Source organism: Pseudomonas sp. 22085 (genome assembly GCF_052045815.1).
GTDB classification, from domain to species: domain Bacteria; phylum Pseudomonadota; class Gammaproteobacteria; order Pseudomonadales; family Pseudomonadaceae; genus Aquipseudomonas; species Aquipseudomonas glycinae.
On the sequence record NZ_JBQEQA010000017.1, the window covers coordinates 1 to 54,898 of the forward strand.

A 54,898-nucleotide genomic window follows, 5' to 3' on the forward strand; every position below is an offset into this window, starting at 1 on the left:
TGGGAGCGGGCTTGCCCGCGATGAGGCCCCTTAAAGTTTCAACTGCCCAATCGCCTTGTTGAGTTCCCCGGCCAGCGTCGCTAACTCGTTACTGGTGGTCGCCGAATCCACGGTCTGTTGCACGGTGTTTTCGGTCACATCACGAATGCTCACCACCGCGCGGTTCATCTCCTCGGCCACCTGACTTTGCTGTTCCGCCGCCACCGCAATTTGCGTGTTGCTCTCGCGCATTTGCGCTACCGCTCCGGTGATTTCCGCCAGCGCTTCACCGGCCTCCTGCGCCTGCTGCACGCAGTCGTCGGCCTTGTACGAACTCTCCTGCATGAAGTCCACCGCATCACGGGTGCCAGCCTGCAACGCCGAGACCATGGTGGTGATTTCATCGGTGGAGGTCTGCACACGTTTGGCGAGGTTGCGTACCTCGTCGGCGACTACCGCGAACCCGCGACCCATCTCCCCGGCACGGGCCGCTTCGATGGCGGCATTGAGTGCCAGCAAATTGGTCTGTTCGGCGATGCTGTGGATCACGCTGACCACGCCGTTGATCTTCTGGCTGTCCTCGGCCAGACGCTGGATCATCTCGGCGGTCTGCTGCACGCCGCTGGACAGGCCGGCAATCGAAGTCTGCACCCGGCTCACCACTTGCTGGCCACTGCCGGCCAGACCATCGGCGGTCTGCGACAGATCGCGAGTGGCGCCGGCGTGCTGGGCGATGTGGTAGACGGTGGCGGTCATTTCGTTGATCGCCGTGGCGGCCTGATCGGTTTCACTTTGCTGGCCGAGCATGCCGTGACGGACTTCGTTCATGCTCGACGCCAGTCGCGCCGCGCCGACGTCCAGTTGTCGGGCAGTGTTGGCCACGGTAGTCACCACGCGCTGATAACCGGCCTGCATCGCATTGAACGCGTTGGCCATCTGACCGACTTCATCCTTGCAGGCCAGCGGCACCCGGGCGGCGAGGTCGCCGGTTTTCTCTACATGCAGCATCACGTCCTTGAGCGTGTTGAGCTGGCTGAGCAGGAAACGGATCAACAACTGTGAAGCGCCAAGCATCGCCAGCATCAGGATGAACACCGCCACCGCGTAGTTGGCGAAGCGCTCGCTGAAGACCTGGCTGAGGCTGGGGGCGTAGGCGATCACGGCGACCTGCTGGCCATCGGCACGGCTGAAGACTTCGGCGCCGAGCAGCGGATTTTCGCCGAACAACGGCAAGTGACTGATCTCGATCCAGCCGCTGCTGTCGGTAATCTCCAGTAGCGGCTGATCGTTGAGGCGCGGCGCTTCCCCGCGTTTGAAAGTCAGCACCTGATCAGATTTGGGCAGCGCCTGTCCGGCCGGCCAGGCTTTCAGCAATTGCGCCTGGGCCTGGGCCGCGGTTTGCGCGGCGTGGCTGCGGGCCTGTTGTTCGAGCTGTACGGCGTACAGCACCAGCAACAGGGTGGTGACAAAGGCGACCGCGTTGACCGCCCAGAATTTGTATTTCAGCGAGATATTGCTAAGCCAGGCACCCATGGAGGTCTTCTCTGATAGCGGAAACAGTTTTGGCAAGGTGCCATTATTGTGCCGCTACCCAGGTGCCCGGTTCTTGATGTGCATCAACAACCGATGCATCTGCCTCTTTCAGGGCAGGTCAGGTAAACCGTAGAACGCCCGTGCGCACGCGGTTGTGTGGGTGGCCAGGTCTGCTTCGGTCTCGCCTCGATGCAACGCCACTTCACGCAGCACTTCGGTCAGATATGCCGGTTCGTTGCGCCCGTTTTTCGGCTTTGGCCGCAGTGTGCGCGGCAGCAGATACGGCGCATCGCTTTCGAGCATCAGGCGACCGCGCTTGATCTCCTTCACCAGCGGATGCAAATGGGTGCCGCGACGCTCGTCGCAGATCCAGCCGGTGATGCCGATGTGCAGGTCCAGGTCGAGGTAACTGAACAGCGCTTTCTGTTCGCCGGTAAAGCAATGCACCACGGCGGCCGGCAACTGATCGCGGAAGTCACGGAGGATTTCCAGCAGGCGCTGGCTTGCATCACGTTCATGCAGGAACACCGGCAGTTGCAGTTCGGCAGCCAGCGCCAGATGCTCTTCGAGGACTTTTTCCTGCTGCGGGCGCGGCGAGAAATCGCGGTTGAAATCCAGTCCGCATTCACCCACCGCCACCACGTTCGACTCCTGCAGCAGGCTGCGCAGACGCCGCGCGCTGTCGGCGTTCCAGTCACTGGCCGAATGCGGGTGAATGCCGGCGGTGGCAAACAGTCGCTGACCGTCCGGATCCAGTTGCTGGCACAGTTCCAGCGCCTGTTCGCTGCCCTCGACGCTGGTGCCGGTCAGCACCAGTTGGCAGACCCCGGCAGCGTAGGCGCGATCGAGCACGGCCTGGTGTTTGTCGGCGAAACTGGGGTTGGTCAGGTTGACGCCGATATCGATGAGTTGCATGGTGCTACCTCGGGCCGAAGGCCGGAAAGCATATCAGAGCTGTAGATTTATAAGAAAAGCCAAGAACTACAACGGCTTATGGCTGTCTGTTGAGGCCGCGTGGCAGGCCGGGTTGGTAGAATTGCCATCACTGTGCCAGTCTCTCGCACTTTATCAGCGCTCCAGGCGCTCTGTTTTTGTCGGTGTTTTACGACCGCTCGGCGGTGAAAACGCCCCGTATTCTTTCCGGAGAGTGGATGGTTCGTCCCTCGGTTTTGCTCCTGCTGTGTGGTTCGCTGCTGCTGCCGATGACGGCGGTCGCGCGGCTGCCCGGACCGCTGCAAGCCGTGCCGGCGGCCAAGGTTCGCGACCTGACCGAAATCCGCAGCAGCCGCGTGCTGCGGGTGCTGGTCAACCAGAGCCGCAACAGCTCCGGCGAAGTCCAGGGCCAAGCCATCGGCATCGAATACCACCGGCTGCGCGCCTTCGAGCAATACCTCAATGGCCACGCCCGCGACGGCCAGGAAATCACCCTCAAGATCATCCCCAAAGCCAAGGATCAATTGCTCGGCGCGCTGCAGCGTGGCGAAGGCGATCTTGTGGCGCCGGGCGAACTGCTCGAGCTGCAACCGGGCCACGCGGTTGCCAGCAGCGAGCCGATCGCCAGCAACGTGCCGCTGGTGCTGGTCGGCATCAAGGGTGAAAAGCGCTACACCAAGGTCGAGCAACTGGCCGGCAAAACCCTGGCATTGCCCACCGGCAGTGCGGCGGGGGAGGCGGTCAGCCAGCTCAACCAGAAACTGGCGCTGCACAAACTGGCGCCGATCAAGATCGAATGGGTCGATCCGACGCTGGCGGTCGAGGATGTGCTGGAAATGGTTCAGGGCGGGATCTTCCACCTGACTATCGTCGAGCAACCGATTGCCGAGCGGTGGGGCAAGATCCTGCCCAAGCTGCGTTTCGACCGTCAGGTGATGATCAGCGAACCGGGCGAGGAATACTGGTTCGTGCGCCGTGATGCGTCGATGTTGCGTGCCAGCATCGACCGCTTCCTGACCGGCTACAAAAAGCCCTCGAACGAAGATGCAGCGTTTCTGCGGATCTACCGCCGTCTCTATCAAGTGCACTATCCGTTGGCCAAGGCTGACCGTCAGCGTCTGGAAAAACTGCGCCCGACCCTGCAGAAACACGCCGAAGCGCAAAACATGGACTGGCTCAACCTGGCGGCGCTGGCGTTCAAGGAATCGGCGCTGCAGCCCAACGCGCGCAGCGGCAGCGGGCCGACCGGGCTGATGCAGATCACCCCGTCGGCGGCACAGCGAGTCGGCGTCAACAATATCCAGAATCTCGATGCGAATGTGCAGGCCGGGGCCAAGTACCTGGCGATGATCCGCCGCAAGTTCTTCAACAGCCCCAAGCTCAACGAGCGTGAACGCATGGCGTTCACCCTGGCCGCTTACAACATCGGCCCGGAGCGGGTGCAGGGCATGCGTGCCGAGGCGCGGCGTCGCGGCCTGAATCCCAACCAGTGGTTCTTTCAGGTCGAGCGCATCGCCATGGAGCAGGTGGGAATGGGCGCCGTCAGCTATGTTAATAGCGTGAACAAGTATTACTTGGCGTTCGACCGGGAGCGGGAGTCGTTGGAGCCCGGGGGGCAGAAAGTTGTCTCACGTAAATGATCAAGTAAATTGATTGTTATGGCGGAATTTTTGCGCTTTTAACATGAAAATAACTGATTAATATAGCGGCCAACCAACAAACACTTCTGATTACAAGGAAACGCAACATGAGCTCTCTGATCAACAAGGTTCTGTTCACCCGCGCCGGCTACGGTCTGACCATTCTGCGCATTGCCGTCGGCGTGATCTTCGCCGCCCACGGCTCGCAGAAACTCTTCGGCCTGTTCGGTGGCTACGGTCTGGCAGGCACCGCGCAATACATGGAAAGCATCGGCCTGACCCCGGGTTACCTGATGGCCACCCTGGCCGGCGGTACCGAGTTCTTCGCAGGTCTGGCACTGATCATCGGCCTGCTGGTTCGCCCGGCGGCACTGGGTCTGACCTTCCTGTCGCTGGTGGCGATCTTCACCGTACACATCAGCAACGGTCTGTTCATGGCCAACAACGGTTACGAGTTCGCCCTGGCCCTGCTCGGTGGCAGCCTCGCGGTGCTGATCGAAGGTGCCGGCAAGCTCTCGGTGGATCGCGCCATCGCCGGTTGAAGGCTCTGGCTCAAGCAAAAGGCCCGCATTGTGCGGGCCTTTTTTTGTTGCGGTCGATTCTTGACACTGGCCGGTCACGTTCTCTAGGATGCCGCTCATGCGCCGATTTAAACAGCTACTTGCGGGGCGCCAGGTGACTCTTCTTCAGTTGCCGTCAGAAGCCGGAACAGGGCTTCGAAATACCGCTAAAGCGCTGGTTCGGTGTTGCCTCTCACCTGCCATGCAGACTTTTGAGGCAGAGACACGACACGATGAATGCACTACGCCCTCCAGCACGTCCCGCGCCGATCACGGCACACGTCACCCAGCGCAATCCAAAAATCCTGCTTGGCGGCAAACATCAGCCGACGCTGTTGCGTTATCTCGATGGCTGGCCACGCCGCAGCGGCGGTCCTGCCGCATTCCTGATCCAGTTCGTTGAAGACGGTGAGTCGCTGGCGCGTTTTGCCGATGACAGTTTCGATCTGGCGGTGATTCAGGCTCCGAGCCCTGAGGAAGCGCCGGAAATGATTCGCCAACTGACCCGCGTCGCACGTCAGGGCCTGATCACCCGGCGCTGAGCGTCAGGGATACTCGATCGCCACGATGTAGACGAACTGTTCGCCGGTCGGCGTCTGTACCCGCACTTCAGCATCCAGCGCCTTGCCGATCAGGGCGCGGGCCAGTGGCGAGTCGATGCTGATCAGACCGAGTTTCAGGTCCAGTTCGTCCGGGCCGACGATGCGATAGCGCGACTGTTTGCCGTCCTCGTCTTCGATGGTCACCCACGCGCCGAAATAGACCTTGTTCGGATCACTGGGTTTTTCGCTGACCACTTTCAACGCCTCAAGGCGTTTGGTGAGAAAACGCACGCGGCTGTCGATCTCGCGCAGCATCTTTTTGCCGTAGGTGTACTCGGCATTTTCCGAACGATCACCCTGAGCCGCCGCTTCGCTGACCGACTGCGTCACCTGCGGTCGGCGCACATGCCACAGTTCATGAAGTTCGGCACGCATCCGCGCTTCACCTTCGGGGGTGATCAGCGCGGTACCGGCGGTGCGGGGAGGACGATAACGGCTCATGGCAACTTCTTTTGATCAAGACGGCTGGAGTCTATCAACCCTCGCGCAACACTGTCAGCGGGCTGGCGTTGAGCGCACGCCGCGTGCCGAACACACCGGCACCACCAATCAGCGCCGCGCCGATCAACGGCAACAGCAGCAACCATGGATGGGGGTGCCATGGCAGGTCGAAGGCGAAGCGATACAGCACCAGGCTCACCACTTCCGAACCGATCGCCGCGAGCAATCCGCTGACCGCGCCGAGCAAGCCGAACTCGATCCGTCGTGCCTTGATCAGCAACTGCCGCTCCGCCCCCAGCGCACGCAACAGCGCGCCCTGGCGAATGCGTTCATCCAGCGTTGCCTGCAACCCTGAAAACAGCACCGCCATCCCCGCCGCCAACACAAACAACAACACATACTCCACCGCCAGGGTGACCTGGGCGAGGATGCTGCGCAGCTGTTCGAGCAAGGCTTCGACCTGCAGGATGGTCACCGCCGGGAACGCTCGCGACAGCTCGACAATCTGCTGATCGTGACCGGGCGCCAGATAGAAACTGGTCAGGTAGGTGGCTGGCAGATCCTTCAGGGTGCCGGGCTGGAAGATCATGAAGAAGTTCGGCTGGAAGTTGTCCCAGTTGATCTCCCGCAGGCTGGTGACCTTGGCTTCGCGATTGACCCCGCCCACGCTGAATATCATGTGATCGCCCAGCTTGAGCTTGAGACTCTCGGCCACCTTGCCTTCCACCGAAACGCCCGGGATGTCATCCGAAGGTTGGCCGGTCCACCACGAACCGGCAGTGATCTTGTTGCCCGCCGGCAGGTCGGCCGCCCATGTCAGGCTCAGGTCACGCTGGATGGCGCGGTCGCCGGCCGAGTCCTTGCTGACGATCTGCTGCACCGCTTCGCCATTGATGCTGATCAGCCGTCCCGGCACCACCGGATACAACGGCGCGGCCTGGGCCGAGACATTGATCAGGTGATCGGTGAAGGCCTGTTTGTCGGCCGGCAGGATGTTCAGGGCGAAGTAGTTCGGCGCGTTTTTCGGCAGCTGGTTTTGCCAGGTGTCGAGCAGTTCGCCACGCAGCAAGGCGATCAACGCCATCGACAGCAGAATCAGCCCGAAGGCCAATGACTGGCCGGCGGCCGCCAAAGGATGACGCAACAACTGACCCAACCCGAGACGCCAGGGCAAGGACGCGCGCGCCAGCAGACGACGCAGGCTTTGCAGCAGCAACAGCAGCAAGCCGCCGAGCACCAGCGCGGCGACCACACCGCCGCCGAGCAGGGCGAACGTCAGCAGCAGGTCCAGACTCAGGCGCCACATGATCAGCCCAAGCGCACCGAGTGCTGCGCCATAGACCATCCAGGTACTCGATGGAATCGGCAGCATGTCCCGGCGCAAGACCCGCAACGGCGGCACGCGGCCCAGTGCGGCGAGCGGTGGCAGGGCGAAACCGGCCAGCGCCACCAGCCCGGTACCGATTCCGGCCAGCGCCGGCAGCAAGCCACCCGGCGGTACGTCGGTCGGCAGCAGATCATGCAGCAGCGCGAACAATCCCAATTGCGCGAGCCAGCCGAGCAGGGCACCGCTGAGGCTGGCGAGCAGGCCGAGCACAGTCAGTTGCAGACTGAACAGCACCAGGGTTTCCCGGCGCGACAGGCCCAGGCAGCGCAGCAGGGCGCTGGCATCGAAACGCCGGCTGGCAAAGCGGTTGGCCGATAGCGCCACCGCGACACCGGCCAGAAGCACGGCCACCAGACTGGCCATGTTCAAATAGCGTTCGGCCTTGCCCAGCGCGCCGCCGATCTGCCGGTTGCCGTCGCGGGCATCCTGAATCCGCTGGTTGGCGGCGAGCCCCGGTTTGATCAGTTGGCGATAGGTTTCCAGCGCCTGCGGTTCACCGCGCCAGAGTTCGCGGTAACTCACCCGGCTGCCGGGTTGCACCACGCCGGTCGCGGCGAGATCGTCAAGGTTGATCAGTACTCGTGGCGTCAGGCTGTAGAAATTGCCAGCGCGATCCGGTTCGTAAGTCAGCACTCGCGTCAGTTTCAGCGTCTTCATGCCGACGTCGATGCTGTCGCCGATCTTCAAGTCCAGCGCCGTCAGCAGGCGCGCTTCGACCCAGGCTTCACCGGGCTGCGGCTCGCCACCGGCTTCCTCTGTCGCGAAGGGAGCGGGGGCGCTTTTCAGCTCGCCGCGCAGCGGATAGGCGCGGTCGACAGCTTTGATACTGGAAAGCTGAATGCCGTTGTCCGTGGCAATGACGCTGGAAAATTCCACCACCTGCGCATGATCCAGACGCAGCTCGGTGCCGCTCCGGATCTGTTCCGGGCGGGCCGGCGAGCTGCCTTCGAGCGACAGGTCGGCGCCTAAAAACTCGGTGGCACGCAGCATCATCGCGCCGTTGAGGCGGGCACCGAAATAGCCGATCGCGGTACTCGCCGCGACCGCCACGACCAAGGCGAAAAACAGCACCCGCAGTTCACCGGCGCGGGCATCGCGCATCAGTTGGCGCAGGGCGAGACTGAACAGACGCAACAGCGGCAGACGTGCCATCAAGGCTCCAGAGGGGCGACCAACAGGCCGGCTTCAAGACGGATCAGACGCCGGCAACGATGGGCCAGGCGTTCATCGTGGGTCACCAGCACCAGGGTGGTGCCGCGTTCCTTGTTCAATTCGAACAGCAAGTCACTGATGCGCTCGCCGGTGTGGCTGTCGAGGTTGCCGGTGGGTTCGTCGGCGAACAGCACGTCCGGCTCGGCAGCAAAGGCCCGGGCAATGGCGACACGCTGTTGTTCGCCGCCGGAGAGCTGGCGCGGCGAGTGAGTCAGGCGCTGGCCGAGGCCGACCCGTTGCAGTAACTCAGTGGCGCGGCTTCGGGCGTCTTTGCGGCCGTCGAGCTCCAGCGGCAGCATGACGTTTTCCAGCGCGTTGAGACTGTCGAGCAGCTGGAAAGATTGAAAGACGAAACCCACGTGTTCGGCGCGAATGCGCGCGCGCTGGTCTTCGTCGAGATGGCTCAGTCCTTGCCCGGCGAGCGTCACTTCGCCGCTGCTTGGCAGATCGAGGCCGGCGAGCAGGCCGAGCAGGGTGGATTTGCCGGAACCGGACGCGCCGACGATGGCCAGGCTGTCGCCCTTGTTCAGTTCCAGGCTGAGTTCGTGCAGGATGGTCAGTTCACCTTCCGCGCTGGGAACCACTTTGCTAAGGTTCTTCGCGGTGAGAATGCTTGCGCCCATGGAGAATCCGATGCGTGTGTGGTTTTTGAGTGCTGGCCTGGCCTTGATGTGCATGGCCCAGAACGCAGCGGCGGGTACAGTCCTGATCGTTGGCGATAGTATCAGCGCCGGTTTCGGACTGGATACCCGGCTGGGGTGGGTGTCGTTGCTCGAACAGCGGCTCAAGAGCGAAGGTTTTGACGACAAAGTGGTCAATGCGTCCATCAGCGGTGACACCAGTGCCGGAGGCCAGGCGCGGCTGCCGGCGCTGCTTGCAGAGCACAAGCCGGAACTGGTGATCCTCGAATTGGGCGGCAACGATGGCCTGCGCGGAATGCCGCCGACGCAATTGCAACAAAATCTTGCTTCGATGATCGACAGCTCCCGTCAAAGCGGTGCCAAGGTGCTGCTGCTCGGCATGCAGTTGCCACCCAATTACGGCAAGCGCTACACCGATGCCTTCGCCGAGGTCTACGGCAAACTCGCCGAGGAGAAAAAAATCCCGCTGGTGCCGTTTTTCCTCGACGGCGTGGGCGGGCATCCGGACTTGATGCAGGCCGACGGTCTGCACCCGGCGGCCGGGGCTCAGGGCAAGTTGCTGGAAAATGTCTGGCCGACGCTAAAACCGCTGTTATGAGGCTTTTCTAGCGGCAGGCTTTCGGCTAATGTGGCGCCCCCTTATTTGGAGCCCCCGATGCCGCGTCCTGCCTGGTCCTTGTTCGCCTACCAACTGATCGAGCCTGACGAACAGCTGGATCTGTTCGCCTGCCAGGAAGTGCGGGTGCATCTGGTGACCCGTCAGCTGGAACTCGGTGGTTCGGCGGATCGAACCTTGTGCGGCAGTCTGCTGCCGGCGCAACCGCGCTGGTCAAGCGTCGATCGCCGGGTGTTTCAGGACCAGCGCCTGTGTTCGCTGTGCCGGGCGATCCTCGAATCGCAGAAGCGTGGCACCTCGCCGATCTGGCCCGAGTTGCGTTTCGAGCTTTGAGCGCCAGTATCTTCCGATCGCAGTCGTAGCCTGCGGCGCTTCAATCATGAAGAGTTCTGCCAGCCCATCGGCGCATCTCCCCGAATTCCCTGGGCGCGGTGTACAATCGCGTTCTTATGACCTTGTCGATCTTGCGAAGGATTCTCCGGATGTTGCCGCGTTTTCCTGCCGTCACCCGCTGCCTGTCTCTTGCCGCCCTCTGTGTGGCCGGTCCCGTTGCCGCACTGGAGTTTCCCCTGCCACCGCCGGGTGAGGACATCATCGGCCAGGTGCAAGTGATCAAGGCCAAGTACGAAGATACCTTTGCCGATCTGGGCACCACCTACGATCTGGGTTATTCGGAAATGGTCGCGGCCAACCCGGGCGTCGATGCCTGGTTGCCGGGCGCCGGCACCGAAATCGTTCTGCCGACCCGCTTCATTCTGCCGCCGGGCCCGCGTGAAGGCATCGTGATCAACCTGGCTGAATATCGCCTCTACTACTACCCGAAAGGCCGGAACGTGGTGTACACCTTCCCGCTGGGTATCGGTCGCGAAGGCTGGGGCTCGCCGATCGCCCACACCACGATCACCGCGAAGACGCCGAATCCGACCTGGACACCGCCAGCTTCGATCAAGGCTGAACACGCCGCCGATGGCGATCCATTGCCGAACGTGGTGCCGGCCGGTCCGGACAACCCGCTGGGGCCGTTCAAGTTCACCCTGGGTACGCCGGGTTACCTGATCCACGGCTCGAACAAGAAGTTCGGTATCGGCATGCGCACCAGTCATGGCTGCTTCCGCATGTTCAACAACAACGTGCTGGAGATGGCCAGTATGGTACCGGTCGGAACTTCGGTACGAATCCTCAACGACGCCTACAAGTTCGGTCGCAGTGGCGGCAAGATCTACCTGGAGGCGCACACGCCGATCGATGACAAGGGCAACCCGTCGGTGGTCGACAAGCACACCGCCGTGATCAACGCGATGCTCAAGCGCGAAGACATCACCAACAACCTGCGTATGAACTGGGATGTGGTGCGTGATGTGGTGGCGGCCGAAGATGGCCTGCCAACCGAAATCGGCACACCGAACACCTCGGCGCCGATGGTCTCCAGCGCACCGATCGACCTGCAGCAATAAGCTGAAAGACAAAACCCGCCGAGGCTTGCACCGCGGCGGGTTTTTTATTGCCCGCAGAAAACTGCAGGCACAAAAAAGCCGACCCGAAAAACGGGTCGGCTTGATAACAATCCCGAAGGACTATTACTTGCGGCTAGCTTTTTCCAGCATGCGCAGAGCACGCTCGTTAGCTTCGTCAGCAGTCTGTTGTGCTTTTTGAGCAGCAGCCAGAGCTTCATCAGCTTTACGGTAAGCTTCGTCTGCACGAGCCTGGGCGCGAGCAGCTGCGTCTTCAGTAGCGGTCAGACGTGCTTCGGTTTCTTTCGATGCGCTGCTGCAACCGGTAGCCAGAACTGCGGCCAGAGCCAGAGCAGAGAATTTCAGAACGTTGTTCATCGTGTTCCCCTTCAAGGACTTTCAATTAAGTGGCTGTCTCCTCCGATTGAGGAAATAGCCGGCGTACATACTACCCATTACTTGTAGTAAGTAAACTGACGTAAGGCAAGAAGCAAAAAAAATTGTAGGCGTTGATTCTTTTTCGAGCAACTTTTAACTGGGCTGTATAAAAAATATCCAGCTGTAAGCCCCGAGATGAGCGAGTTAATGAGAAAAAGTTCCCGTTGCTGTGCGCTGTTTTGCAGGTAGTGGCCGAAGTCTGTCTATATGGATTCGTCCACACTTTTGTTGCGAATCTGCGCAGTGCCTCGCATATCTTTGTCCATGTTGAGGTGACTTTAAAACAGGGGGCTCGTCTTAAGTCTCAACATCCGGCGATGTTCAGCCTTCCGGCTCGGGAAGATCGTCTCCCGAACCGGCCCTGAGTCCACTGGAATTGCCCCTCAATCCGCATGAAGACGAGCGTACCTTGAGCATTTTCGCCAATGGTGCCTACTATTTGATACGTGCTCGGGTTGCGCGAGATCGGTGCAGTTCTTCTCGGTGTCCATCAGGCACGGGGTGGCGTAGATGTTCCTTCGCCGGGAAAACATCGGTAAGGTAGGGGTCAGAATTCGAGACCCGCGAGGAGTAGTGATGAGCGAGGCGTTGTCCATCCACCATGACCAGGCTGGTCATCAGTTCGAGACCAATGTGGACGGTCATCGTGCCTACCTGACCTATATGGATCTGGGGAAACAGACCCTGGATATCTATCGCACCTTCGTGCCCAACGCCTTGCGTGGCCGAGGCATCGCGGCAGCCCTGACCGAACGGGCGTTGCAGTACGCTGACGAAATGGGCTACACGGTCATTCCATCGTGCTCCTACGTGGAGCGCTACATGGAGCGTCATCAGCGGCGCACCGCCAAGATCTGACTGACCTCACCGCACACACAAAAACGCCGGGCAATGCCCGGCGTTTTTTTATGCCTGCGAAACGGCTGTCAACTGCGCTGACGTTTCGGCAGAACATCCTTGAGCTTGGCGTGCATGCTGCGCAAGGTGTTTTCGGTAGCGGACCAGTCGATGCAGGCATCGGTGATCGACACGCCGTATTGCAGGTCGGCGAGGTCTTTCGGGATGGCCTGGCAGCCCCAGTTCAGGTGACTTTCGACCATCAGGCCGATAATCGACTGGTTGCCTTCGAGGATCTGGTTGGCAACGTTCTCCATCACCAGCGGTTGCAGGGCCGGATCCTTGTTGGAGTTGGCGTGGCTGCAATCGACCATGATGTTCGGCTTGATCTTCGCCTTGTTCAGCGCCTGCTCGCACAGGGCGACGCTGACCGAATCATAGTTCGGCTTGCCGTTGCCGCCGCGCAGCACCACGTGACCGTAGGCGTTGCCCTTGGTGGTGACGATCGACACGCCACCTTCCTGGTTGATACCCAGGAAGCGGTGCGGGCTGGAAACCGACTGCAAGGCGTTGATCGCCACGGTCAGGCCGCCGTCGGTGCCGTTCTTGAAGCCGACCGCCGAGGACAGGCCGGAAGCCATCTCGCGGTGGGTCTGGGATTCGGTGGTCCGTGCGCCGATGGCCGACCAGCTGATCAGGTCCTGCAGATACTGCGGGGAGATCGGGTCGAGGGCTTCGGTGGCGGTCGGCAGGCCTTTCTCGGCCAGATCCAGCAGCAACTGGCGGCCGATGTGCAGACCGTCCTGGATCTTGAACGAGTCATCCAGGTACGGGTCGTTGATCAGGCCTTTCCAGCCGACGGTGGTCCGTGGCTTCTCGAAATACACGCGCATGACCAGATACAGGGTGTCCGAGACTTCTGCCGCCAGCACCTTCAGGCGATCGGCATATTCATGTGCAGCCTTGATGTCGTGGATCGAGCAGGGGCCGATCACCACGAACAGACGATGGTCGGTGCCATCGAGAATGTTGCGGATGACCTCGCGACCCTTGGTGACGGTGCGCAGGGCCGCGTCGCTCAGAGGGATATCACGCTTGAGCTGATCGGGAGTGATCAGGGTCTCGTTGGAAGCGACGTTCAGGTCGTTGATCGGTAAATCAGCCATCGTTTACTCGTCAGGTCACGGGTGCCGGCCGCCAGCGATCCCCGCGCGGCGGAGCACAGCGGATTTAAGCGCGTCGGGGAGCCGAACCTTATCGCGTTAGACGCCTGCTAGACAATGGGCAAGTCGCTGTTCAGTCCAGCACAGGTTGCGCAAAAGCCTTGCGAACGGTGTCGTGGGAGAACTCGTCGGCGTGTTGTTCGACCCATTGCAGGGCCAGGGCCTGAATATCCTGGAGGTCATCGTGGGCGTCGTTGAGTCGGCAATAGCGTTCGATCTGACACACCTGCTCACCCATTCGCGCGCTGAACAGCGTCTGTTCGTCGGTGAAGGCGATGCCCACCAGATAACCTTTTTTACGTCGCAGGCACCAGGCCACGTAGCCCGGATAACAGATGTCGGCATTGAGGGTCGGCATACGAACCTGCAAGGCGGTCCCATGGCGCCAGGCGCGGTGGTAATTGCAAGCGATGCCGCCGAGGCTGATAGTGTGCAGCCGTTGACGCGAAATACACTCCGGTGTGAGCAAGGTCAATTCAACGGGTACATCATCCGGATGAGGAATAAACCGTCCCATGAGCACAGACTCCCTGTGTCGGCCATTTGACATTGTTTCCCCCAGTATAGTGGTCGAATCGCTGCTGACCGATTTCGACGCCGACCAACGGCTGCTGGCGATGAGCGGTGTTTCGCTGGTGGTTTTTACCAGCGTCGGCTGCGCCAGTTGCCGCTATGCCCGTGAGGTGTTGCCGGGTTTCGATCTGGCTGTCGATCGCGTGTGCTGGATCGATGCCGGTGACAACGGCGGACTGGTCGAGCGTTATCAGGTCTTTCATTTGCCGGCGCTGTTTGTGGTGCGTGACGGCGAGTTCTTTGGGGCTGTGCACACGCGCCTGAATGCCGATGAGTTGAACGCAGCCGTGGCGCAGGCGCTGGGTCGAATTGCAGAGGAGTTGCCATGATGGGAGCAGTCAACAAACCGGTGGTGGGGATTATCGGCACCGGCGCCATCGGAGGGTTCTACGGGGTGATGCTGGCCCGGGCCGGGTTCGATGTGCACTTTCTGTTGCGCAGTGAATTTTCCGCAGTCGCCGAGCGCGGCTTGCAAGTGGACAGTGCTGTGCATGGCGCATTGGCGCTGAACCCGGTGCAGGCCTATTCGTCAGCGGAAGACATGCCGCCATGCGACTGGCTGCTGGTCGGCGCCAAGACCACCAGCAATGCCGGGCTGGCGCCGTCGATCATTCAGGCGGCGAAGCCCGATGCGAAAGTGCTGGTGCTGCAAAACGGCCTCGACGTCGAAGACAGTTTGCGTGCGTTGCTGCCCGATTCCCTGCATTTGCTGGGCGGCTTGTGCCTGATTTGCGTTCATCGCGAGCGGCCGGGCCAGATCACCCACCAGGCGCTGGGCGCAGTGAACGTCGGCTATCACAGCGGCCCGGCAGCGGATGACGCGGCGCGCATGGCAATCGTCGAAGAGGGCGCCAGCCTGTTCCGCGCCGCCGGTCTTGATTCCCAGGCGATGCCGAACCTGCATCAGGCGCGCTGGCAGAAACTGGTGTGGAACATTCCCTACAACGGCCTTTCGGTGTTGCTCGGCGCCGGCACCACGCCGTTGATGGCCGACACGGACAGCCGCGCATTGATTCAGGCGCTGATGGCTGAAGTGGTGCAGGGCGCCAAGGCCTGCGGCCACGACATGCCACCCGGTTACGCCGAATACCTGTTCATGATGACCGAGAAAATGCCCGATTATTGGCCGAGCATGTACCACGACTTTCTGCACAAGCGACCGCTGGAGCTGGAGGCGATCTACGCTCGTCCTTTGGCGGCGGCGAAAGCGGCAGGCTGCGAGTTGCCGCGAATCGAATCGTTGTATCGCACATTGAGCTTTATCGACCGGCGCAACGTTTAAACCGGTCGCACTGGGGGAAAGGCATGGCCAAGAACATCGATGACAAACTGGTGCTGGCGATCTCGTCCCGTGCCCTGTTCGACCTGAGCGAGAGTCACAAGGTCTACCTGTCGAGTGGCGTGGAAGCCTATCGCCAATATCAGATCGAACACGAAGACGAAATCCTCGCGCCGGGTGATGCCTTCCCGCTGGTGGAAAAACTGCTCAACCTGAACAGCCGTCTCGGTCGCGCCCGGGTCGAGGTGATTCTGGTGTCGCGCAACAGCGCCGACACCGGCCTGCGCGTTTTCAATTCCATTGGGCATTACGGCCTGGCGATTTCCCGCGCGGCGTTCGTCGGCGGGCGCAGCCCTTATCCGTACCTGAAGGCTTTTGGTTGCGACCTGTTTCTCTCCACCCATGCCGAAGATGTGCGCGCTGCGCTGGATGCCGGTTTCGCGGCGGCGACCATTCTGTCCGGCGGCGCCAGTCGCGCGGCCAGCGATGAATTGCGTATTGCCTTCGACGGTGACGCAGTGCTGTTTTCCGATGAGTCGGAGCGCGTCTATCAATCCGGTGGCCTCGAAGCCTTCCAGGCCAAGGAGCGTGAATCCGCTCGCGAACCGTTGCGCGGCGGACCGTTCAAGGGCTTTCTTGCGGCGCTCAACCTGTTGCAGCGCGAGTTCTCCGATGAGGAGTGCCCGATTCGCACCGCCCTGGTCACCGCGCGTTCGGCGCCGGCCCACGAGCGGGTGATCCGCACCTTGCGCGAATGGGACATTCGTCTGGACGAGTCGCTGTTTCTCGGTGGACTGACCAAGTCGGCGTTCCTCGAAGCCTTTGCGGCCGATGTGTTTTTCGATGATCAGGCCGGTCACTGCGAGCTGGCCCGGGAGGTTGTGGCAACCGGTCACGTGCCCCACGGCATCAGCAACGAACCGGCGGTCTAAAGCCCACGTGGTTCAAGACGTTGCGTCGCACGTCGTACTCGCCAAGGCACTGCTAAGCTGAATCAAATCTCCGCCATGTTGGCACGCGAGGAGGTCATATGATTCGTTCGATGCTGTACGCCACTGACCTGGGTCTGTACGCACCGTTAGTGATGCAGCATGCCCTGGCGATGGCGCGAACGTTCAATGCCGACCTGTACGTGGTGCACGCAGTGGAACCCATGGGGCTGTTCGCCGAATCGGTGTTGCAGAGCTATCTCGACGAACAGGCGTTGAACGAATTTCACAGTCAGGGTCTGAAAACTGTCATCGCCAATATCGAGCAGCGGGTGCTCGACAGTTTTCGTGAAGAGCTGGGGGACGAGGGCGAGCAGGACCTGCAGCGGATACGCGCGGTGCGGGTGCTGCAGGGCGATCCGTCACAGGTGATTCTCGATCAGGTGCAGAAACTCTCTGTCGATTTGCTGATCGTAGGAAGTCACAGCCACGGGGTCGGGGCGGAAACGCCTTTGGGGCGAACGGCAGCCCGGCTGCTGCAATTGTCCAAGGTACCGGTTTATCTGGTGCCGCTGGTGGAGCGTCGGCGTCGGGAGGATCGCTGAAGCAGGAATAATGGCACTTTGATAAAAAAGTTCTAGATTTATTCTTCAAACCATTAATATAGTTATATACCGTCGCTGATGCCCGTGGCGTCTACCTGCTTTGAGGGATTCATATGAAGCTTCAACAATTGCGCTACATCTGGGAAGTGGCGCACCACGACCTCAACGTTTCCGCTACAGCCCAAAGCCTCTACACCTCGCAACCGGGCATCAGTAAACAAATCCGTCTGCTGGAAGACGAACTGGGCGTCGAAGTGTTCGCCCGCAGCGGCAAGCATCTGACCCGCGTCACTCCGGCCGGCGAGCGCATCATCACCACTGCCGGTGAGATTCTGCGCAAGGTCGAAAGCATCAAGCAGATCGCCCAGGAATTCTCCAACGAGAAGAAAGGCACCCTGTCGATCGCCACCACCCACACCCAGGCACGTTATGCACTGCCGCCGGTGATCAGCAATTTCATCAAGCAATACCCGGACGTGGCGCTGCACATGCACCAGGGTTCGCCGATGCAGATCGCCGAAATGGCCGCTGATGGCACCGTCGATTTCGCCATCGCCACCGAAGCGCTGGAGCTGTTCGGCGATCTGGTGATGATGCCGTGCTACCGCTGGAACCGTTGCGTGGTCGTGCCCCAGGGCCACCCGCTGACCAAGCTGCCGAAGTTGACTCTCGAAGCGCTGGCCGAATACCCGATCGTGACCTACGTGTTTGGTTTCACCGGTCGTTCGAAACTCGACGAAGCCTTCAGCCACCGCGGCCTGACGCCGAAAGTGGTGTTCACCGCTGCCGATGCCGACGTGATCAAAACCTACGTGCGCCTGGGCCTGGGTGTTGGCATCGTGGCGAAAATGGCGGTCGACACCAAACTGGATAACGACCTGGTGGTGCTCGATGCCAGCGAACTGTTCGAGTCCAGCGTGACCAAGATCGGTTTCCGTCGCGGCACCTTCCTGCGCGGCTTCATGTGCGACTTCATCGAGAAGTTTGCGCCGCACCTGACCCGCGAAGTCATGGCCAAGGCCATTCAGTGCCACAACAAGCAGGAACTGGAAGAGCTGTTCGATGGTGTCGAACTGCCCGTCCATTAAGTCCCTGTCTACAGCACCTCGGTGACAGCAAACTGTTGCCGGGTGCCCGCCACCAGAATCTCCACCTCGTCACCCTCGAACTTGCCCAGCAGGCTTTTGCCCAGCGGCGAGCGGGGGGTGATGACGGTAATCGGCTGGCCCACCACGTCGACTTTCACGCCCGCCGCATCCGGCGCCAGAAACAGCCATTGCTCGCGACCCTTTTCATCCTCCAGACCGAGCAGGGCGCCGACTTCAATCCCTCGTTGAACGTCATACGCGCGCAGCGTCAGGTTCTGGCACAGCGCCAGTGACTGTCGAATCTCCTCGACCCGTTTCGCCTGGCCTGCCGCCAGGTACGACGCCTCGAGTCCCAGGGTGTCGTACTTGTTTTCGGCGATGTTCTCTTCGTGGGTCGCGGTTTCGTAAGCGGTCAGCGCCGCGCGTTCGGCGATGTCGAGGTCAACGCGCAGTTTGTCGAGAATCAGTTGGTGAACGGTCTGTTTATTCATGATCAATCGCAGAATTGCAGGACATTGGCGCGGCTCTTTTCGCTAGGGGCCGTCTGATCCTGTTGCAGCCAGAACTGGCATTTGGGGTTCGACAGATTGCGTGTGCTGCCACGGGCCTGATCCAGGCGTGCCTGTTGCTCGTTCTTGCGCAGGTTTTCTTCGTACTGCTCGAACAGGCGGTTTTGTGGTTCAGGTTCTGGCTGTGGCTGGGCGGCCACCGGAGGCTTGCTCAGTTGTTGCACCGCCTCCGCCACGGGTTGCAACTGACGGCTGAAGAGTAAAGAAGCGAGCCAGCATGTCAGCGCGATGGCCAGGAAACCCAGCCACACACCCAAGGCAATGCTGCCGGTCAATTGCAGCGCGCTAAGCTGAACAGGCAAGGGGCGACGCGGGTTGGGACGATAGGGCATGACTGCCTCCTGGCGGATGAGTGCGGGCGGGAGTCGATTGTCGCACGAAGATTAATTGTCGTCGGCTCTTCTGCATGGAGGGATTTATGCGGACAATCGGTGCTTTTGCCAACGGGAGCCTTGAATGCCGCAACTGAACACCCGCTGGGACATTTTTTGTACGGTCGTCGACAACTACGGCGACATCGGCGTGACCTGGCGTCTGGCCCGACAACTGGTCAGCGAGCACGCAGTGGCGGTGCGACTGTGGGTCGATGATCTGCGCGCTTTCGAACGCATTTGTCCCGAAATCGACATCGGCCTCGATCAGCAATGGCAGCAGGGCGTCGAAGTCCGGCACTGGCCAGCCGAGTGGCAGGAGGCCGATGCGGCCGACGTGGTGATCGCTGCGTTTGCCTGCCAGTTGCCAAGCGTCTACATGGACGCCATGGCCGCAAGGGAAAAACCGCCGTTGTGGATGAACCTCGACTACCTCAGTGCCGAAGACTGGGTGGTCGGGTGCCACGGACTGCCGTCGGTGAAGTACAAGTCGGTGCAGAAGTACTTTTTCTTTCCGGGATTTCAGCCTGGAACTGGCGGCTTGTTGCGTGAAAGGGGTTTGCTGGAGCGGCGTCAGCAGTTTCAGCAGGATCCCAAGGTGCAGCGACAATTCCTGCAAGGTCTGGGGATCGTTCCTGCACCCGATGCGCAACTGATCTCGCTGTTTGCCTACGAGAATGCCGGGCTCGCCAGTTGGCTGGATGTGCTCGCGGCTGACTCCAAGCCTACCCATCTGCTGGTGCCGGAAGGGCGGATTCTCGGCGATGTCGCCCGTTGGCTCGGGGTCGAGTTGCTGGCGGTCGGGGCAATGCACGTTCGTCAGTCGCTGACCGTGCAGGTGCTGCCGTTCGTCCGTCAGGATCAATACGATCAATTGCTCTGGTGCTGCGATTTCAACGCGGTACGCGGCGAGGATTCGTTTGTCCGGGCCCAGTGGGCTGGCCGTCCCATGTTGTGGCACATCTATCAGCAGGACGAAGACATCCATCTGGACAAGCTCGACGCCTTTCTTGCGCTCTACACAAACCGCCTTTCGCCTGCCGCCGCCGAGGTGATGAACGGTCTCTGGCGGGCCTGGAGTGCCGGGCAGACTATCGGCGACCACTGGCTTGAGGCCCGCAAACACTGGCCCGAACTGCAGGAAAATGCCCGCGCGTGGTGTCTGGAACAGGCCTTGCAGGCGGATCTTGCGACGGCGCTGGTACAGTTTTACCGAAATTGGATATGATACGCGGCCTAGATTTTTGTAAATCCCATCCAAATTCGGATATTCGCAATGAAAACTGGTAAAGAACTCAAACCCGGTACCGTGATCCGTATCGACAACGATCCTTGGTTGGTTCAGAAAGCTGAATTCACCAAATCGGGCCGTAACAGCGCGATCATGAAGACCAAGCTGAAGAACCTGCTGACCGGTTACAAGACCGAAACCGTCTACGGTGCGGACGACAAGCTGGACGACGTGATCCTGGACCGCAAAGAAGCGACCCTGTCCTTCATCAGCGGCGACACCTACACGTTCATGGACACCACCGACTACACCATGTACGAGCTGAACGCCGAAGACATCGAAAGCGTTCTGCCTTTCGTTGAAGAAGGCATGACCGACGTTTGTGAAGCCGTGTTCTTCGAAGAGCGTCTGGTTTCCGTAGAGCTGCCGACCACCATCGTGCGTCAGGTCGACTACACCGAAGGTTCCGCTCGCGGTGACACTTCCGGCAAGGTGATGAAGCCTGCCAAGCTGAAGAACGGTACCGAGCTGTCGGTTGCTGACTTCATCGAAATCGGCGACATGATCGAGATCGATACCCGCGAAGGCGGTTCCTACAAAGGCCGTGCCAAATAAGCACTGCTTTTTGCGGAAAGAAAAAGCCCGACCATTGAGTCGGGCTTTTTTGTGCCTGATGAAAGTTACTTTTTCAGGTGCTGCTTCAGTTCTTCCGAGGCCTGCAGCATCGCCGAACGTACCGCCGGTACCTGGCTGACCACGTTGAGCAAACCGTAGTCGTGGATCATGCCGTTGTAGCGCACCGAGGTCACCGGCACGCCGGCTTCGTCGAGTTTGCGGGCGTAGGCTTCACCTTCGTCACGCAGCACGTCGGCCCCCGCAGTCTGGACCAGAGCAGGCGGCAGACCTTTCAACTGCGCAGTGGTGGCCCGCAGCGGCGAGGCGTAGATCTCGTTCCGCTGGTTGGCGTCGGTGGTGTAGTTGTCCCAGAACCACTTCATCATGTTGCGGGTGAGGAAGTGTCCCTCGGCATACTGGTTGTACGAACCGGTGTCGAAATTGGCATCGGTTACCGGCCACAGCAGCACCTGGAATTTGATCGCCGGGGTGCCTTTGTCTTTGGCCATCAAGGCGACGACTGCCGCCATGTTGCCGCCGACGCTGTTGCCCGCCACCGCCAGACGCTTGCCGTCGACGTTGATTTCTTTGCCGTGTTCGGCCACCCATTTTGTAGCGGCATAAGCCTGGTTGATCGCCACCGGGTAATGCGCTTCCGGCGAGGGGGTGTAATTGACGAACACCGCCGCCGCCCCCGAGCCGACCACCAGATCCCGCACCAGACGTTCGTGGGTCGGGAAATCCCCCAGCACCCAGCCGCCGCCGTGGAAGAACATGAACACCGGCAGCTCGCCCTTGACCCCGGCCGGCCGGACGATGGTCAGGCTCAACGGTTGGCCATCGACCTGGATGGTTTTCTCGCTGACGTCCGCCTTGGGCAGCGTCAGTTTGACCCCCGACTGCGCGCCCGTCAGCACGGCGCGGGCCTCCTTGGGCGTCAGCTGTTCCATCGGTTTGCCGGTGCCGGCATTCAGCACATCGAGAAACGCCTGGGTGTTGTGCTCAACCTCCCCGGCAAATGCGCTGTGGATGGACAGGGCGAGAAGGGTACCGGTCAAGACTTTGCTGAAAGTGTTCATGTTCATTTCCTGTACGGGCCTGAGTGTCAGTGATTACACGGTGACGTGCAGACGCACATCGACGTTGCCACGGGTGGCGTTGGAGTACGGGCAGACCTGGTGGGCTGCGTCGACCAGGCTTTGTGCGTCAGCCTGTTCCAGACCCGGCAGGCTGATGTGCAAGTCGATGTCCAGACCGAAACCACCAGGAATCTGGCCGATGCCGACGTGAGCGGTGATCGAGGCGTCGTCCGGGATTTTGCGTTTGGTCTGGCTGGCGACGAATTTCAGGGCGCCGATGAAGCAGGCCGAGTAGCCGGCGGCGAACAGTTGCTCAGGGTTGGTAGCCGCGCCACCAGCACCGCCGAGTTCTTTCGGGGTGGCCAGTTTGACGTCGAGGACGTTGTCGCTGGAAATCGCACGACCGTCACGGCCGCCAGTGGAAGTTGCGATTGCGGTGTAGAGAGTTTGCATGGTGTGAGCCTCATCAAGTGTGGTTTGTTGCGCTAATTGTTTGCGCGCTAACTAGGTGCGAAGTGAATGTACTGCGCAAATATTTAGCGCGCAAGATAAATTTTTGAAGAGAGCGGGAATTGACACTTGAATCGGGCAGGGTCGTGATCTCAAGTTTTTGATATAGAAGGTTTTTTTGAATCTGAAACGAGAGGAAAATTTTTTCGAGGATAAGCGGGGGAAGGTGCGATATGCCTGCGGGCGCAAGGCAGCGCCCACAGGAAAGGGGAATCTTTAAGTGAGGCTGTCCTGCAAATGACCCCGCAAGGCCTGCAACTCGGCTTGCAGGTTTTGCAGGCGCTCCAGCGTGAAGCCGCTGGCCCCCAGGATGCATTGCGGCACGGTCCGGGCCTTGTCTTTCAAGGCGCGTCCCTGGGCAGTCAGCTCTACGATCACCACTCGCTCATCCTCACGGCTTCGCGTTCGGCTGAGCAATCCTTCACCTTCCAGACGCTTGAGCAACGGGGTCAGCGACCCTGGATCGGTCAGCAGGCGCGTGCTGATTTCTCCGACGGTCAAACCATCCTTCTCCCACAACACCATCATCGCCAGGTACTGCGGATAGGTCAGACCAAGCGCTTGCAGCAGTGGCTTGTAGACCTTGGTCATCATCAGCGAAGTGGAATGCAGGGCGAAGCAGGCCTGATTGTCGAGCAGCAGATCTTCGCAATGATCGGTGGTGTTGCGGTCGGTGGTCATGTCGGTGCCTTGAACGGTAATGCAGATGAATCTAGCGCTCGAATCTTTAATGCGCCAGACAATTGTGCCCGGTGGTGAATCGGTCAGTGCCGGCCCAGCTCCCGTTGCAGGGCCAGATCCCACGGCGGCACAGGGCTGAACCGGGTCTTGAGGTACTCCAGCAACAGGCGGCTGCGGGAGCTGGCCTGCTGTTGCAGCCGCAGCGCGTAAATGCCGGCGCTTTCCGGCGTTGGCAGGCCATTTTCACAGAACAGCGGCAGCAACTCGCCACGCAACAGGTATTCGCTGGCCAGCCAGGTCGGCAGATGCGCAATCCCAAGCCCCGCCAGTGCACCGCAGACCAACGCCTCGGCGTTGTTGGCGCTCATGCGTACCCGCGCCGGGCGATGCAATTGCATCTGCCCGTCCTGCGCGAATCGCCAGGCGAAGGGTGGGGCGAGGCCGTCCCAATCGAGGCCGTCATGCTCGCTCAATTGCGCGGGCTCGCCCGGCACGCCCCGACGCTTCAGATAGTCGGGGCTGGCGCAGGCAATGCGCACGATGCTCGCCAATGGCGTGGCCACCAGCCGGGTGTCGGCCATCTGCCCGGCGCGCAACACCAGATCGACCTTGCCCAGGTTCGAACCGTCCATGTCGACAAAGCTGTCGATCAGATGCAGTTGCACGTCGAGCCCCGGATACAGCACCAGAAAATCGGCAATTACCGGCGCCAGATGCCGACGCCCGAATGCTGCCGGCGCATCCACCCGAATCAGGCCTTCCGGGGCGCTGCTCAGGGACACCGCTTCGGCCCGGGCCAGTTGCAACTCGGCCACAATCCGCCGCGCCCGTTCGGCAAATGCCAGACCCGCCGGCGTGGCCCGCACCGCATGGGTACTGCGGATGAACAGCTGACTGCCGACAGCGCTTTCCAGACTGTCTATGCGCCGGGCAACGGCGGATGGCGTCAGCGGATGCCGGCGCGAAGCCGCAGAAAAGCTGCCGCTCTCCAGCACATCGAGAAACAGCCCGAGTTGTTCGGTCAATTGATTGGGGTTCATCGATCAGCTCAGCGCCTATGCGAAGTTGGCACAGCCATTGTGCGTTGCTGTGCGTTTCCGTGCCAGCGCCGACTGCGTACGATGAGCTGACTGACGTATGAGGAATTGTGCTGTGATCGAGTTTTTGCTGTACCTGTTGTTTGGCGCCGCCCTCGGCACTCTGGGTGGGATATTCGGCATCGGCGGTGGCTTGATCGCCATTCCGCTGCTGGGCGTGTGGTTCGGGCTTGATCAGCAAATCGCCCAAGGCACGGCGCTGGTGATGGTGGTGCCGAACGTGATGCTGGCGCTGTGGCGTTATCACCAGCGCAACCGCATTGAACTCCGCCATGCGTTGCCGCTGGCGGTGATGGGATTTTGTTTCGCGTGGATCGGTTCGATCTGGGCCGTGGGTATCGACGCGCAAACCATGCGCATCGGGTTTGTCGCGTTCCTCGTGGCGCTGTCGGCCTACAATCTGGTGCGCATGTTCGGCACTCGCCCGGCGGCGACGTCCGAGATGCGTTATTCATGGCCATGGCTGGGCGTACTCGGCGCGGCGTCGGGCGCGATGGGCGGTTTGTTCGGTGTCGGCGGGGCGGTGGTGGCGACGCCGGTGCTGACCAGCCTGTTCGGCACCACTCAGGTGGTCGCTCAGGGGCTGTCTCTGGCGCTGGCGTTGCCGAGCACCGGTGTCACGCTGGTGACGTACGCGGTGCACCACGAAGTGGACTGGATGATTGGCCTGCCGCTGGCCATCGGCGGTCTGGCCAGCATCAGTTGGGGCGTGAAAGTGGCCCACGCGATGCCGGAAAAACTCCTGCGTGGGCTGTTCTGCGGGTTCCTGGTGCTGTGCGCGGTGATGCTCGCGTTTAAAGTTTGAAGCCTTCGACGATGTGCTCGGCCAGGCACTCGGTGATCGGCGAGGGATTGTTGAGGTTGCGGATCAGCATGATGCTGGCCTCGGGCAGCAGCGGCAGATTTTCGGCATCTCCAAGAATCCGCATGTCGGGGGTAATCAGGCTTTCCAGTTGCGCGGTGATCGCCAGGCCGGCGCTCACCACTGCCATCAGCGCCGACAGGCTGGTGCTGTTGTAGGCAATCCGGTATTCGCGGCCCATCGCGTCCAGCGCATTGCAGGCCCACAGGCGGCAGAAGCAATCACTGTTGAACATCGCCAGCGGCAACGGCGTCTGTTCGTGGGCGCTGAAGTTCTGCGCCTCGGCCCAGACAAAACGCTCCTTGCGCAACAACTGGCCAATTTCGTTGCCCGGCTCACGGGTGACAATCGACAGATCCAGATCCGTGCGTTGCAGCAACTGTTTGGTCGACTCGCAATGCACTTCGATCTGGATCAGCGGATAGAACTGGGCAAAGCGCGACAGGATCCCCGGCAGAAACCGCATCACGTAGTCATCCGGCGTGCCGATCCGCACCGTGCCGACCATGTGCGGCTCGCGCAGGGTGTTGAACACCTCGCTGTGCAATTTCAGGATGCGCCGCGCGTAGCCAAGCAACACCTGGCCTTCGGCGGTCAGGCGCACCTGACGCCCGTCGCGTTCGAACAGCTGGCGCTGCAACACATCCTCTTCCAGACGCTTCATCTGCATGCTCACCGCCGATTGGGTGCGGTTGACCATCTCGCCGGCACGGGTGAAACCGCCCTGATCGGCAATTGCGACAAAGGTGCGAAGGACATCGGTATCGATACTGGGATACGCCGACAATTGATGAATCTCCGTGATGCATGCCATCAGAAACATTCGTTGGATTGATCGTAGCTCTGGCGGGAGACTTGAGCCATCCCTAAAGGAGGGCAACACGATGAAAGGTCAAAAACTCTATGTAAGTGATCAAAAAGCTGTACCGATGCATCTGATTTCCGATCTGCTGCACAAGTTTAGCCGTTGGTACGAACTTCACCGCGAACGCGAACTGCTCGCCAGCCTGAGCGACGAAGCGTTGAAGGACATCGGGGTCAGCCGTGCCGATGTCGAACATGAGTCGGTGCGGCCGTTCTGGGACGATCCGATGCATAAATGATGAGGCCATTGCTACACAAACCACTTTCAAGTGAGGTAGGTTGCGAGCAGACATGGAGGTACACATGCCCGCGACGCTGTCCTTCCCCCTTAAACAGGCTCGACGTCTGGCACTGGCTGCCCAAGGGTTTCACGGGCGCCAGCCGCCGGCTGTCAAGGCCATGCACCTCAACCGGCTGATCGAGCGTCTCGGCCTGTTGCAGATCGACTCCGTCAACGCCGTAGTGCGCTCGCACTACCTGCCGCTGTTTTCTCGTCTTGGTTCCTATTCTTCCGATTTGCTCGACCAGGCTGCCTGGAGTTCGGGGCGACGTCGTTCGCTGTTCGAATACTGGGGCCATGAAGCGTCGCTGCTGCCGTTGTCGATGTACCCGTTGATGGGCTGGCGCATGCAGCGGGCCAGGCGCGGTGAAGACATCTATCAGCAATTGGCGCGTTTCGGTCGCGAGCAACAGGACACCATCCGCCGGGTGCTGGCGTCGGTCGAAGAGCAGGGTGCATTGGGCGCCGGTAGCCTGTCGACCCGCCAGGTAAAGGCCGGACCGTGGTGGGACTGGAGCGCGGAGAAGCACGCGTTGGAATGGTTGTTCGCTGCCGGCGAAGTCACTGTGGCCGGGCGTCGTGGTTTCGAGCGGTTGTATGACTTGCCGGAGCGGGTGATTCCGGCTTCTGTGCTGCACCAGCCACTGCTCGATGAAGCCGAGGCGCAACGCGTTTTGCTGTTGCATGCAGCGCAGGCGTTGGGTGTCGGCACGGAAAAGGACCTGCGTGACTACTTCAGGCTGAACCCCTCCGATGCGCGCCCGCGCCTGGCGGAACTGGTCGAGGACGGACAACTGCTGACCTGCGAAGTCGCCGGATGGCGCCAGATTGCTTATTGCCTGCCCGAGCCGAAAGTCCCTAGAAAAGTCGAAGCCAGCGCGCTGCTGTCACCCTTCGATTCACTGATCTGGGAACGCAGCCGCACCGAGCGGCTGTTCGATTTCCGCTATCGGCTGGAGATCTACACGCCGCAGGATAAACGGGTCTACGGCTATTACGTGTTGCCGTTTCTGCACAACGAACGGATCGCTGCGCGGGTTGATCTGCGCGCCGAACGGGCGGCTGGGCGGTTGGCGGTGCATGCGGTGCACGAGGAAGAAACCGGACTGGATGACGCGGGGATGCTGGCGCTGGCGCTGAACTTGCGGCGCATGGCGGACTGGCTGGGGCTTGAGCAGGTGCAGCTCAATTGTCAGCGGGAAAGTGCGGGGAGGTTGCGGATGGCGCTGGCTCGGTTTGGTGGTGACTGAACTGCCGCCATCGCTGGCAAGCCAGGCTCCCACAAGTAGTGTGTCGAATACATAAATTGCATACGACACAAACTCTGTGGGAGCGGGCTTGCCCGCGAAGAGGCCAGCTCAGACGCTAAAGATATCGAACCTTAGCGACGAACCTGCTTCAGCGTTTCAGCGATCAAGAACGCCAGTTCCAGCGACTGATCGGCATTCATCCGCGGGTCGCAGTGGGTGTGATAGCGATCCGACAAGCCATCCTCAGTGATCGGCCGCGCGCCACCGATGCACTCGGTGACGTTCTGCCCGGTCATCTCGATGTGGATGCCGCCCGCGTAGCTGCCTTCCGCTTCATGTACCTGGAAGAACTGTTTCACTTCGCCAAGGATCTGCGCGAAGTCGCGGGTCTTGTAACCGCTGCTGGCCTTGATGGTGTTGCCGTGCATCGGGTCGGAGCTCCACAGCACCTGCTTGCCTTCGCGCTGTACCGCGCGGATCAGCGCCGGCAGGTGATCGCCGACCTTGTTCGCGCCCATCCGCGCGATCAGGTTCAGACGACCCGGATCGTTGTCCGGGTTGAGCACGTCGATCAGGCGGATCAGGTCGTCGGGGTTCATGCTCGGGCCGACTTTGACCCCGATCGGGTTGTTCACCCCGCGCAGGAATTCGACGTGGGCGCCGTCGAGCTGACGGGTGCGGTCGCCGATCCACAACATGTGCGCCGAGCAATCGTAGTAATCGTTGGTCAGGCTGTCGCGGCGCACGAAGGCTTCTTCGTAGTTCAGCAGCAGCGCTTCGTGGGCGGTGAAGAAACTGGTCTCGCGCAGTTGCGGCGAGCTGTCCATGCCGCAGGCGCGCATGAAGGCCAGGGTTTCATCGATGCGGTCGGCCAGATGGCTGTACTTCTCCGCCAGCGCCGAGTTGGCGATAAAGTCCAGGTTCCACTTGTGCACCTGATGCAGGTCGGCAAAACCGCCTTGGGCGAAAGCGCGCAGCAGGTTGAGGGTGGCGGTGGACTGGTGATACGACTGCAGCAGACGCTCCGGATCCGGTACGCGGCTGGCGGCGTCGAAACCGATACCGTTGACGATGTCGCCGCGGTAGGCCGGCAGGGTCACGCCGTCGATGGTTTCGTCGTTGGCCGAGCGCGGCTTGGCAAACTGGCCGGCCATGCGCCCGACCTTGACCACCGGGCAACCGGCAGCGAAGGTCATGACGATCGCCATTTGCAGCAACACTTTAAAGGTGTCGCGAATCTTCGCGGCGGAGAACTCGGCAAAGCTTTCTGCGCAGTCGCCGCCTTGCAGCAGGAAGGCCCGGCCCTGGGTGACTTCGGCGAACTGACGGCGTAGCTCGCGCGCTTCGCCGGCAAACACCAGCGGCGGGTAGCTGGCCAGCGTCTGCTCGACCTGGCGCAGATGCGCGGCGTCGGGGTATTGGGGTTGTTGCTGGATCGGCAGGGCGCGCCAGCTGTCAGGGCTCCAGGGTTGGCTCATCACGGTCTCTAAGGTTCTACGCACGGACGGCCATGTTAGCAGCAATTAGTACGTGACCTGCTCCCGCCGCTTCGCCGACAATCGCCGCTTTGCCACGGCACCGCAGCGGTGCCATCGCGTCACCGCGCCCGGTGACCACCAGGAGACGAAATGACTGAGGAGCGCGTCGAGCTGTTGCTCGCCGAGGTACAGGATGAGTTCGGCGTGATTCGCGTGCTGGAAGTGGCCGACTACCGCTTTCTGGAGTTCGGCGATGCGATTGAGCAAAGCTGCGTGTTTACCGCCGACCCGAGCTGGCTGGAGTACGACTACACCCGGGCGATGCTGATTGGTGCGCTGTGTCATGAACAACCGGAGAGCGCGCTGTTTCTCGGGTTGGGCGCAGGAACGCTGACCCAGGCCTGCCTCAAGTTCCTGCCGCTGGAAGATGTCGAAGCCATCGAGCTGCGCCCCGACGTACCGCGTCTGGCCATCGAATACCTCGGGCTGGATGACGATCCACGGCTGTACATCCGCGTTGGCGATGCTCTAGAACTGCTGCCGACAGCAGAACCGGCGGATCTGATCTTCGTTGATCTGTACACCGATGTCGGTCCCGGCGCGGGGCACCTTGCGTGGAATTTCCTCGGCGATTGTCAGAAACGTCTGAATCCCGGTGGCTGGCTGGTGATCAACCAATGGGCCACCGATGACGGCAAACCCTTGGGCGCGGCGCTGCTGCGCGGGCTCTATCACCGGCATTACTGGGAGCTGCCGGTGAAGGAGGGCAATGTGATTCTGATCGTGCCGGCGGATCTTGATCAGGTGCTGGACATGCAGGCGCTGACCGCCCGGGCTGAAGCGCTGGCGCCTAAGCTGGGCTACTCGTTGCAGACGTTGATCAACTGCATCCGTCCGGCGACCTGATCTTCAAAGGCCTTTGAAAACGCCGGGCCTGCGCTCCACCAGCGAGCGCACACCTTCCTTGGCGTCTTCAGTGGCCAGCAACTTCTTCACCAGCGGCGGCAAGCTCTTAGCCGCTGCGGTCTCGCCTTCATAGCGCGCCTGACGCGCCGACATCAGCGTCGCCTGCACGCCCAGCGGCGCCTGCCGGGCAATCCGTTCGGCCAGTTCGATGGCGCGTGGCAGCAGATCCTCGCTGGCCATGACTTCCTGCACCAGCCCTAGGCGCAAGGCGTCATGGGCATCAAACTCATCGCCGGTCAGCAGCCAGCGCATGGCATTGCCCCAGCCGGCGATCTGATGAAAGCGCAATGTCGCACCGCCGAACGGAAAGATCCCACGCTGCACTTCCATCTGCGCGAATCGAGTATTGCTGGCGCACAGGTTGATGTCGGCGGCGAGCATCAGCTCGATGCCGATGGTCAGGCAGTAACCCTGCGCAGCGACGATCACCGGTTTGCTGACCCGTGGTCCGACGAAAACGCCCCACGGATCGCAACCGCCGGGCGGCACCTGCCAGCCCTGGGCGAGGGCAGAACTGGCGTTGACCAGATCGAGCCCGGCGGTGAAATGCTCGCCATGCCCGAACACCACCGCCACCCGTGCGTTACTGTCGGCCTCGAATTCGCCATAGGCCAGGGCCAGGTCGTTGAGCAGGTCGAGGTCGAAGGCGTTGCGCTTGGCAGCGCGGTCCAGACCGATCAAATGCACATGACCGTGGCGCGCACGGCTCACGCGGCCGGGGCAGGGCTGATTCATGGGTGTTTCCTCGCAGGGGAAGAAAGGGTGCAGCGACCAGATGCCGCACATCGGTGAATCGTTTAAGCGCCATCGCCCGCAGGGCCGGGGTCTTTGAAAAGTAGACCTTTGCCCGATTATCCGCAAAACCCCGTTACACAGCGGTGACAACTGTATTTTGCCGATAAAAAAAGCTCCCTTTTTGGGCAAATTCCGGTATAGTGCGCGCCGGCCTTTAACCGGGCCGCGTTTAGGTAGCGCAATTCCCCGAAGTCAGCTTCGGCTGCACGTCCGCACTGCGGGCTCTTCCTTGACGATTCTTTTTCATTCATTCGTTTTCGCAAATCCCCGCCGACAAAGCTGCCAGGGCGACTCTTGAGTCTCAACACGGCATGTGCAGCTTTGGAGCATGGGTCTTTGCGGATGCACTTAGAGGCAGACCCATGACCCAGGAAATCGGCGGCTTCGCCGCTCTTGAACTTCATCCCAATATTGTCGCTGCAGTAGTCGCTACCGGCTATGAAGAGCCTTCGGCCATTCAGCAGCAGTCGATCCCGATCATCCTCGCCGGTCACGATATGATTGGTCAGGCGCAAACCGGTACCGGTAAAACCGCTGCCTTTGCCCTGCCTATCCTGCACCGCATTGATCCGTCCAAGCGCGAGCCGCAAGCTCTGATCCTGGCCCCAACTCGTGAGTTGGCGCTACAAGTTGCAACCGCTTTCGAAACCTACGCCAAGCAAATGCCGGGCGTGACTGTTGTGGCTGTCTACGGCGGCGCGCCGATGGGCCCACAATTGAAAGCAATCCGTAATGGCGCACAGATCGTTGTCGCCACTCCGGGCCGTCTGTGCGACCACCTGCGTCGCGACGAAAAAGTGCTGCAGACCGTGAACCACCTGGTTCTCGACGAAGCAGACGAAATGCTCAAACTGGGCTTCATGGACGACCTCGAAGTCATCTTCAAGGCCATGCCGGAAACCCGTCAGACCGTATTGTTCTCGGCGACCCTGCCGCAATCGATTCGTGCCATCGCCGAGCGTCACCTGCGCGATCCAAAGCACGTGAAGATCCAGAGCAAGACCCAGACCGTTACCGCGATCGAACAGGCTCACTTGTTGGTTCACGCTGACCAGAAGACTTCTGCCGTTCTCAGCTTGCTGGAAGTGGAAGATTTCGACGCTCTGATCATGTTCGTGCGCACCAAGCAAGCGACCCTGGATCTGGCCAGCGCCCTCGACGCCAAAGGCTACAAAGCCGCCGCGTTGAACGGCGACATCGCCCAGAACCAGCGTGAGCGCGTGATCGACTCGCTCAAGGATGGCCGTCTGGACATCGTTGTGGCGACCGACGTTGCCGCCCGTGGTCTGGACGTTCCGCGTATCACCCACGTGTTCAACGTGGACATGCCGTACGATCCGGAATCCTACGTACACCGTATCGGCCGTACCGGCCGTGCCGGTCGCGAAGGCCGCGCGCTGCTGCTGGTGACGCCGCGTGAGCGCCGCATGCTGCAGGTAATCGAGCGTGTGACCGGTCAGAAAGTTGCCGAAGTGCGTCTGCCGGACGCCCAGGCCGTTCTCGATGCCCGCATCAAGAAACTGACCAACAGCCTGTCGCCGCTGGTGGCTGACGCCGAATCGACTCACGGTGATCTGCTGGATCGCCTGACTGCCGACATCGGTTGCACCCCGCGTGCCCTGGCTGCCGCTCTGCTGCGCAAGGCCACCAATGGTCAGGCGCTGAACCTGGCAGCGATCGAGAAGGAACGCCCACTGGTGCCGAACAGCGCACCGCGTGGCGACCGTCCTGAGCGTTCCGGTGATCGTCCGGACCGTGGTGATCGTGAGCGTCGTGCACCGATGCCGCTGGGCGAAGGCCGTGCCCGTTGCCGTACCGCGCTGGGCGCGCGTGACGGTATCGCGGCGAAAAACCTGCTGGGCGCCATCCTCAACGAAGGTGGTCTGGCACGTGAAGCCATCGGTCGCATCCAGGTGCGTGACAGCTTCAGCCTCGTCGAGCTGCCGGAAGATGGTCTGGACAAACTCCTGACCAAACTGAAGGACACTCGCGTTGCCGGTAAGCAGCTGAAACTGCGTCGCTACCGCGAGGATTGATCCGCCCTTGGGCTGATTGATCGAACATAAAAAATCCCCGACTGGTTCGGGGATTTTTTTGCCTGCGATTTGGGCATTAGCCGAAGCGGTAGATGTCCATGCCCAACGCGCCCATGGTGAAGCCTTGATGGGCAATGCTGAAGTCGCCGCCGGCACCTCGGGCGAAGTACAGCGGCAACAGGTGCTCGTCACTTGGATGGTTGCGTACTGCGTTCGGTGCCTGCTGGCGGTAATCGTGCAATGCGGCTTCGTCGTTGGCAGCCAGTTTGTCGACAATCCAGTTGCGGAAGTCCCGGGCCCACGGCTCGACGCTTTCCGGGCCGGCGTGCCAGTCCAGTTCTCGCAGGTTGTGGGTGATGCTGCCAGAACCGATCAACAGAATGCCCTGATCGCGCAGACTGGCCAGCGCCTGGCCGACGCGGTTCTGCAAGGCCGGGCCGCCACGGCTGGGCAGGGAAACCTGAACCACCGGGATATCGGCCTGCGGGTACATCAGCGACAGTGGCACCCACACGCCGTGATCGAACGGTCGTTGCGGGTCGAGGCGCGCCGGCAGGTTGTTGGCAGTCAACAGGTCGGCAACCTCGCGGGCCAGTTGCGGATTGCCCGGGGCCGGATACTGCACCTCAAACAACGCGCGGGGGAAACCGCCGAAGTCGTGCCAGGTTTCCGGCTGCGGATGGCTGCTGACCAGTAGCTCATGGCTTTCCCAATGAGCGGAAACGATGACGATGGCTTCCGGGCGTGGCAGTTCGGCCGCCAGCCGCGCCAGGGCCGGGCCACTGGCACCAGGCTCCAGCACCAGCATGGGCGAGCCGTGAGAGATAAACAGGCTGGGAAACATGGAAGGGTTCCTGAGCGTTAAGATGGTTCATCTTCAGTCAGTTCATTGATCTAATTCCAATATAAGTTTTAACGCCTTTTGATCGAATTCCTGGGAGGATGCATGCAGCCGGAGTTTTGGCACAAGAAGTGGGAATCGAACCAGATCGGCTTTCACCAGCCGGAGGTGAACCCGTATTTGCAGCGGCACTGGCCCGATCTGGCCATCCCGGCGCCGGCGCGTGTGCTGGTGCCGTTGTGCGGTAAAAGTCTGGATCTGCTGTGGCTTGCCGGGCGTGGGCATCGGGTGCTCGGCGTCGAGCTGTCGCAGAGGGCTGTCGAAGACTTCTTCCGTGAGCAGCAACTGCAGCCGCAGATCAGCGAAGAGGGCGGCTTCAAGGTTTATCGCGCTGGCGCGATCGAATTGTGGTGTGGGGATTTCTTTTCGCTGACGGCGGCTAACGTGGCGGGTTGCACCGCGCTGTACGACCGGGCGGCGCTGATTGCCTTGCCGCCGATGATGCGCGAGCGCTACGCGGCGCACCTGCAGAGCATTCTGCCGACGTGTCGAGGACTGTTGGTAACGCTGGATTACGATCAGTCGCAGATGCCAGGGCCGCCCTTTTCCGTAGACGATGCCCAAGTGCAGCGTTTGCTGGGCTGTGTCTGGCGCGTCGAAATGCTGGAGCAGCAGGATGTACTCGGTGACAGCTGGAAGTTCGTGCAGGCCGGCGTAACCCGGCTTGAGGAACGGGTTTACCGGATTTGCGGGGCGTAAACGACAGGCAAAAAAAGGCCCGCATCACTGCGGGCCTTTTCATTGGTACGCCGGTTTGATCAACCGCGACGACGCAGGGCGTCGATACGCTCTTCCAGCGGCGGGTGGCTCATGAACATGCGGGCGAACCCTTGTTTGATGCCACCGTTGATGCCGAAGGCGTTCAGGGTGTCCGGCATGTGCACCGGCAGGCCTTGTTCGGCGCGCAGGCGTTGCAAGGCGTTGATCATCGCGCCGGTACCGGCCAGGCGGGCACCGGCATCGTCGGCACGGAACTCGCGCTTGCGCGAGAACCACATCACGATCGCACTGGCCAGAATGCCCAGTACCAGTTCGGCGAAGATGGTCGCGATGTAGTAGGCCATGCCCTGGCCTTCTTCGTTCTTGAAGATCACCTTGTCGACGAAGTTGCCGATGATCCGCGCGAAGAACATCACGAAGGTGTTCACCACACCCTGGATCAGCGCCAGCGTAACCATGTCGCCGTTGGCCACGTGACCGATCTCGTGAGCCAGCACGGCCCGCACTTCGTCTTCCTTGAAGCGCTCGAGCAAGCCCTGGCTGACCGCGACCAGTGCGTCGTTCTTGTTCCAGCCGGTAGCGAAGGCGTTCGCTTCGTAGGCCGGGAAAATCCCGACTTCGGGCATCTTGATTCCGGCTTCCCGGGACAATTGCTCGACGGTTTGCAGAAGCCATTGCTCGTGACGAGTGCGTGGCTGGGTGATGATCTGGGTGCCGGTGCTCATCTTCGCCATCCACTTGGAGATGAACAGCGAGAACAGGGAACCGGCAAAACCAAAGACTGCACAGAAAACCAGCAGCTGACTGAGGTTGAGATCAACCCCGTTGGCCGCCATGAACCCGTTGAAGCCGAAAAGGCTCAGGGTGATGCTGGCTATCAGCACGACCGCCAGGTTAGTGGCCAAAAACAGCAGGATGCGCATCATGGTTGTAGAAGTCTCCTCAAGCTAAAGATGTAGCGTACTGCGGGGTATATAAGGTGCGGCACCTGGCGATTCAACCGAGTGACTATTTCAAACTGTGTCCTACACCGGATTCGCTGTGCCATGGGACATTTCCCACTTCTTGATCCGGTATGGATGACAGGCACGCGCCACCCGGTCTCATTGCGTCAGGCACGCATGATTCGTATGAGTCGCAAGTGTAGAAGGTGCTGGAGGAGGGGCGCAGCAGAAGTGTTGCTGAATCAGACAGTGCGCAACGTTCGGGCCGTTGCGCACTGAGCGCCGGTTACTGGCGGTAGGACTTGAGGAAGTTGCCGATGCGACCGATGGCCATGTCCAGGTCATCGACCCGCGGCAGGGTGACCACGCGGAAGTGGTCAGGCCACGGCCAGTTGAACGCCGTGCCCTGCACCACCAGCAGCTTCTCGGAGAGCAGCAGGTCGAGCACGAATTTCTCGTCGTTGTGGATCGGGCAGACTTTCGGGTCGATCTTCGGGAATGCGTACAGTGCGCCCATCGGCTTCACGCAGCTCACGCCGGGAATGTCGTTGAGCAACTCCCAGGTGCGGTTGCGCTGTTCCAGCAGGCGACCTTGCGGCAGTACCAGATCGTTGATGCTCTGATAGCCACCCAGGGCGGTCTGGATCGCATGCTGGCTCGGCACGTTGGCGCACAGGCGCATGTTGGCCAGCATGTCGATACCTTCGATGTAGCTGTGGGCGTTGTGTTTCGGCCCGGAAATGGCGATCCAGCCGGAACGGAAACCGGCCACGCGATACGACTTGGACAGGCCGTTGAAGGTCAGGCACAGCAGGTCCGGGGCCAGCGAAGCGGTGCAGATGTGCACGGCGTCGTCGTAGAGGATCTTGTCGTAGATTTCGTCAGAGAACACCACCAGGTTGTGCTGGCGGGCCAGTTCGAGCATGCCCAGCAGCACTTCCTTCGAATACACCGCGCCAGTCGGGTTGTTCGGGTTGATGATCACCATCGCCTTGGTGTTCGGGGTGATCTTGGCCTTGATGTCGGCCAGGTCAGGGAACCAGTCGGCGCCCTCGTCGCACAGGTAATGCACCGCGTTGCCGCCGGCCAGGCTCACGGCTGCGGTCCACAGCGGGTAGTCCGGGGCCGGCACCAGCACTTCGTCGCCGTTGTTGAGCAGCGCCTGCAGCGACATCACGATCAGCTCGGACACGCCGTTGCCCAGGTAGATGTCTTCGATGCCGACACCTTCGACCTGCTTCTGCTGGTAATACTGCATCACCGCCTTGCGCGCGCTGAACAGGCCTTTGGAATCGCTGTAGCCCTGGGCGGTCGGCAGGTTGCGGATCACATCCTGGAGAATTTCGTCCGGCGCTTCGAAACCAAAGGGCGCCGGGTTGCCGATGTTCAGCTTGAGGATGCGATGGCCTTCCTCTTCCAGGCGTTTGGCGTGCTTGAGCACCGGGCCGCGAATGTCGTAGCAGACGTTGGCGAGCTTGTTCGATTTGCTGAACTGCATGGCGATGTGATCCCGAAAATGAACGATCCAGGCGGCGGGTGGACAACCGTGCTGGGAATCCTGCGTCTTCACACAGGCAAGTGTCTCTAGCGGCGGTTTCCAACAATCCGTTTGAATGCGCAAGAACCCGCTGCCAGACTGGCGTGTGACGAGGCGCAATCATACGTGCCGCCCGATCCGTGGAAAAGGTACAGATCGGGCTTTTTCAGCCGCTGAGGTGTGATGATGGAAAAGATTGAAAAGACCCTGGAAGAATGGCGGGCGATGCTCGACCCCGAGCAATACAACGTGTGTCGTCTCAGTGCTACCGAGCGACCGTTCTCGGGTAAATACAACGCCACCAAGACTGACGGTGTCTATCACTGCGTCTGCTGCAACGAGCCGTTGTTTGATTCCAAAACCAAATTCGATTCCGGTTGCGGCTGGCCAAGCTTCTACGCGCCGATCGGCGAGAGCGCCATGACCGAAATCCGTGACACCAGCCACGGCATGATCCGCACCGAAGTGAAGTGCGCCAAGTGCGATGCACATCTGGGTCACGTCTTCCCTGACGGCCCTCCACCGACTGGCCTGCGCTATTGCATCAACTCGGTGTGCCTGGACCTGGTGCCGCGCGAGTAGTCGATACGGGCGATCCACGGGTCGCCTTTCGGATAATTAAATTGCACACAATTCAATTGCTCGCTATTTTTGCCGTCTACCCATTTTTTCAAGAGTGCGCACCATGAGCGACAACCTGCTGAATATCCCGTGCACCACCATCAAGGGCGAGCAAAAGACCCTCGCCGATTTCGCCGGCAAGGCAGTGCTGGTGGTCAATACCGCCAGCAAATGCGGTTTCACGCCGCAGTACAAAGGCCTCGAGGAACTGTGGCAGACCTACAAGGATCAGGGCCTGGTGGTGTTGGGCTTTCCTTGCAATCAGTTCGGCAAGCAGGAGCCGGGGAACGAAGGCGCCATCAGCGAGTTCTGCGAGCTGAACTACGGTGTCAGCTTCCCGCTGTTCAAGAAGATCGAAGTCAACGGTACCGGGGCGCACCCGCTGTTCGTGCAGTTGAAGAAGCGCGCGCCGGGCGTGCTGGGCTCCCAGGGCATCAAGTGGAACTTCACCAAATTCCTGATCGGCAAGGACGGCCAGTTGGTCAAGCGCTTCGCCCCGGCCACCAAGCCGCAGGATCTGAGCCGTGAGATCGAAGCCCTGCTCAAATGAACAACCTGTCCGCCGATTCGCTGAAGCTCGACAGTCAGCTGTGCTTCAAGTTGTACGCCGCTTCGCGGGCGGTGATCCGTGCCTACAAGCCGATGCTCGATCAGCTCGGCCTGACCTATCCGCAATATCTGGCAATGCTGGTGTTGTGGGAATGGCAGCAAACTGCGCCGGAGCAACCGACAGTCAAGGCGCTGGGTGAGCGTCTGGCACTGGACTCCGGCACGCTGACGCCGCTGCTCAAGCGATTGGAGCAACTGCAACTGGTTCAGCGTCAGCGCTCGGCCCGGGACGAGCGTGAAGTTCATCTGAGCCTTACGCAGCAAGGGCAGGCGCTGCGTGAACAGGTCGGGCCGTTGAAGGCGCGGCTGTTGTGCGACAGCGGGGTTGATCTGGACCGGCTCAATGACTTGCGTAGCGGTCTTGATCACTTGCTGGGGCAGATCAAAGCACTGTCGTAGTCGGAATCCACTGGTCCAGCAACGCCGCCAGTTCTTCACGACGGAACGGCTTGGCCAGATAGTCGCTCATGCCCGCCGCCCGGCAGCGTTCGCGTTCCTCGGACATGGCGTTGGCGGTCAGGGCGACAATCGGCAGATGCGGCCAGCGTCCGCTCTGGCGAATCTGACGGCTGGCTTCGTAGCCGTCCATCACCGGCATGTTGCAGTCCATCAGCACCAGATCGAATTCGTCGTGTTCCAACTGATCCAGCGCTTCCACACCGTGGGCAGCAACCACGACATCGCACCCGAGTTTCCCCAGCATGCCCTTGGCCACCAGTTGATTGACCGGGTTGTCCTCCACCAGCAGTACCCGACCGCGCCGCTGCGACGGCACGCTTTCGAGGCGTGCGCGGTCGATGGTGGTGAGGTCCGGCTGCAGTGTCCGACGCAGATTCTGATACAGCGCGTTGCGGGCCAGCGGTCTAGCCTGCTGCTGCAATGGGGCAAGGGCAGTGGCTTCTTCACCCGGCATGAAACTGCCATAAGCCGTCACCAGCAGAATCGGCGCCGTCATCGCCGGACGCAGACCGAACAGGCATTCGGGGCAGTCGGTGATGATGACGTCGGGGGAGAGGCCGAGCAGCGGGTCGTCCAGGGTTCGCTGCTCGTAGGTCAATCCCCAGACCGGCAGCAGGCTTTCCAGCAGCTCCGCCAGCCCGCTGACCGCGTTGGTGATCGCCAGCACTTTTCCGTGCAACGGGGGTGGAATCACCGCGCGGGTGTGGCAGGGCAGTGGCAGCTCAGCGCAGAACTGACTGCCGAAACCCACTTCGGAACTGATGGTCAGACGCCCCTGCATGGCTTCGCACAGGTTGTAGGTCAGTGCCAGACCGAGCCCGGTGCCGCCGTACTGGCGAGTGATCCCGGCACCCGCCTGGGTAAACGGCTGGAAAATCTTTACCTGCGCTTCCTGGGCGATGCCGATGCCGGTGTCGCAGACCTCGATCCGGACACCGTCCTTCCAGGTGGACAAACGCACATCGACCCGGCCGAAACGAGTGAATTTCAGGGCATTGGACAGCAGGTTGCTGACGATCTGCCTGACCCGGGTCGGATCGCCAAGCACCAGCGCCGGGAAGTACGGATCGATCAGGCAGGTCAGTTCCACACTCGGCGCCGCGTTTTGCGACAGCAGGTTGGCAGTGTCTTCGATCAGTGAGCCGAGATCGAAGGGAATGTGTTCGAGCTCCAGCTGCCCGGCATCGAATTTCGACAGGTCGAGAATATCGTTGAGCAGCTCCACCAATACCTTGCCGGAGTCGTGGGCGATGGACAGTTGTTGCTGCTGTTCGGCGTTGAGCGGACCATCGAGCGACAGAGCGATCATTCCCAGCAAGCCGTTGAGCGGGGTACGGATCTCGTGGCTCATGTTGGCGAGGAATGCCGAGCGAGCCTCGGCCATGTCCAGTGCCGTGCTGCGGGCCACTTCCAGTTCCTGGTTGGACTGGCTGAGTCGCGCGTTGATCGCCTTGAGCTCGGCGGTACGCGCCGAGACGATGTCTTCGAGTTGTGCGAGGTAGTCGGTGAGACGGTTTTCCGCATTGCGCCGTTGCTGGATTTCCGTGGCGATGTTCTCGAACTGCTGATTGGCAACTTTGACCAGCACGCCGATCTCGTCATTGGCGTGCCCACCCGGACATTCCAGGGTGGTCTGCTCGGCACTGCGCGGGTCGCGGCCGCTGAGTTCACGGATCACTCGCACCAGGGGTTTGGTGAGCATCACGTAGAACAGCGCGAGCAGGATCCCGGTCAGGATCAGGCTGCGGGCGAAACCGTTGAGCAGCGTGACTTCCGCGCGACGCAGAAAGCGGCTGCCAAAGGCGAAGGTATCGACTTCCAGGCTCAGGGTGCCGAGGGATTCGTTGGGCAAGTGATCGAGATAAAGACGGTCTTCGAACTGACGTTTGGCGCCGAACAGGAAGTCGCTGATCATCCGGTAGCCGCTTTGCAGCTCCGGGCGTTTGACGCTGGCCAATACCGTCTGGTTGTTATCGGTGAGTCTTGCGGAAATGATGGCCGGCGAACGCAGCAGGCCCAGGGTCAGTTCCTGCGCCAGTTCGGCATCGATGTTGTAGGCGATGCGTGAGGCCGGGTTATGGCTGATTTCCAGCAATGACAGGATTTCACGGTTGATGGACGCGTCTTCACTGGCATAATCGATGCCGATTTGCAGCAGGCTGAGCAGCGTGCCCAGAATGAACCCGACCAGCACGGTAAGCCGCGCCTGTTTGTACGACAGCCGGTGGGTGAATTTGATATCCATGGGGTGTTGAACCACTTCCGTTTCCCTTCGCTGCTCAAGCATAGTCGATCATGCACGGATTCCGGGGTTCCCGAAGCGCCTTGTAACAAGGCCCGGGACAGGTTTCGAACGCTGTCTGTCGTCGCTGCACCGCCATCATCACTGTGAACGAGCCCGAGGAGAAGACGTGGATTCCCGATTGAATGCTTTTCTTGAGCGCGCCGAGTCGGTTCTGGCGCGGATCGAACCGCTGCTGCCGGCTCCACGCCCGGTCATCGACTGGGGCACCTGCCTCGCCGCACGCTGGCAGCGTGACGGGCGCAGCGGTTATCTGCTGCCGCTGGAAGTCAGCCTCGACATGCGTCTGTCGGACCTGATAGGCGTCGACCGCCAGCTGGAGCAACTGGGCCGCAACACTCAGCAATTCCTCGACGGCATGCCGGCCAACCATGCGCTGCTCTGGGGTTCGCGCGGCACCGGTAAATCGTCGCTGGTGCGCGCGCTGCTGGCTGAACACGCCAAGGCCGGTTTGCGTCTGATCGAAATCGAGCGCGATCATCTGGCGGACCTGCCACGGGTGGTGGAGCAGATCGCCAAGCTGCCGCAGCGCTTTGTGCTGTTCTGCGACGACCTCTCGTTCGAGTCCGGCGAAGGCGACTACCGCGTACTGAAAAGCGTGCTGGACGGCTCGCTCGAACAGGCGCCGGACAACGTGTTGCTGTACGCCACCTCCAACCGTCGCCATCTGGTGCCGGAAAAGGAAAGCGACAACGAAAACTGGAAGCGCGTCGATGGTGAGCTGCATCCGAGCGAAGCGGTGGAAGACAAGATCGCGCTGTCGGATCGCTTCGGCCTGTGGCTGTCGTTCTATCCGTTTACCCAGGAGCATTTCCTCAACGTCGTCGAGCACTGGATCGGCCAGTTGGCCGCCAAGGCCGGTCTGGACTGGCAGCGCGACGAACAACTGGACATCCTCGCCGTGCGCTGGGCAACCGGCCGTGGCAACCGCAACGGACGTTGCGCGTACCAATTCGCCCGTTACTGGGTGGGACTGAAATTGTTGGAGCACAAGGCATGATTGATTTGCAACAGAGCGGCCAGGGCCTCGAAGGCTATGGCATGTTGGCCGCACAACTGGAGTCGCTGCTGGCGGACGAGCGCGATTTCATCGCCAACGCCGCGCAGTTTTCGGCGTTCCTGTTCAACCAGCTCGATGATCTGAACTGGGCCGGTTTCTACCTCAATCGCAACGAAGAGCTGGTGCTCGGCCCGTTCCAGGGCCAGATCGCCTGCGTGCGCATTCCGTTCGGACGCGGTGTTTGCGGCGCGGCGGCTGCCAGTTTGCAAACGCAACGGGTTGAAGACGTTCACGCGTTCCCCGGCCATATCGCCTGCGACAGCGCGTCGAACAGCGAGCTGGTGGTCCCGTTGGTCAAGGACGGTCGCCTGATCGGCGTGCTCGACCTCGACAGCCCGAAGCTCGCGCGTTTCGGTGCAGACGATCAGGCCGGGATCGAGCAACTGGCGGCGATCTTCCTGCGCCTGACCGACTGCTGATCACGCCGCCAGGCCCGCCTTGAGCAGCACGGCCGCCGGATCCACGGCATCGATCTGCCGTGGATCGAGAAACCGCGTGGCGTACTGCAGATACACGCCATCGCGGATGAACAGCCCGAACAGCTCGGCATCGATGTGCGCTTCACGGCACATGGTGGCCATGATCCCCAGCGCTTCACTGAGGGACTTGGCCTTTTTGTAAGGGCGGTCGGCGGCGGTCAGGGCTTCGAAGATGTCGGCAATCGCCATCATGCGCGCCGGCAGGCTCATGTCTTCGCGCTTCAGGCGCTTGGGATAACCGGTGCCGTCCATTTTTTCGTGATGCCCGCCGGCGATTTCCGCGACGCTGTTCAGATGCCCGGGGAAGGGCAGGTGACTGAGCATCAGGATCGTCTGCACCATGTGGTGGTTGATGATGTAGCGTTCTTCGCGGGTCAGCGTGCCCCGGGGGATGCTCAGGTTGTACAGTTCGCCGCGATTGTATTTATAGGGCGGCACGTCGAGCTTGAAGCCCCACGGATTGTCCTCTGGAATCAACTCACCTTCGGCGCGCTCCAGCAGATGCTCCGGCTTGTCTGCCAGCAATGGTTCGGTGACCGGCAAGGGCGGTGCCGGGGTGCGTGCCTGACGCCGGTTCTCCTCCCATGACAGGCCCAGCCGATCATCCAGCGTGCGCGTCCAGGTACGTCGGGCGATGCCTTGCAGACGTTGCAGGTCGGCCTCGGCCATCGCTTCACTGCCCAGATTGCAGTGGGCGACGAATGCAAAATCATCATCCAGTGCTGTCAGGGTTGCGTCACGCAGCTCGGCCAGTTGCCGCTCTTCGCCGCCCATCGCCAAGGCTTGCCAGTAGCTGACCCAGGCATCGCGCTTGAGCACTTCGAAGCGAGTGCGGATTTCGTGCAGGCGATCGTTCAGGGTTTCCAGTTTGGTGGCTTTGTCGACCACGTATTCCGGGGTCGTGACTTTGCCGCAATCGTGCAGCCAGGCGGCGATGTGCAAGGCCTCCCATTCATCTTCGTTCGGCTGGTAAGCGCTGAAGGCCGGCGCCTGACTGGCTGCAGCGGCCTGGGCGAGCATCAGGGTCAGTTCCGGCACGCGCTGACAATGCCCGCCGGTATAAGGGCTCTTGGCATCGATGGCGCCGGCCAGCAATTGAATGAACGCGTCCAGCAGTTGTTTCTGCCGGGCTTGCAGGCGCTGGCTCTCGATACTCACCGCCGCCGCCCCGGACACCGCTTGCAGGAAGGCGATACGGTCGGGCCGCAGCTTTTCCAGATCACTCGCCGTGCCGCTGTCATTGATCAGCAGCACCAGCAGGCCGACGGTTTCGTTGTGCCGGTTATGCAAACGGATACCGATCAGATGAACCCTCGGTGACGCCATGGCCAGCAGCACTTTGCGCAGATCGGTGGCCTGTTCGAAGCCCAGATTGCTCACGACTGTGTCGGCGCTCGCCAATTGCCGAAACCATTCGGGCCCCTGAGTAGCGTCAAGGTTGCGTCCCTGAATGTCGAACGCGGTCAGGGCTTGAGAGGCGCCATCGACCACCAGCCCGTAGGGCTCCATGCGATTGCCGTCGTTTTCCCGCAGATAGATCAGGCCCGCCTGAGCCTGGGCGATCTGCACGGTTTCGAACAGCGCCCTCTGCAGCAGCGGTTCGAAGCGGGTTTCCGCCGTCAGGCTGTCGGTGATCCGAAAGAAACTGGCCAGGGTGTCTTTCATGCGCGCCATCGACAGACTCAACTGGTCAATCTCCAGTACCAGCGATCGACGGGTCATGGGAAAGTTGAAGTTGAAACTGCGAATCGCATCGGCTTCCTTGACCAGCGCATGCAGCGGCTTGACCAGAATTCGCGAGATCAGCCAGCCCAGCGGCAGACAGAGCAGCAGGGTGGCCAATGTGATCAGTGCGCCTTGCCAGCGCATGCGATAGGCGTCGACCAGCAACTCGTCCTCCGGCACCAGCAACGCCATCTGCAAACCTTTCGGTCCTCCTTCCTGCAACTGGCTGCGGGCGACGATCCATAGCCGGCCGTCGGCTTTGAGCCGATTGCCCTGATGGCCGGACAACAAGGCGTCAAGGGCGGGGCTCAAGTCGGCAGCCTTGGCCAGACGCGCCGTTCGGTCATCGACGATCAGTCGGCTGCTGTCGGGGTAAGCCACGGCGTTGCCATCGGCGTCGAACAGGACGATTTGCGTGGCCGGTGTCACCACGTGCTTGATCAGGGTTGCGGAGAGTGCGTCGAGGGTCAGGTCGGCACCGATCACGGCGTCTTCACCGCTGCGCCGGGCCAGTGTCGTGCCGACGTTGTGGGTGGAGAAAAAGACGTAGGGTTCGGTGGTGATCTGTTCGGTCTGTTGCCGCGCATTGATGTACCACGCCCGGCTGCGGGGATCATAAGGGTCGTCGGGGTTGTCCTGCTGGCCGACCGGGGACAGTGCCTGGTCGAAGAACAACGACTGTGAATGCGTCTGGCCGCTGGCGTCGTGCTCGATGCTCCAGACCTGAAAGGCCGCCGAGTCCGGCGCCTTGAGCAGGGTTTTCAGCGCTGATGTGCGCAACGGACGGACCATGAAGAAATCGCCGTTGCCATACCCCAGGTACAGCGAGGCCAGATCCGGATTGTCCGTCAGGGACTGGCTGAACGGCTTGAGCAACGCCAGGCGCGGTTCGAGGCCGGAAGAGCGGGCGGCGGGGGTGTCCGCCAGCAGGCTCAGCAGGTGTCGGATCGGTGCGTAAGTGGCCTGCAGATCGAGGCGCACATCCTGCTCAATGCGATTGAACAGCTTTTCGCTGCTCGACAGGATGATCTGAGTGGTCTGCCGATAGTTGAACAGACCCAGCACCACTCCGGTGAGCAACAGCAGAAAGGTGAACATGACGCTGATATGCACGTGCAGCGGAAACCGGCGTTGTTCCGGGCGCAGTGGGCTGGGCATTGCGGACTCTCCGTGTAGGTAAGCACACTGCTCAGCGTTCAAGCATAGTTAAGCTCCGGCCACTTTGCTTCGGGTGAGCCGGACCAGTTGCTGCTCCAGTGCCTGCTCCAGTTCCAGGATGGCAAGACGGCTGGCCCGGCAGCGACGCTCGATCTCATCCTCCGGCAGTGCTTGCAGACAGGCCTGTTCAAGCGCATCGCAACAGTCGATCAGGCGCGACGCCTGGGCAATGCGCGCGGCGCCCTTGATCTTGTGTGCGATGACGGCCAGTGCGGGGGGATCCCGGGTGAGGGACAGCGCCTGCAACTCCTGTCGGTCAAGGCGACTGCTGCTGAGCAGTTCTGTCAGCAATCGATGGGTCTGGGCAGGATTGCCTCCGGTCAGCAGCGTCAGTCCCTGCAGATTGAACACAGGTGCGCGGAACAGTGGCTGAACACTGTCGACCCATTGACTCAGGCTGGTCAGGCTAAGGGGCTTGAACAGGCAGTCGTTCATGCCTGCCTGCTTGCAGCGCAGAATCTCTTCCGGCTGGGCATTGGCGGTGAACCCCAGCACCGTGCAGGCAGGTCGGCGGGTGAGCTTTTCGTGCTGACGAATGGCCCGGGTCAGCTCGTAACCGCTCATGACGGGCATGTTGCAATCGGCGATAACCAGATCGAATTCGCCGTTTTTCCATTGCTCCAGCCCTTGCTGGCCATCTTCGGCGATACAGAAACGATGGCCGAGGTATTCCAGCTGCTGGCACATCAGCAGCCGATTCGCCGGATGGTCATCAACCACCAGAACGGTCAGCGGAGTGAGAGACGCCTGGATCTGCGGTTCGTCTTCGGTGCTTGCCACTTCTGCAGGCAGAATGGCCAGCGGCAGCGACAGAGTGACCTGGGTGCCGATTCCGGCCAGGCTGCTCAACCGCAGCTTTCCACCCATCATTTCGCAGAGGTTGCGGCTGATAACCAGCCCCAGCCCTGTGCCGCTTACCGTTCGCGGCCCGCCGTTGCCGGCCTGGGCAAAGGGCTCGAACAATCGCAACTGATCCTGCGTCGATATCCCGATGCCACTGTCCTGTACGGTCAATTGCATCATCGAGCGTTCGGGATCATCGGTGGGAAGTACATCCAGCGTGATCCTGATCTGTCCTGCTTCAGTGAACTTGATGGCATTGCTGATCAGGTTCGACAGCACCTGTTTGAAGCGCAGAGGGTCGAGGTGCACATCGACATTCAGTTCAGGGGGAGAGACGGACAGGGTCAGTGACAGCTGTTTCTGCCGGGCGAGCCCTTCGAAGATTCTGACCACCGAGCCAATGGTGTCGACCAGATTGATTCGCTCGGGGTTCAGGCTCAGTCGCCCGGACTCAATGCGGGCAATGTCCAGTATGTCGCCGATCAGGCCCAGCAGGTCCTTGGCCGAATGGTAGGCCGTTTCGATTCCAGAGCGATCCGGATGAGCCTTGTCCATGCGCTTGAGCGTCAATTCGAGCATGCCGATCACCGCGTTCATCGGCGTGCGGATCTCGTGGCTCATGGTCGCCAGAAACGTACTCTTGGCCCGGCTGGCATCGTCCGCCCGCTCCTTTGCTGCACGCAGCTCATCGAGCAGCTCGCGGCGTTCACTGATGTCGATCCAGCCGCCGATGATTCCCTGGACTTCGCCGCTGGAGTCCCGGTACGGCAGGATCCAGTGATAGATCGTCAGGTGTCGGTTGCCGATCTGGAGCGGCCGGTCGAGCACAAGCGGTCGGCCTTCGGCCACTACCCGCTGATAGTCGGCCTGATAGGTCAGGGCCTCGCAAGCGTTGTTCAAGGCGCCCTGCATCACGCTTTTGCCGATGACGTCTTCGCGCCGGGCATTGAACGCCTGAAGATAACTGTCATTGCAGCTTTGCAGCAGACCCTCACGATCTCGCACGTAGATTGGATGGGGCGTACCGTTGACCAGTGAACCCATGAATTCCAGTTGATCGCTCAAGGCCCGTTCCGCCGACTTGCGCTGTTTGATCTGGCGCCGCATGTAAGCATTCCAGAGCAGTGACAGCAGCAACAGCAGGCAGGCGCCGCCGATGACTTGATAGAAAAAGCGTTGATATTGACGCCATGTGCCTCGCGAAACGCTTGAGTAGCCACGCCAGCGCCCATTGATGATGCCCAGTTCTTCGGGCGTGATGCTCATCAGCGATTTATCGATGATCGAGCTCAGTTCTGTGTTGTCCCGCGCAGTCGCCAGAGAAAAAGCCGCCTGACGGGTGCCGATGGTGGTGGTGATCTGCAAGGGATGCTCGAAGGTTCGCGATGCAATGAAGTAGTTTGCGATGACCAGGGAGTTGACTGCGCCTTCGACCTGACCTTCGTCCAGCAGCGCCACGGCACTGAAAGTATCCGGCGTTTCGATCAGTTGAATGCGTGGAAACTCCCTGCGCAGGTATTCGATCATCGGATTGCCCTGAGCGATCGCCAGACGCTTGCGTTTGAGTTGCCCAAGGTGCGTGGGACTGTCGGCGGCTTTCCGGGTCAACAGTACGTATGAATTTTCCAGATAGGGGCGGCTGAAGTTCAGGGTTTCCTCGCGTTGAGCGGTAGGCAGCAGGGCCGCGATCAGGTCAGCCTGGTGGTGCTCGACCTGCTTGATCATTTCGGCGTCGCTGCGGCTGCGGCGAATTTCGAAGCGCAGTCCGGTGCGCAGCCGGATGAGTTCGAGCAAGTCGGCGCTGATGCCGCGAAAATTGCCGTCACTGTCAAAGAACGTCAGAGGTGCGAAAGCTTCGTTGACCACCACGCTCACGACCGAATTCTTTTTCAGCCATTGCTCTTCGCGCTTGGTCAGTTGCAGTTTCTGGTCGGTCAGAAGTGTGTCGCTGCCGACGCTCCAGCGCTTGGCGATGTTTTCGCGCTCGCTGCCGGGCACGGCCTTGAGCACGGTATCGATGATGGCAAGCAGCTGCGGATTGTTGCGATGCACGGCGAAGCTGAAACCATGGGCTTCGTGCTTGCCGAAGTTGGCCATGCGGATGTTGTTCAGGTATCCCTTGCTGATCATGTAATGAGTGGAAATGGTGTCACCGAGGAACACGTCCGCCTGATCGAACGCTACCGCATTGATTGCGTTCTGATAGGACGGATAGGAGGTGATGAGGGCTTTGGGATAGATGGCCTTGACATCTTCCAGCGGCAAGTAGTGATACAGCATGCTCAGCCGCAGGCCTGCCAGACCTTCGGTCAGCGTGCGGGTTTCGCCTTCGCGCGTCACAAGGACTGGTTGATCAATGGCGTAGGGCCTGGACAGCACGATATCGGTGTTCTCTGCTTCAAATCCGTTGGAAGTGCCAAGCATGTCGATGTGACCGTCGATCAATGCCCGTATGGCCCCTTCCCGCGAGGAGAACCGTTTGACCCTTATCGGCAGACCGGTTGCCTGACCAACGAGCATGGCGTAATCCGCCGTGAATCCTTCGTAGTCGTGCCCGCTGGCTGTCATGTCGAAGGGAGGATAGTCGGGGGCGGAGGTCCCCAGAATCAACTCACTGCGACTGTGCAGCCACGCCACCTGCGATGGGTCGAACACAGCCTGCACTGTCCGCTCGGTCGAGCGACCCAGCAGGGTGAAGTCTTGCGAGGCGGGTGATGCGGCTGTCAGAGAGGTGCAAAACCCCAGACATGCACTCCATGCAATCAGAACACTCATTAAACGGCTGGACATGTTGACTCTCACACGAGTGCGTTACGTTTGGCCATTTCAATAAGTTCTACGAGAGACTTGGCTTTCAGTTTTTGCATCAGTCGTTTTTTATAAGTGCTTACAGTTTTGTTGCTGAGGAACATGCCTTTGGCAATTTCCTTGTTGGTGCGGCCCTAGGCAAAAAGTTGCAAGACCATAAGTTCACGATCATTGACGGATTTGAAGAGCTCCAGCTCTGCATAACGCACGTCATCGTGACGAACAGGGTTCAACGCCTGACTGGGGAAATAGTTGTAGCCGGAAAGAACTGCCTTGATCGCACTGACCAGTTCGCTCAGGTCTTCCTGTTTGCACACATAACCCGATGCACCTGACTGCATGCAGCGAATGCCGAACAGGGTCGGACATTGCGCAGTCAATACCAGCGTCTTGAAGGGCGAACTCATGGCGTTGAAGCGGGCCAGGACCTCCAGGCCATCGAGCTTGGGAATGCTGATGTCGAGAATGATCAGGTCGGGCATGCATTCGCGAACCATCTGCATGGCGTCGACACCGTTATCGGTTTCTCCAACGACTTTATAGCCTTCATGCTCCAGCAACATTCGAACGGCAAGGCGGATGACCGGGTGATCGTCGACAATAAAAACGGAGTTCATAATCAAATCCCATACGAGCGCAAATAAAGGGCGAACCTTAGCTCAGATGAATGAACGCTCGCATGAACTGACAGGGGGGTAGCGGCAATCTAGGAGTAATCCTACAAACAAAGAGGAATCAGACTACGTGTTAACTGGGTTTGGCGTAGGTAGAGGCGTGAGATGTTCAAGGATTGTTCATGATCAAGCATCATCGATGCCGGGGAAGTTTAAAAGAGTGAGGCGCAATTGATTGTTTCTGCTTTTATCTTTGAGCTTTCTGAACAAGTCCCGACGGAAGTATTTGTCGTTTCGCTTCCGCCTCCCCGGGCCCGACCGATCCATTGCAGACCGATCGGGTGGCAAGTGTCAATGACTGGAACGTCCGGTCATTTCCAGCGCCATGTCACTGGCGTAGCTGTCGGTCATGCCAGCGATGAAATCGATCATTCGCAGGAATGACGCGTGCAGAGGGCCGTGCGGATCCGGCGCATTGTTCCCCAGCAAATCGAGAATTCGACGACTCTTGAACGACGGCGTGCGGCCGTTGTGCTGTTCCAGGGCGGCACCACAGAACGCGTTAAGCAGAATTTCCAGGGTCGTGTAGGCGCCGATCTCATGCAGGGTCTTGCGCTTGTCCTGGAAGATTTTCTTGCGGGCGATGTCCTTGGCGTTCAGCACGCAGCGCTTGGCCGGACCGTGCATATGTTCCACCAGATCCCCCGGCAGCGTACCGGCCAGCAATGCGTCCTGCTGTTCGACGAAGGCCCGGGCGGCGGCGTTGGTCAGGTGCTCGATGGCCTTGCCGCGCAGGATCGCCAGTTTGCGCCGGCGTGAATCCTGCGGGCCGAGCTGACGATAGGTTTCCGGCAGATCATCGCCTACCAGGCCAAGCAGCAGCGACTCGACTTCGGCGTACTCCAGCAGCTCCATTTCCAGGCCATCTTCCAGATCGATCAAGGCGTAACAGATGTCGTCCGCCGCCTCCATCAGATACACCAGCGGATGGCGCGCCCAGCGTTGCTCCTCCAGTTGCGGCAGACCGAGTTTGTGAGCGATCTGCTCAAGCAACGGCAGCTCGCTCTGATAGCAGCCGAATTTGTGCTTCTTGTAACCGAGGGAATCGGCGTGACGGGCGGTCCACGGGTACTTCAGGTAGGTGCCGAGGGTGGCGTAGGTCAACCGGGTTCCGCCGTCGAACTGGTGGTATTCCAGCTGCGTGAGCACTCGGAAACCCTGCGCATTGCCCTCGAAGTTCAGGAAATCGCCGCGTTCGGCGTCACTCATCGCATCCAGCCAGCCGCGCCCCGCAGCCTGTTGGAACCAGTGACGGATCGCGTCTTCGCCGGAGTGGCCGAACGGTGGATTACCGATATCGTGCGCCAGGCAGGCCGACTGGACCACCATGCCCAGATCGCTAGGTTCGCACCATTCGGGCAGGGCGCGGCGCAGGGTTTCGCCGACGCGCATGCCCAGCGAACGGCCGACGCAACTGACTTCCAGCGAGTGGGTCAGGCGCGTGTGAATGTGGTCGTTGCTCGACACCGGATGCACCTGGGTCTTGCGCCCCAGGCGGCGGAAGGCACCGGAGAAGATGATGCGGTCATGGTCTTTATGGAACGGGCTGCGGCCAAGTTCCTGCGGGCTGTGCAGCGGTTTGCCGAGACGTTCGCGGTTGAGCAGGGTATGCCAATCCAAGGCTGATTCTCTCCGTCGGGTGACTGGTTCCCTAGCTTCCCGGTTCAGGCTGGCATCTGCAAGCGCAACTACAAGCCCGCCGCATCGATGTCGATCAGCAGCAGGCGCTCGCCGTTATCGAAAAACTGTCCGGCGGTCAGGCAATATTGATTGCTGGTGGCATCGCGATAGGTGTTGGAAAGGGTCAGTCGCCGTTCTTCCCAGCCCTCAGCCAGCAGATGATAGAAGTACGGTCGCCACGACCAGTTGTGACCCAGGTAGCGATTGTCGGCGACCCAGCCGCTGGAGCGCCATTCCAGGTTCGGCGTCAGTTGGGTGCCGTGACGGTCGCATTGGTAAAAACGCAGCAGCCAGGGAAAGGCGTCGAGTTGCGGCAGGGCACTGAGCGGGGCGCGGGCCTGGGCCCAGGTTTGCAGGATGGTCATGAGTTCACTGAGTTGCTGGCGCATGAACATCCATTTGCTGCGTTCGGCCAGCTTCTGACGCACATACGACTGGCGCAGGCCGGCGAAGCGTTCAACGAAGTCATTGGTACCGAAAAGCGCCTCCTGTGCCCGGGCGAACAGAAAACCCTGAACGTAGCGCGATCCACATTCCAGCGCAAAATTCAGTTGCGCGTCGGTTTCCACGCCTTCGGCAATGATCCAGCAACCGGTTTTTTCGGCCATTTGCGCGAGGGCCTTGACCACGTCGCTGCTTGGCCCGCCCAGTGCGGCCGCCTGAAACAGGCGCATGTCGAGTTTGAGAATGTCCGGTTGCAGCGCCAGCACTCGATCGAGCTGCGAATAACCGGCGCCAAAATCGTCGATGGCGATCCGGGCGCCGGCATCGCGATAGCGTGTCACGACTTCGCTCAGGCGCTGACTGTTACCGCCGAGTTCGGTGATCTCGAAAACAATCCGTTGCGGGTCGATACCATGCCGGGCGAGCTGTTTCAGGCTCGGCAGTGCCTGGTCGGCCCGCAAGCGACTGATCCAGCGCGGTGACATGTTCAGGCTGAGAAACCAGTCCGGCGGTGCTTCGTGCAATCGGCTCAGCGCGTTGTCGCGTATCTGCCGATCCAGTCGGCGCAGCGCGATGGCCGGTGTACGCGGGTCGGCGAACAGCGGTCCGACGGATGCCAGTTGGCCATCGGCCTGACGCAGACGACCCAGTGCCTCGACGCCGGCAATGCGTCCGGTGGCGGTATCGATGAAGGGTTGAAAGCAGGCGAGCGGTTGCCCGTCGATCACGGGGCCTCCTTGTCGTTCTTGTTCTGGTCGAATTCTGCCGGCCGGATAGGCAAGCGGGATTGAACCTCCGGATAAGAGATTCAATCCCGCTGGTGTTGCAAGAATGCAGCCAGATGCGAGGGTTTCAGCGCTTGTTCGAACTCTGCATGACCAGCTTGATCAGCGGAGCGAGGCTGGTGCCGAGGCGGATCAGGCGGGTCAAGCCGCCGACACCACCGTTTTTGGCCCCTTTACCGGTGATGAAGCCCAGCAGCGTCACGGCCGCCACGCCCCATAACGGCGCGTGCTTGATGCCGAAACCGCCCTGCAGGTTTTGCGTCATGCCACGCATGCGTTGCAGAGGTTGCAGTACCTGGCCGGTTTCGTGGCGGATTTCCTGACGATGCATTTCCATGCGCAGACGGATCAGTGCCTTGCGCATTTCCCGGCGTGAGCTGTTGTGCGGAAGTTCAGGCAGGCTCATGGCAGCAGGCGCTCCCGGTCATTGGCCAGTTCTTCCAGCGTGCCGTGGAAGGGCGAGGATTCATCGAAGATTGCGGCCTTCAGACGCAGCGCGCAAAAGATTGCCGCCAGGGTGTAGAACACGCACAGACCAATGATTGCAGCCAGGCGATACGTATCCCAGAACACGATCAGTACGAGGGTCGACAGGCCGACCAGCAACAGCAGCGCAAACACCAGCGCCAGGCCGGCGAACAGCAACAGACTGACGGTGCGTGCTTTCTGTTCCTGCAGTTCGATGCCGAACAACTCGACATGGCTGTGCAGCAGACCGAGAACGGCAGCACCCAGACGACGCGTGGAGGAGGCGGTGCCCGAGTTCGGGCCGGATTCACCGATCGACATGATCAGCGCCGCGTGGCCAGCAGGCCAATCAGGAAGCCGACGCCAGCAGCAATGCCCACCGATTGCCAAGGGTTGGCCGACACATATTCCTCGGTCGCGGTGACCGCCGCCTGACCGCGCTCGCGCAGGGTGTCTTCGGTCAGCTTCAAGGTTTCCCGCGCGCGCAGCAGGCTTTCGTGGATCTGTTCGCGCAGCTCGTCAGCCTGATCACCGGCCAGCGTGGCGGTGTGCTCCAGCAAGCGTTCAGTGTCGCTGACCAGGGTCTGGAAGTCGTTCATCAGGATTTCTTGAGCAGTCTTTGCCTTGATGCTGGCCATGGGGGATCTCCGTAAGTGGCGTTCTGAAGCGGTGTTCTGAAGCGTTCGAGTATGAGCCAAGAGTGAAGGTTCAGTGCAAATGGCTGGTACAACTTTTGCTGTGTCGTGGTGCGTCGATCGGTGGCAGTGCGCTGTTGCCGGGCGCGAAGCCGGGCAGAGCAAGGCCCGGATGATGAAGGTTCATGTCAGCCCATCGACCTTGTGCGCCAAAGCGGTTCACTGACCCACCGGATCAGTGACTGCGTGGTCGCAACTTGGTGCATGAAATGTGCGCATGAACCGCTTTGGTGCCTTTTTCAGCCTCGGGTCTGCCTCCTCATGGAAAATCTGCAAAGCGCTGTGGACACGCTGGTTCACAGTTCCAATACGTTGTTCATTCTGATCGGTGCAGTCATGGTTCTGGCCATGCACGCCGGTTTCGCGTTTCTGGAGGTCGGAACGGTTCGCCAGAAAAACCAGGTCAACGCACTGTCGAAGATTCTCAGCGACTTCGCGGTGTCGACCCTCGCCTATTTCTTTATAGGCTATTGGCTTTCGTATGGAGTGACCTTCCTGCAACCGGCGGCGGTGCTCAGTGCCGATCATGGTTATGGACTGGTGAAGTTTTTCTTCCTGCTGACCTTCGCGGCGGCGATCCCGGCGATCATTTCCGGCGGCATCGCCGAGCGGGCGCGGTTTGTGCCGCAACTGTGCGCCACGGCGCTGATCGTAGCGTTCATTTACCCGTTTTTCGAAGGGATGATCTGGAACGGCAACTACGGTCTGCAAGCCTGGCTGACCGCGCAGTTTGGCGCCGCTTTCCATGACTTTGCAGGTTCGGTGGTGGTGCATGCCATGGGCGGCTGGCTGGCGTTGGCGGCAGTGCTGCTGCTCGGGCCGCGCAACGGACGCTATCGTGACGGCAAGCTGGTCGCGTTCGCGCCGTCGAGCATTCCGTTTCTGGCCTTGGGTTCGTGGATTCTGATCGTCGGCTGGTTTGGCTTCAACGTAATGAGCGCGCAGACTCTGCAAGGGGTCAGCGGACTGGTGGCGGTCAACTCGCTGATGGCGATGGTCGGCGGCACGGTGGCGGCGTTGATCGTCGGGCGCAACGATCCGGGCTTCCTGCACAACGGCCCGTTGGCCGGGTTGGTGGCGGTGTGCGCCGGTTCCGACCTGATGCACCCGGTCGGCGCGCTGATGACCGGCGCGATTGCCGGTGCCCTGTTTGTCTGGTGCTTCACGGCGGCGCAGGTCAAATGGCGGATCGACGATGTGCTGGGTGTCTGGCCATTGCACGGTCTGTGTGGCGTATGGGGCGGCATTGCCTGCGGGATTTTCGGCTCGACCGCG

General features: G+C 60.7%; 54 protein-coding genes and 1 pseudogene (1 of these 55 cut by a window edge). 26 read left to right on the plus strand and 29 right to left on the minus strand.

Annotation, left to right across the window (positions count from 1 at the left end):
- Nucleotides 1–30 precede the first annotated feature (30 nt).
- Both ACTJK7_RS20525 and ACTJK7_RS20530 read right to left on the minus strand, forming a co-directional pair.
- Nucleotides 31–1,512: a methyl-accepting chemotaxis protein gene (locus tag ACTJK7_RS20525; RefSeq protein ID WP_108562913.1), complete on the minus strand. Its 1,482-nt coding sequence runs from the start codon at nt 1,510–1,512 to the stop codon at nt 31–33.
- 108 nt (nt 1,513–1,620) lie between these two features.
- Entirely contained in the window at nt 1,621–2,427 is an 807-nt protein-coding gene (locus ACTJK7_RS20530) for a TatD family hydrolase (RefSeq protein WP_064383329.1), read from the minus strand.
- Nucleotides 2,428–2,663: 236 nt separating this feature from the next.
- Here ACTJK7_RS20530 and ACTJK7_RS20535 point away from each other — a divergent pair, with 236 nt between their 5' ends.
- The 3 genes from ACTJK7_RS20535 (at nt 2,664) to ACTJK7_RS20545 (ending at nt 5,187) form a co-directional block, all read left to right on the plus strand.
- Nucleotides 2,664–4,085 (plus strand): transglycosylase SLT domain-containing protein, encoded by a 1,422-nt coding sequence (locus ACTJK7_RS20535; protein ID WP_064598358.1) that lies wholly within the window; start codon nt 2,664–2,666, stop codon nt 4,083–4,085.
- A gap of 107 nt (nt 4,086–4,192) precedes the next feature.
- Nucleotides 4,193–4,627 (plus strand): DoxX family protein, encoded by a 435-nt coding sequence (locus tag ACTJK7_RS20540; protein WP_007950955.1) that lies wholly within the window; start codon nt 4,193–4,195, stop codon nt 4,625–4,627.
- 251 nt (nt 4,628–4,878) lie between these two features.
- Complete coding sequence (locus tag ACTJK7_RS20545) at nt 4,879–5,187, plus strand: hypothetical protein (RefSeq protein WP_064383326.1); 309 nt, start codon at nt 4,879–4,881, stop codon at nt 5,185–5,187.
- Between the two features lie 3 nt (nt 5,188–5,190).
- On the opposite strand, the gene greB is transcribed toward ACTJK7_RS20545, so the two are convergent.
- From greB to ACTJK7_RS20560, 3 genes are read right to left on the minus strand one after another with little or no spacing between them, the layout of a single operon-like run.
- Entirely contained in the window at nt 5,191–5,688 is a 498-nt protein-coding gene (gene greB / locus ACTJK7_RS20550) for a transcription elongation factor GreB (protein ID WP_064383324.1), read from the minus strand.
- 34 nt (nt 5,689–5,722) lie between these two features.
- Nucleotides 5,723–8,227, minus strand: a complete 2,505-nt coding sequence (locus ACTJK7_RS20555) for an ABC transporter permease (protein WP_108562912.1) — start codon at nt 8,225–8,227, stop codon at nt 5,723–5,725.
- On the minus strand, nt 8,227–8,910 hold the full coding sequence (locus ACTJK7_RS20560) for an ABC transporter ATP-binding protein (RefSeq protein ID WP_064383319.1): 684 nt from the start codon (nt 8,908–8,910) through the stop codon (nt 8,227–8,229). The genes ACTJK7_RS20555 and ACTJK7_RS20560 overlap by 1 nt, the downstream gene beginning before the upstream one ends.
- A gap of 10 nt (nt 8,911–8,920) precedes the next feature.
- Between ACTJK7_RS20560 and ACTJK7_RS20565 the strand changes: the two genes are divergently transcribed.
- The 3 genes from ACTJK7_RS20565 to ACTJK7_RS20575 all read left to right on the plus strand — a co-directional run bounded on the left by ACTJK7_RS20565 (nt 8,921) and on the right by ACTJK7_RS20575 (nt 10,998).
- Nucleotides 8,921–9,526, plus strand: a complete 606-nt coding sequence (locus ACTJK7_RS20565; protein ID WP_011335313.1) for an arylesterase — start codon at nt 8,921–8,923, stop codon at nt 9,524–9,526.
- A gap of 57 nt (nt 9,527–9,583) precedes the next feature.
- Nucleotides 9,584–9,877, plus strand: coding sequence for a hypothetical protein (locus ACTJK7_RS20570; RefSeq protein ID WP_003226812.1), 294 nt, complete (start codon nt 9,584–9,586; stop codon nt 9,875–9,877).
- Nucleotides 9,878–10,026: 149 nt separating this feature from the next.
- Complete coding sequence (locus ACTJK7_RS20575) at nt 10,027–10,998, plus strand: L,D-transpeptidase family protein (RefSeq protein ID WP_064383316.1); 972 nt, start codon at nt 10,027–10,029, stop codon at nt 10,996–10,998.
- Between the two features lie 123 nt (nt 10,999–11,121).
- Here ACTJK7_RS20575 and oprI read toward each other — a convergent pair whose 3' ends face one another.
- Nucleotides 11,122–11,373, minus strand: coding sequence for an outer membrane lipoprotei OprI (gene oprI, locus ACTJK7_RS20580; RefSeq protein ID WP_011335311.1), 252 nt, complete (start codon nt 11,371–11,373; stop codon nt 11,122–11,124).
- 636 nt (nt 11,374–12,009) lie between these two features.
- Between oprI and ACTJK7_RS20585 the strand changes: the two genes are divergently transcribed.
- A complete protein-coding gene (locus ACTJK7_RS20585; protein WP_007955658.1) occupies nt 12,010–12,291 on the plus strand; it encodes a GNAT family N-acetyltransferase in 282 nt (93 codons plus the stop codon).
- A gap of 68 nt (nt 12,292–12,359) precedes the next feature.
- On the opposite strand, the gene ACTJK7_RS20590 is transcribed toward ACTJK7_RS20585, so the two are convergent.
- Together ACTJK7_RS20590 and ACTJK7_RS20595 are read right to left on the minus strand one after the other, a co-directional pair.
- Nucleotides 12,360–13,436, minus strand: a complete 1,077-nt coding sequence (locus ACTJK7_RS20590) for a 3-deoxy-7-phosphoheptulonate synthase (protein WP_007908583.1) — start codon at nt 13,434–13,436, stop codon at nt 12,360–12,362.
- Between the two features lie 130 nt (nt 13,437–13,566).
- Nucleotides 13,567–14,010, minus strand: a complete 444-nt coding sequence (locus ACTJK7_RS20595; protein ID WP_011335308.1) for a PilZ domain-containing protein — start codon at nt 14,008–14,010, stop codon at nt 13,567–13,569.
- Here ACTJK7_RS20595 and ACTJK7_RS20600 point away from each other — a divergent pair.
- The 5 genes from ACTJK7_RS20600 (at nt 14,009) to cysB (ending at nt 17,967) form a co-directional block, all read left to right on the plus strand.
- Complete coding sequence (locus tag ACTJK7_RS20600) at nt 14,009–14,395, plus strand: thioredoxin family protein (protein WP_108562910.1); 387 nt, start codon at nt 14,009–14,011, stop codon at nt 14,393–14,395. The two genes, ACTJK7_RS20595 and ACTJK7_RS20600, sit on opposite strands and share 2 nt — an antisense overlap.
- Nucleotides 14,392–15,348, plus strand: coding sequence for a putative 2-dehydropantoate 2-reductase (locus ACTJK7_RS20605; RefSeq protein ID WP_108562909.1), 957 nt, complete (start codon nt 14,392–14,394; stop codon nt 15,346–15,348). The genes ACTJK7_RS20600 and ACTJK7_RS20605 overlap by 4 nt, the downstream gene beginning before the upstream one ends.
- 23 nt (nt 15,349–15,371) lie before the next feature.
- Nucleotides 15,372–16,277, plus strand: coding sequence for a 5'-nucleotidase (locus ACTJK7_RS20610; protein WP_039770472.1), 906 nt, complete (start codon nt 15,372–15,374; stop codon nt 16,275–16,277).
- Nucleotides 16,278–16,375: 98 nt separating this feature from the next.
- A complete protein-coding gene (locus ACTJK7_RS20615; RefSeq protein WP_007955683.1) occupies nt 16,376–16,879 on the plus strand; it encodes a universal stress protein in 504 nt (167 codons plus the stop codon).
- Nucleotides 16,880–16,992: 113 nt separating this feature from the next.
- Nucleotides 16,993–17,967: an HTH-type transcriptional regulator CysB gene (gene cysB / locus ACTJK7_RS20620; protein WP_003183769.1), complete on the plus strand. Its 975-nt coding sequence runs from the start codon at nt 16,993–16,995 to the stop codon at nt 17,965–17,967.
- Nucleotides 17,968–17,975: 8 nt separating this feature from the next.
- Here the strand turns inward: cysB and ACTJK7_RS20625 are convergent, their stop codons facing one another.
- Both ACTJK7_RS20625 and ACTJK7_RS20630 read right to left on the minus strand, forming a co-directional pair.
- The gene (locus ACTJK7_RS20625) at nt 17,976–18,458 is read right to left on the minus strand and encodes a GreA/GreB family elongation factor (protein ID WP_108562908.1); all 483 of its coding nucleotides are present in this window, start codon (nt 18,456–18,458) and stop codon (nt 17,976–17,978) included.
- A 2-nt stretch (nt 18,459–18,460) separates the two neighbouring features.
- Complete coding sequence (locus ACTJK7_RS20630; protein ID WP_011335304.1) at nt 18,461–18,868, minus strand: hypothetical protein; 408 nt, start codon at nt 18,866–18,868, stop codon at nt 18,461–18,463.
- A gap of 124 nt (nt 18,869–18,992) precedes the next feature.
- Here ACTJK7_RS20630 and earP point away from each other — a divergent pair, with 124 nt between their 5' ends.
- Nucleotides 18,993–20,135, plus strand: a complete 1,143-nt coding sequence (gene earP, locus ACTJK7_RS20635) for an elongation factor P maturation arginine rhamnosyltransferase EarP (protein ID WP_108562907.1) — start codon at nt 18,993–18,995, stop codon at nt 20,133–20,135.
- A 48-nt stretch (nt 20,136–20,183) separates the two neighbouring features.
- Nucleotides 20,184–20,753 (plus strand): elongation factor P, encoded by a 570-nt coding sequence (locus ACTJK7_RS20640; protein WP_003226785.1) that lies wholly within the window; start codon nt 20,184–20,186, stop codon nt 20,751–20,753.
- 65 nt (nt 20,754–20,818) lie between these two features.
- Here the strand turns inward: ACTJK7_RS20640 and ACTJK7_RS20645 are convergent, their stop codons facing one another.
- The 4 genes from ACTJK7_RS20645 to ACTJK7_RS20660 form a co-directional block, all read right to left on the minus strand.
- The gene (locus ACTJK7_RS20645; RefSeq protein WP_011335302.1) at nt 20,819–21,832 is read right to left on the minus strand and encodes an alpha/beta hydrolase; all 1,014 of its coding nucleotides are present in this window, start codon (nt 21,830–21,832) and stop codon (nt 20,819–20,821) included.
- A 33-nt stretch (nt 21,833–21,865) separates the two neighbouring features.
- Nucleotides 21,866–22,285, minus strand: a complete 420-nt coding sequence (locus ACTJK7_RS20650) for an organic hydroperoxide resistance protein (protein WP_007940002.1) — start codon at nt 22,283–22,285, stop codon at nt 21,866–21,868.
- Nucleotides 22,286–22,558: 273 nt separating this feature from the next.
- A complete protein-coding gene (locus ACTJK7_RS20655) occupies nt 22,559–23,023 on the minus strand; it encodes a MarR family winged helix-turn-helix transcriptional regulator (RefSeq protein WP_064383306.1) in 465 nt (154 codons plus the stop codon).
- An 83-nt stretch (nt 23,024–23,106) separates the two neighbouring features.
- Nucleotides 23,107–24,063: a LysR family transcriptional regulator gene (locus ACTJK7_RS20660; protein WP_085655145.1), complete on the minus strand. Its 957-nt coding sequence runs from the start codon at nt 24,061–24,063 to the stop codon at nt 23,107–23,109.
- A gap of 112 nt (nt 24,064–24,175) precedes the next feature.
- On the opposite strand from ACTJK7_RS20660, the gene ACTJK7_RS20665 reads away from it, so the two are divergent.
- Nucleotides 24,176–24,925, plus strand: coding sequence for a sulfite exporter TauE/SafE family protein (locus tag ACTJK7_RS20665; protein WP_064383301.1), 750 nt, complete (start codon nt 24,176–24,178; stop codon nt 24,923–24,925).
- Here the strand turns inward: ACTJK7_RS20665 and ACTJK7_RS20670 are convergent.
- Entirely contained in the window at nt 24,915–25,769 is an 855-nt protein-coding gene (locus ACTJK7_RS20670; RefSeq protein ID WP_170844876.1) for a LysR substrate-binding domain-containing protein, read from the minus strand. The two genes, ACTJK7_RS20665 and ACTJK7_RS20670, sit on opposite strands and share 11 nt — an antisense overlap.
- A gap of 97 nt (nt 25,770–25,866) precedes the next feature.
- On the opposite strand from ACTJK7_RS20670, the gene ACTJK7_RS20675 reads away from it, so the two are divergent.
- The gene (locus ACTJK7_RS20675; protein ID WP_064383300.1) at nt 25,867–26,085 is read left to right on the plus strand and encodes a DUF1127 domain-containing protein; all 219 of its coding nucleotides are present in this window, start codon (nt 25,867–25,869) and stop codon (nt 26,083–26,085) included.
- 64 nt (nt 26,086–26,149) lie between these two features.
- Nucleotides 26,150–27,376 (plus strand): winged helix-turn-helix domain-containing protein, encoded by a 1,227-nt coding sequence (locus ACTJK7_RS20680; protein WP_440780172.1) that lies wholly within the window; start codon nt 26,150–26,152, stop codon nt 27,374–27,376.
- Nucleotides 27,377–27,507: 131 nt separating this feature from the next.
- Here the strand turns inward: ACTJK7_RS20680 and ACTJK7_RS20685 are convergent, their stop codons facing one another.
- Nucleotides 27,508–28,854 carry a class II 3-deoxy-7-phosphoheptulonate synthase gene (locus ACTJK7_RS20685; RefSeq protein ID WP_039770450.1) on the minus strand — a complete coding sequence of 449 codons (1,347 nt, stop codon included), beginning with the start codon at nt 28,852–28,854 and terminating at the stop codon, nt 27,508–27,510.
- 150 nt (nt 28,855–29,004) lie between these two features.
- Here ACTJK7_RS20685 and ACTJK7_RS20690 point away from each other — a divergent pair, with 150 nt between their 5' ends.
- Nucleotides 29,005–29,760, plus strand: coding sequence for a spermidine synthase (locus ACTJK7_RS20690; protein ID WP_007955705.1), 756 nt, complete (start codon nt 29,005–29,007; stop codon nt 29,758–29,760).
- A 3-nt stretch (nt 29,761–29,763) separates the two neighbouring features.
- On the opposite strand, the gene ACTJK7_RS20695 is transcribed toward ACTJK7_RS20690, so the two are convergent.
- Nucleotides 29,764–30,555: a crotonase/enoyl-CoA hydratase family protein gene (locus ACTJK7_RS20695; RefSeq protein ID WP_064383294.1), complete on the minus strand. Its 792-nt coding sequence runs from the start codon at nt 30,553–30,555 to the stop codon at nt 29,764–29,766.
- Nucleotides 30,556–30,977: 422 nt separating this feature from the next.
- Between ACTJK7_RS20695 and ACTJK7_RS20700 the strand changes: the two genes are divergently transcribed.
- On the plus strand, nt 30,978–32,651 hold the full coding sequence (locus ACTJK7_RS20700) for a DEAD/DEAH box helicase (RefSeq protein ID WP_007955707.1): 1,674 nt from the start codon (nt 30,978–30,980) through the stop codon (nt 32,649–32,651).
- A 76-nt stretch (nt 32,652–32,727) separates the two neighbouring features.
- On the opposite strand, the gene ACTJK7_RS20705 is transcribed toward ACTJK7_RS20700, so the two are convergent.
- Nucleotides 32,728–33,495 (minus strand): DODA-type extradiol aromatic ring-opening family dioxygenase, encoded by a 768-nt coding sequence (locus ACTJK7_RS20705; protein ID WP_236197123.1) that lies wholly within the window; start codon nt 33,493–33,495, stop codon nt 32,728–32,730.
- Nucleotides 33,496–33,597: 102 nt separating this feature from the next.
- On the opposite strand from ACTJK7_RS20705, the gene ACTJK7_RS20710 reads away from it, so the two are divergent.
- The gene (locus ACTJK7_RS20710; RefSeq protein ID WP_440780169.1) at nt 33,598–34,251 is read left to right on the plus strand and encodes a thiopurine S-methyltransferase; all 654 of its coding nucleotides are present in this window, start codon (nt 33,598–33,600) and stop codon (nt 34,249–34,251) included.
- Nucleotides 34,252–34,310: 59 nt separating this feature from the next.
- Here the strand turns inward: ACTJK7_RS20710 and htpX are convergent, their stop codons facing one another.
- Both htpX and ACTJK7_RS20720 read right to left on the minus strand, forming a co-directional pair.
- On the minus strand, nt 34,311–35,198 hold the full coding sequence (htpX, locus tag ACTJK7_RS20715) for a protease HtpX (protein WP_011335292.1): 888 nt from the start codon (nt 35,196–35,198) through the stop codon (nt 34,311–34,313).
- 304 nt (nt 35,199–35,502) lie between these two features.
- Nucleotides 35,503–36,714 carry a pyridoxal phosphate-dependent aminotransferase gene (locus ACTJK7_RS20720; RefSeq protein ID WP_007955711.1) on the minus strand — a complete coding sequence of 404 codons (1,212 nt, stop codon included), beginning with the start codon at nt 36,712–36,714 and terminating at the stop codon, nt 35,503–35,505.
- Nucleotides 36,715–36,939: 225 nt separating this feature from the next.
- On the opposite strand from ACTJK7_RS20720, the gene msrB reads away from it, so the two are divergent.
- The 3 genes from msrB (at nt 36,940) to ACTJK7_RS20735 (ending at nt 38,382) form a co-directional block, all read left to right on the plus strand.
- Nucleotides 36,940–37,335, plus strand: a complete 396-nt coding sequence (msrB, locus tag ACTJK7_RS20725) for a peptide-methionine (R)-S-oxide reductase MsrB (RefSeq protein WP_064383288.1) — start codon at nt 36,940–36,942, stop codon at nt 37,333–37,335.
- A gap of 103 nt (nt 37,336–37,438) precedes the next feature.
- Nucleotides 37,439–37,924: a glutathione peroxidase gene (locus ACTJK7_RS20730; protein ID WP_011335290.1), complete on the plus strand. Its 486-nt coding sequence runs from the start codon at nt 37,439–37,441 to the stop codon at nt 37,922–37,924.
- Complete coding sequence (locus ACTJK7_RS20735) at nt 37,921–38,382, plus strand: MarR family winged helix-turn-helix transcriptional regulator (protein ID WP_064383285.1); 462 nt, start codon at nt 37,921–37,923, stop codon at nt 38,380–38,382. The genes ACTJK7_RS20730 and ACTJK7_RS20735 overlap by 4 nt, the downstream gene beginning before the upstream one ends.
- Here the strand turns inward: ACTJK7_RS20735 and ACTJK7_RS20740 are convergent.
- The gene (locus ACTJK7_RS20740) at nt 38,366–40,687 is read right to left on the minus strand and encodes a hybrid sensor histidine kinase/response regulator (protein WP_108562903.1); all 2,322 of its coding nucleotides are present in this window, start codon (nt 40,685–40,687) and stop codon (nt 38,366–38,368) included. The two genes, ACTJK7_RS20735 and ACTJK7_RS20740, sit on opposite strands and share 17 nt — an antisense overlap.
- Before the next feature lie 166 nt (nt 40,688–40,853).
- Between ACTJK7_RS20740 and ACTJK7_RS20745 the strand changes: the two genes are divergently transcribed.
- Nucleotides 40,854–41,744 (plus strand): ATP-binding protein, encoded by an 891-nt coding sequence (locus tag ACTJK7_RS20745; protein WP_064383282.1) that lies wholly within the window; start codon nt 40,854–40,856, stop codon nt 41,742–41,744.
- Entirely contained in the window at nt 41,741–42,223 is a 483-nt protein-coding gene (locus ACTJK7_RS20750) for a GAF domain-containing protein (RefSeq protein ID WP_011335287.1), read from the plus strand. Before ACTJK7_RS20745 ends, ACTJK7_RS20750 begins: the two co-directional genes overlap by 4 nt.
- On the opposite strand, the gene ACTJK7_RS20755 is transcribed toward ACTJK7_RS20750, so the two are convergent.
- The 8 genes and pseudogenes from ACTJK7_RS20755 to ACTJK7_RS20790 all read right to left on the minus strand — a co-directional run bounded on the left by ACTJK7_RS20755 (nt 42,224) and on the right by ACTJK7_RS20790 (nt 53,566).
- Nucleotides 42,224–45,166 (minus strand): HD domain-containing phosphohydrolase, encoded by a 2,943-nt coding sequence (locus ACTJK7_RS20755; protein WP_323150964.1) that lies wholly within the window; start codon nt 45,164–45,166, stop codon nt 42,224–42,226. It abuts the gene before it with no gap.
- A 48-nt stretch (nt 45,167–45,214) separates the two neighbouring features.
- Nucleotides 45,215–48,859 carry a transporter substrate-binding domain-containing protein gene (locus ACTJK7_RS20760; RefSeq protein ID WP_323150963.1) on the minus strand — a complete coding sequence of 1,215 codons (3,645 nt, stop codon included), beginning with the start codon at nt 48,857–48,859 and terminating at the stop codon, nt 45,215–45,217.
- An 8-nt stretch (nt 48,860–48,867) separates the two neighbouring features.
- Nucleotides 48,868–49,494: pseudogene (locus tag ACTJK7_RS20765) on the minus strand (response regulator).
- A 348-nt stretch (nt 49,495–49,842) separates the two neighbouring features.
- Nucleotides 49,843–51,171 carry a deoxyguanosinetriphosphate triphosphohydrolase gene (locus ACTJK7_RS20770; protein WP_064383277.1) on the minus strand — a complete coding sequence of 443 codons (1,329 nt, stop codon included), beginning with the start codon at nt 51,169–51,171 and terminating at the stop codon, nt 49,843–49,845.
- A 68-nt stretch (nt 51,172–51,239) separates the two neighbouring features.
- Nucleotides 51,240–52,403 (minus strand): EAL domain-containing protein, encoded by a 1,164-nt coding sequence (locus tag ACTJK7_RS20775; RefSeq protein ID WP_108562900.1) that lies wholly within the window; start codon nt 52,401–52,403, stop codon nt 51,240–51,242.
- Between the two features lie 124 nt (nt 52,404–52,527).
- Nucleotides 52,528–52,866 carry a hypothetical protein gene (locus ACTJK7_RS20780; protein WP_064383273.1) on the minus strand — a complete coding sequence of 113 codons (339 nt, stop codon included), beginning with the start codon at nt 52,864–52,866 and terminating at the stop codon, nt 52,528–52,530.
- Nucleotides 52,863–53,249: a phage holin family protein gene (locus ACTJK7_RS20785; protein ID WP_011335280.1), complete on the minus strand. Its 387-nt coding sequence runs from the start codon at nt 53,247–53,249 to the stop codon at nt 52,863–52,865. Before ACTJK7_RS20785 ends, ACTJK7_RS20780 begins: the two co-directional genes overlap by 4 nt.
- Before the next feature lie 2 nt (nt 53,250–53,251).
- Complete coding sequence (locus ACTJK7_RS20790; protein ID WP_007955729.1) at nt 53,252–53,566, minus strand: DUF883 family protein; 315 nt, start codon at nt 53,564–53,566, stop codon at nt 53,252–53,254.
- Nucleotides 53,567–53,884: 318 nt separating this feature from the next.
- Here ACTJK7_RS20790 and ACTJK7_RS20795 point away from each other — a divergent pair, with 318 nt between their 5' ends.
- Nucleotides 53,885–54,898, plus strand: the 5' portion of a protein-coding gene (locus ACTJK7_RS20795) for an ammonium transporter (RefSeq protein WP_064383270.1). It continues 195 nt past the right edge of the window; only the first 1,014 of its 1,209 coding nucleotides appear in the window; the start codon lies at nt 53,885–53,887; its stop codon lies beyond the right edge, outside the window.

Coding starts and splice junctions, on each gene's coding strand:
- ACTJK7_RS20525 (WP_108562913.1), bottom strand. CDS start 1,512: ATGGGTGCCTGGCTTAGCAATATCTCGCTGAAATACAAATTCTGGGCG.
- ACTJK7_RS20530 (WP_064383329.1), bottom strand. CDS start 2,427: ATGCAACTCATCGATATCGGCGTCAACCTGACCAACCCCAGTTTCGCC.
- ACTJK7_RS20535 (WP_064598358.1), top strand. CDS start 2,664: ATGGTTCGTCCCTCGGTTTTGCTCCTGCTGTGTGGTTCGCTGCTGCTG.
- ACTJK7_RS20540 (WP_007950955.1), top strand. CDS start 4,193: ATGAGCTCTCTGATCAACAAGGTTCTGTTCACCCGCGCCGGCTACGGT.
- ACTJK7_RS20545 (WP_064383326.1), top strand. CDS start 4,879: ATGAATGCACTACGCCCTCCAGCACGTCCCGCGCCGATCACGGCACAC.
- greB (WP_064383324.1), bottom strand. CDS start 5,688: ATGAGCCGTTATCGTCCTCCCCGCACCGCCGGTACCGCGCTGATCACC.
- ACTJK7_RS20555 (WP_108562912.1), bottom strand. CDS start 8,227: ATGGCACGTCTGCCGCTGTTGCGTCTGTTCAGTCTCGCCCTGCGCCAA.
- ACTJK7_RS20560 (WP_064383319.1), bottom strand. CDS start 8,910: ATGGGCGCAAGCATTCTCACCGCGAAGAACCTTAGCAAAGTGGTTCCC.
- ACTJK7_RS20565 (WP_011335313.1), top strand. CDS start 8,921: ATGCGTGTGTGGTTTTTGAGTGCTGGCCTGGCCTTGATGTGCATGGCC.
- ACTJK7_RS20570 (WP_003226812.1), top strand. CDS start 9,584: ATGCCGCGTCCTGCCTGGTCCTTGTTCGCCTACCAACTGATCGAGCCT.
- ACTJK7_RS20575 (WP_064383316.1), top strand. CDS start 10,027: ATGTTGCCGCGTTTTCCTGCCGTCACCCGCTGCCTGTCTCTTGCCGCC.
- oprI (WP_011335311.1), bottom strand. CDS start 11,373: ATGAACAACGTTCTGAAATTCTCTGCTCTGGCTCTGGCCGCAGTTCTG.
- ACTJK7_RS20585 (WP_007955658.1), top strand. CDS start 12,010: ATGAGCGAGGCGTTGTCCATCCACCATGACCAGGCTGGTCATCAGTTC.
- ACTJK7_RS20590 (WP_007908583.1), bottom strand. CDS start 13,436: ATGGCTGATTTACCGATCAACGACCTGAACGTCGCTTCCAACGAGACC.
- ACTJK7_RS20600 (WP_108562910.1), top strand. CDS start 14,009: ATGAGCACAGACTCCCTGTGTCGGCCATTTGACATTGTTTCCCCCAGT.
- ACTJK7_RS20595 (WP_011335308.1), bottom strand. CDS start 14,010: ATGGGACGGTTTATTCCTCATCCGGATGATGTACCCGTTGAATTGACC.
- ACTJK7_RS20605 (WP_108562909.1), top strand. CDS start 14,392: ATGATGGGAGCAGTCAACAAACCGGTGGTGGGGATTATCGGCACCGGC.
- ACTJK7_RS20610 (WP_039770472.1), top strand. CDS start 15,372: ATGGCCAAGAACATCGATGACAAACTGGTGCTGGCGATCTCGTCCCGT.
- ACTJK7_RS20615 (WP_007955683.1), top strand. CDS start 16,376: ATGATTCGTTCGATGCTGTACGCCACTGACCTGGGTCTGTACGCACCG.
- cysB (WP_003183769.1), top strand. CDS start 16,993: ATGAAGCTTCAACAATTGCGCTACATCTGGGAAGTGGCGCACCACGAC.
- ACTJK7_RS20625 (WP_108562908.1), bottom strand. CDS start 18,458: ATGAATAAACAGACCGTTCACCAACTGATTCTCGACAAACTGCGCGTT.
- ACTJK7_RS20630 (WP_011335304.1), bottom strand. CDS start 18,868: ATGCCCTATCGTCCCAACCCGCGTCGCCCCTTGCCTGTTCAGCTTAGC.
- earP (WP_108562907.1), top strand. CDS start 18,993: ATGCCGCAACTGAACACCCGCTGGGACATTTTTTGTACGGTCGTCGAC.
- ACTJK7_RS20640 (WP_003226785.1), top strand. CDS start 20,184: ATGAAAACTGGTAAAGAACTCAAACCCGGTACCGTGATCCGTATCGAC.
- ACTJK7_RS20645 (WP_011335302.1), bottom strand. CDS start 21,832: ATGAACACTTTCAGCAAAGTCTTGACCGGTACCCTTCTCGCCCTGTCC.
- ACTJK7_RS20650 (WP_007940002.1), bottom strand. CDS start 22,285: ATGCAAACTCTCTACACCGCAATCGCAACTTCCACTGGCGGCCGTGAC.
- ACTJK7_RS20655 (WP_064383306.1), bottom strand. CDS start 23,023: ATGACCACCGACCGCAACACCACCGATCATTGCGAAGATCTGCTGCTC.
- ACTJK7_RS20660 (WP_085655145.1), bottom strand. CDS start 24,063: ATGAACCCCAATCAATTGACCGAACAACTCGGGCTGTTTCTCGATGTG.
- ACTJK7_RS20675 (WP_064383300.1), top strand. CDS start 25,867: ATGAAAGGTCAAAAACTCTATGTAAGTGATCAAAAAGCTGTACCGATG.
- ACTJK7_RS20680 (WP_440780172.1), top strand. CDS start 26,150: ATGCCCGCGACGCTGTCCTTCCCCCTTAAACAGGCTCGACGTCTGGCA.
- ACTJK7_RS20685 (WP_039770450.1), bottom strand. CDS start 28,854: ATGAGCCAACCCTGGAGCCCTGACAGCTGGCGCGCCCTGCCGATCCAG.
- ACTJK7_RS20690 (WP_007955705.1), top strand. CDS start 29,005: ATGACTGAGGAGCGCGTCGAGCTGTTGCTCGCCGAGGTACAGGATGAG.
- ACTJK7_RS20695 (WP_064383294.1), bottom strand. CDS start 30,555: ATGAATCAGCCCTGCCCCGGCCGCGTGAGCCGTGCGCGCCACGGTCAT.
- ACTJK7_RS20700 (WP_007955707.1), top strand. CDS start 30,978: ATGACCCAGGAAATCGGCGGCTTCGCCGCTCTTGAACTTCATCCCAAT.
- ACTJK7_RS20705 (WP_236197123.1), bottom strand. CDS start 33,495: ATGTTTCCCAGCCTGTTTATCTCTCACGGCTCGCCCATGCTGGTGCTG.
- ACTJK7_RS20710 (WP_440780169.1), top strand. CDS start 33,598: ATGCAGCCGGAGTTTTGGCACAAGAAGTGGGAATCGAACCAGATCGGC.
- htpX (WP_011335292.1), bottom strand. CDS start 35,198: ATGATGCGCATCCTGCTGTTTTTGGCCACTAACCTGGCGGTCGTGCTG.
- ACTJK7_RS20720 (WP_007955711.1), bottom strand. CDS start 36,714: ATGCAGTTCAGCAAATCGAACAAGCTCGCCAACGTCTGCTACGACATT.
- msrB (WP_064383288.1), top strand. CDS start 36,940: ATGGAAAAGATTGAAAAGACCCTGGAAGAATGGCGGGCGATGCTCGAC.
- ACTJK7_RS20730 (WP_011335290.1), top strand. CDS start 37,439: ATGAGCGACAACCTGCTGAATATCCCGTGCACCACCATCAAGGGCGAG.
- ACTJK7_RS20735 (WP_064383285.1), top strand. CDS start 37,921: ATGAACAACCTGTCCGCCGATTCGCTGAAGCTCGACAGTCAGCTGTGC.
- ACTJK7_RS20740 (WP_108562903.1), bottom strand. CDS start 40,687: ATGGATATCAAATTCACCCACCGGCTGTCGTACAAACAGGCGCGGCTT.
- ACTJK7_RS20750 (WP_011335287.1), top strand. CDS start 41,741: ATGATTGATTTGCAACAGAGCGGCCAGGGCCTCGAAGGCTATGGCATG.
- ACTJK7_RS20755 (WP_323150964.1), bottom strand. CDS start 45,166: ATGCCCAGCCCACTGCGCCCGGAACAACGCCGGTTTCCGCTGCACGTG.
- ACTJK7_RS20760 (WP_323150963.1), bottom strand. CDS start 48,859: ATGTCCAGCCGTTTAATGAGTGTTCTGATTGCATGGAGTGCATGTCTG.
- ACTJK7_RS20780 (WP_064383273.1), bottom strand. CDS start 52,866: ATGAGCCTGCCTGAACTTCCGCACAACAGCTCACGCCGGGAAATGCGC.
- ACTJK7_RS20785 (WP_011335280.1), bottom strand. CDS start 53,249: ATGTCGATCGGTGAATCCGGCCCGAACTCGGGCACCGCCTCCTCCACG.
- ACTJK7_RS20790 (WP_007955729.1), bottom strand. CDS start 53,566: ATGGCCAGCATCAAGGCAAAGACTGCTCAAGAAATCCTGATGAACGAC.